The sequence below is a fragment of the Bartonella kosoyi genome (assembly GCF_003606325.2).
Lineage (GTDB): Bacteria > Pseudomonadota > Alphaproteobacteria > Rhizobiales > Rhizobiaceae > Bartonella > Bartonella kosoyi.
This window is the reverse complement of record NZ_CP031843.2, coordinates 2,052,844-2,105,000: the sequence shown is the minus strand read 5'-3', so window position 1 is coordinate 2,105,000 and position 52,157 is coordinate 2,052,844. Positions and strand designations below refer to the sequence as shown.

General features: G+C 39.3%; 41 protein-coding genes. 12 read left to right on the top strand and 29 right to left on the bottom strand.

Annotated elements, in window-relative coordinates:
• Positions 1-1,277 precede the first annotated feature (1,277 nt).
• On the bottom strand, positions 1,278-2,354 hold the full coding sequence (locus D1093_RS09025; protein WP_120102158.1) for a YrzE family protein: 1,077 nt from the start codon (positions 2,352-2,354) through the stop codon (positions 1,278-1,280).
• 489 nt (positions 2,355-2,843) lie between these two features.
• Here D1093_RS09025 and pyrF point away from each other — a divergent pair, with 489 nt between their 5' ends.
• The 4 genes from pyrF (at position 2,844) to D1093_RS10355 (ending at position 8,709) form a co-directional block, all read left to right on the top strand.
• A complete protein-coding gene (gene pyrF, locus D1093_RS09020) occupies positions 2,844-3,689 on the top strand; it encodes an orotidine-5'-phosphate decarboxylase (protein WP_120102156.1) in 846 nt (281 codons plus the stop codon).
• 1,085 nt (positions 3,690-4,774) lie between these two features.
• Complete coding sequence (locus tag D1093_RS09015) at positions 4,775-5,134, top strand: helix-turn-helix domain-containing protein (RefSeq protein ID WP_120102151.1); 360 nt, start codon at positions 4,775-4,777, stop codon at positions 5,132-5,134.
• Between the two features lie 1,296 nt (positions 5,135-6,430).
• Positions 6,431-7,918 carry a histidine--tRNA ligase gene (gene hisS, locus D1093_RS09010; protein ID WP_120102149.1) on the top strand — a complete coding sequence of 496 codons (1,488 nt, stop codon included), beginning with the start codon at positions 6,431-6,433 and terminating at the stop codon, positions 7,916-7,918.
• 521 nt (positions 7,919-8,439) lie between these two features.
• The gene (locus D1093_RS10355; RefSeq protein WP_244613996.1) at positions 8,440-8,709 is read left to right on the top strand and encodes a hypothetical protein; all 270 of its coding nucleotides are present in this window, start codon (positions 8,440-8,442) and stop codon (positions 8,707-8,709) included.
• Positions 8,710-9,549: 840 nt separating this feature from the next.
• Here the strand turns inward: D1093_RS10355 and D1093_RS09000 are convergent.
• On the bottom strand, positions 9,550-10,074 hold the full coding sequence (locus D1093_RS09000) for a peroxiredoxin (protein WP_120102147.1): 525 nt from the start codon (positions 10,072-10,074) through the stop codon (positions 9,550-9,552).
• Between the two features lie 216 nt (positions 10,075-10,290).
• On the opposite strand from D1093_RS09000, the gene D1093_RS08995 reads away from it, so the two are divergent.
• Complete coding sequence (locus D1093_RS08995) at positions 10,291-11,931, top strand: alpha-D-glucose phosphate-specific phosphoglucomutase (RefSeq protein WP_120102145.1); 1,641 nt, start codon at positions 10,291-10,293, stop codon at positions 11,929-11,931.
• A gap of 270 nt (positions 11,932-12,201) precedes the next feature.
• Positions 12,202-12,537 carry a zinc ribbon domain-containing protein YjdM gene (locus tag D1093_RS08990; protein WP_120102143.1) on the top strand — a complete coding sequence of 112 codons (336 nt, stop codon included), beginning with the start codon at positions 12,202-12,204 and terminating at the stop codon, positions 12,535-12,537.
• A gap of 1,276 nt (positions 12,538-13,813) precedes the next feature.
• Here the strand turns inward: D1093_RS08990 and D1093_RS08985 are convergent.
• The 12 genes from D1093_RS08985 to D1093_RS08940 all read right to left on the bottom strand — a co-directional run bounded on the left by D1093_RS08985 (position 13,814) and on the right by D1093_RS08940 (position 29,082).
• Positions 13,814-14,392 carry a NifU family protein gene (locus D1093_RS08985; RefSeq protein ID WP_120102139.1) on the bottom strand — a complete coding sequence of 193 codons (579 nt, stop codon included), beginning with the start codon at positions 14,390-14,392 and terminating at the stop codon, positions 13,814-13,816.
• A gap of 61 nt (positions 14,393-14,453) precedes the next feature.
• Positions 14,454-14,945, bottom strand: coding sequence for a universal stress protein (locus D1093_RS08980; protein WP_005774799.1), 492 nt, complete (start codon positions 14,943-14,945; stop codon positions 14,454-14,456).
• A gap of 65 nt (positions 14,946-15,010) precedes the next feature.
• The gene (gene trpS, locus D1093_RS08975) at positions 15,011-16,081 is read right to left on the bottom strand and encodes a tryptophan--tRNA ligase (RefSeq protein ID WP_120102138.1); all 1,071 of its coding nucleotides are present in this window, start codon (positions 16,079-16,081) and stop codon (positions 15,011-15,013) included.
• A 59-nt stretch (positions 16,082-16,140) separates the two neighbouring features.
• Positions 16,141-17,712 carry a murein biosynthesis integral membrane protein MurJ gene (gene murJ / locus D1093_RS08970; RefSeq protein WP_120102136.1) on the bottom strand — a complete coding sequence of 524 codons (1,572 nt, stop codon included), beginning with the start codon at positions 17,710-17,712 and terminating at the stop codon, positions 16,141-16,143.
• Between the two features lie 841 nt (positions 17,713-18,553).
• Complete coding sequence (locus D1093_RS09960) at positions 18,554-18,709, bottom strand: hypothetical protein (protein ID WP_167309095.1); 156 nt, start codon at positions 18,707-18,709, stop codon at positions 18,554-18,556.
• Between the two features lie 279 nt (positions 18,710-18,988).
• Complete coding sequence (locus D1093_RS10350; RefSeq protein ID WP_244613995.1) at positions 18,989-19,234, bottom strand: hypothetical protein; 246 nt, start codon at positions 19,232-19,234, stop codon at positions 18,989-18,991.
• Positions 19,200-20,708, bottom strand: coding sequence for a BID domain-containing T4SS effector (locus tag D1093_RS08965; RefSeq protein ID WP_244613994.1), 1,509 nt, complete (start codon positions 20,706-20,708; stop codon positions 19,200-19,202). Before D1093_RS08965 ends, D1093_RS10350 begins: the two co-directional genes overlap by 35 nt.
• Positions 20,709-20,999: 291 nt before the next feature.
• A complete protein-coding gene (locus D1093_RS08960) occupies positions 21,000-22,883 on the bottom strand; it encodes a BID domain-containing T4SS effector (RefSeq protein ID WP_150222315.1) in 1,884 nt (627 codons plus the stop codon).
• Between the two features lie 304 nt (positions 22,884-23,187).
• The gene (locus D1093_RS08955; RefSeq protein ID WP_120102133.1) at positions 23,188-24,498 is read right to left on the bottom strand and encodes a BID domain-containing T4SS effector; all 1,311 of its coding nucleotides are present in this window, start codon (positions 24,496-24,498) and stop codon (positions 23,188-23,190) included.
• A gap of 345 nt (positions 24,499-24,843) precedes the next feature.
• Positions 24,844-25,680, bottom strand: a complete 837-nt coding sequence (locus D1093_RS08950) for a BID domain-containing T4SS effector (RefSeq protein WP_120102132.1) — start codon at positions 25,678-25,680, stop codon at positions 24,844-24,846.
• Positions 25,681-26,022: 342 nt separating this feature from the next.
• The gene (locus D1093_RS08945) at positions 26,023-27,180 is read right to left on the bottom strand and encodes a BID domain-containing T4SS effector (RefSeq protein WP_120102130.1); all 1,158 of its coding nucleotides are present in this window, start codon (positions 27,178-27,180) and stop codon (positions 26,023-26,025) included.
• A 303-nt stretch (positions 27,181-27,483) separates the two neighbouring features.
• On the bottom strand, positions 27,484-29,082 hold the full coding sequence (locus D1093_RS08940; RefSeq protein WP_120102128.1) for a BID domain-containing T4SS effector: 1,599 nt from the start codon (positions 29,080-29,082) through the stop codon (positions 27,484-27,486).
• A 232-nt stretch (positions 29,083-29,314) separates the two neighbouring features.
• On the opposite strand from D1093_RS08940, the gene D1093_RS08935 reads away from it, so the two are divergent.
• Entirely contained in the window at positions 29,315-29,587 is a 273-nt protein-coding gene (locus D1093_RS08935; RefSeq protein ID WP_120102127.1) for a hypothetical protein, read from the top strand.
• Between the two features lie 633 nt (positions 29,588-30,220).
• Here D1093_RS08935 and traG read toward each other — a convergent pair.
• The 13 genes from traG to D1093_RS08870 all read right to left on the bottom strand — a co-directional run bounded on the left by traG (position 30,221) and on the right by D1093_RS08870 (position 43,011).
• Entirely contained in the window at positions 30,221-32,137 is a 1,917-nt protein-coding gene (gene traG, locus D1093_RS08930; RefSeq protein ID WP_120102123.1) for a Ti-type conjugative transfer system protein TraG, read from the bottom strand.
• 142 nt (positions 32,138-32,279) lie between these two features.
• Complete coding sequence (locus D1093_RS08925) at positions 32,280-33,914, bottom strand: BID domain-containing T4SS effector (protein WP_120102121.1); 1,635 nt, start codon at positions 33,912-33,914, stop codon at positions 32,280-32,282.
• Between the two features lie 10 nt (positions 33,915-33,924).
• Positions 33,925-34,140 (bottom strand): antitoxin VbhA family protein, encoded by a 216-nt coding sequence (locus D1093_RS08920; RefSeq protein ID WP_012232125.1) that lies wholly within the window; start codon positions 34,138-34,140, stop codon positions 33,925-33,927.
• Positions 34,141-34,202: 62 nt separating this feature from the next.
• The gene (virB11, locus tag D1093_RS08915) at positions 34,203-35,273 is read right to left on the bottom strand and encodes a P-type DNA transfer ATPase VirB11 (RefSeq protein WP_120102119.1); all 1,071 of its coding nucleotides are present in this window, start codon (positions 35,271-35,273) and stop codon (positions 34,203-34,205) included.
• Between the two features lies 1 nt (position 35,274).
• Positions 35,275-36,441, bottom strand: a complete 1,167-nt coding sequence (gene virB10 / locus D1093_RS08910; protein ID WP_120102117.1) for a type IV secretion system protein VirB10 — start codon at positions 36,439-36,441, stop codon at positions 35,275-35,277.
• Complete coding sequence (virB9, locus tag D1093_RS08905; protein ID WP_120102115.1) at positions 36,434-37,300, bottom strand: P-type conjugative transfer protein VirB9; 867 nt, start codon at positions 37,298-37,300, stop codon at positions 36,434-36,436. The genes virB10 and virB9 overlap by 8 nt, the downstream gene beginning before the upstream one ends.
• Positions 37,297-38,001 carry a VirB8 family type IV secretion system protein gene (locus D1093_RS08900; protein WP_425290146.1) on the bottom strand — a complete coding sequence of 235 codons (705 nt, stop codon included), beginning with the start codon at positions 37,999-38,001 and terminating at the stop codon, positions 37,297-37,299. The genes virB9 and D1093_RS08900 overlap by 4 nt, the downstream gene beginning before the upstream one ends.
• Complete coding sequence (locus D1093_RS08895; RefSeq protein WP_005775340.1) at positions 37,955-38,269, bottom strand: hypothetical protein; 315 nt, start codon at positions 38,267-38,269, stop codon at positions 37,955-37,957. Before D1093_RS08895 ends, D1093_RS08900 begins: the two co-directional genes overlap by 47 nt.
• 214 nt (positions 38,270-38,483) lie before the next feature.
• Positions 38,484-39,488, bottom strand: coding sequence for a TrbL/VirB6 family protein (locus D1093_RS08890; protein WP_120102113.1), 1,005 nt, complete (start codon positions 39,486-39,488; stop codon positions 38,484-38,486).
• Positions 39,475-40,008 (bottom strand): type IV secretion system protein VirB5, encoded by a 534-nt coding sequence (locus D1093_RS08885; RefSeq protein WP_120102111.1) that lies wholly within the window; start codon positions 40,006-40,008, stop codon positions 39,475-39,477. The genes D1093_RS08890 and D1093_RS08885 overlap by 14 nt, the downstream gene beginning before the upstream one ends.
• Positions 40,005-42,359: a VirB4 family type IV secretion/conjugal transfer ATPase gene (locus tag D1093_RS08880; protein ID WP_120102109.1), complete on the bottom strand. Its 2,355-nt coding sequence runs from the start codon at positions 42,357-42,359 to the stop codon at positions 40,005-40,007. Before D1093_RS08880 ends, D1093_RS08885 begins: the two co-directional genes overlap by 4 nt.
• A 22-nt stretch (positions 42,360-42,381) precedes the next feature.
• Positions 42,382-42,690, bottom strand: coding sequence for a VirB3 family type IV secretion system protein (locus tag D1093_RS08875; protein ID WP_120102107.1), 309 nt, complete (start codon positions 42,688-42,690; stop codon positions 42,382-42,384).
• Positions 42,691-43,011: a TrbC/VirB2 family protein gene (locus D1093_RS08870; protein WP_120102106.1), complete on the bottom strand. Its 321-nt coding sequence runs from the start codon at positions 43,009-43,011 to the stop codon at positions 42,691-42,693.
• A 396-nt stretch (positions 43,012-43,407) separates the two neighbouring features.
• Between D1093_RS08870 and D1093_RS08865 the strand changes: the two genes are divergently transcribed.
• Complete coding sequence (locus D1093_RS08865; RefSeq protein ID WP_120102105.1) at positions 43,408-44,154, top strand: thermonuclease family protein; 747 nt, start codon at positions 43,408-43,410, stop codon at positions 44,152-44,154.
• 637 nt (positions 44,155-44,791) lie between these two features.
• Here D1093_RS08865 and D1093_RS08860 read toward each other — a convergent pair.
• Positions 44,792-45,151, bottom strand: coding sequence for a helix-turn-helix domain-containing protein (locus tag D1093_RS08860; protein WP_244613993.1), 360 nt, complete (start codon positions 45,149-45,151; stop codon positions 44,792-44,794).
• A 1,268-nt stretch (positions 45,152-46,419) separates the two neighbouring features.
• On the opposite strand from D1093_RS08860, the gene D1093_RS08850 reads away from it, so the two are divergent.
• Complete coding sequence (locus D1093_RS08850) at positions 46,420-47,265, top strand: TIGR01459 family HAD-type hydrolase (protein ID WP_120102102.1); 846 nt, start codon at positions 46,420-46,422, stop codon at positions 47,263-47,265.
• A complete protein-coding gene (locus D1093_RS08845; RefSeq protein WP_120102100.1) occupies positions 47,265-48,281 on the top strand; it encodes a bifunctional riboflavin kinase/FAD synthetase in 1,017 nt (338 codons plus the stop codon). The genes D1093_RS08850 and D1093_RS08845 overlap by 1 nt, the downstream gene beginning before the upstream one ends.
• A gap of 602 nt (positions 48,282-48,883) precedes the next feature.
• Here the strand turns inward: D1093_RS08845 and D1093_RS08835 are convergent.
• Complete coding sequence (locus D1093_RS08835) at positions 48,884-49,219, bottom strand: protein tyrosine phosphatase family protein (protein ID WP_120102096.1); 336 nt, start codon at positions 49,217-49,219, stop codon at positions 48,884-48,886.
• A 1,201-nt stretch (positions 49,220-50,420) separates the two neighbouring features.
• On the opposite strand from D1093_RS08835, the gene parA reads away from it, so the two are divergent.
• Positions 50,421-51,050, top strand: a complete 630-nt coding sequence (parA, locus tag D1093_RS08830) for a ParA family partition ATPase (RefSeq protein WP_120102092.1) — start codon at positions 50,421-50,423, stop codon at positions 51,048-51,050.
• Positions 51,047-51,274, top strand: a complete 228-nt coding sequence (locus D1093_RS08825) for a hypothetical protein (protein WP_120102090.1) — start codon at positions 51,047-51,049, stop codon at positions 51,272-51,274. The genes parA and D1093_RS08825 overlap by 4 nt, the downstream gene beginning before the upstream one ends.
• Positions 51,275-52,157: the final 883 nt, after the last annotated feature.

The following is a 52,157-nucleotide window of genomic DNA, read 5'->3' as shown; positions in this document are numbered from 1 at the left end:
CCTTTGCAGATATGACACTAACCTTGTGAATTTTATCAAGAAACTTCTCCATGCTAAAAATTTGCTCTCTTAAGTTCAAGGTCTCTTTGTTGCTGTTTCACATTTTCTACAACCCTCTTATCCTTTAAAAAAGTGGAGAGAGAAACAATGGAATAATAAAGCAAAACAAACGCTGAAATATTGAATGGGAGAGAAAGGGAAAAACAAGGACAACTAGCGGTGAAAGAGCGAGAAATAAGGCGCATAAACTCTTCAAGGTTTCTCCTCTATAAAAATATGGGGGTGGGCGATGAAACTTTCCTTAACTATGAGAGAGTATGCATCAGAATGATACTGCTGGGCTTTTATATCACTTTAACATCACACATAAGCCAACCTCTTGCAAAATAGTGTTGATTTTTTGTCTCTTAAAATCAGATAGAAATGGCGTGAGAAGGACCATAAAAGGCTATGTTCCTAAATATTGGAATCGGTTCTTTACTTCTCAGAAAGAGAAGACAGAGCTTTGTAATCTCATAACTGTTAGGCTAGAGAGTAAAAGTGAAATAGGGAAAGGCGGAAGGACAAGAGAAAGATATTGATCCGCGCTTTAAGAAAATGGGGCATATGTGTTATGGGGTGTTATCATTTGAAGCAGATGCGTAACGCATTTACAAAATCACTGATGTGCGCGAAGAGAGCGCGTTTTATCTGCAGAGGATAATTTACATGCATCTTGTGAGTGCAAATACTCATGTTCTCTTTTCTTTTTACTTCGTCTCCAGTTCTTTCACTCTGTGGGGCAGGTTTGCTTGCGTCGATGGTTATTGCAAGGATTGGAGGTGGGGTTGTTTTGTTTATTGATTTTGTGCGAGCCCTGTGATGTTCCCCATTACGGTCGCGTGGTAGAGAAGGTTTCGTGTGCTATTATGGATGGAGAGGAGGTAGCTTTTAGCGTACTTATGGGCTTATTACGCATTAAAATGTATGCTTAATCCTATGCAAATCTTCAAGGAAAGAAAGGGATTCCATAGGGAAAGAAATTTGATCACCTAGGAGCACAAAAAACATAATAACCCAATATAGTGTGAAAAATTCTAAGAGCTTAAGGACATGGCAATTGAGCATTTTTATGGAGAATAGATATCTCTTTAACAGTCTTTTTAATGTTTACATGTCTTTTATTTAAGGAGTATGGGAGCAATGAAGCATAAAGAACGGCTGAAATATTAAAAAAAAATAAAAAGCTGTACATTTTTGTACAGCTTTTCTTTATGCTTGCTTGAAAGCTAAAAGTTTTAAAGTTTGAAAATATCCTTACGGCTTCTGTAACCATAATAGCCACAAATACTGGAAATGATAGCGCCTATTAAACTCCCTAAAAAGCCCCACCATCCCATGTGTGATGCTTTTGTCGTAACTTTATCAGCTATGTGAAGAGCATTTTTTGTTTGTGCATTAAGCTTTTGAGACAAGGTATCGGCTTGTTTTTCTAGCGCTTTGAGGGTTTGTTCTGTTTTTTCCTCTGCACTTTCATAGAGTTGAACGGCGTGGGTGGCTGCCGTTTGTGCATCTGTACGCGACATGCCCTTGTTCATCAAGGCTTTGATGATATCACTTTGATTAAATTTTGTCGTCAGCGTTTCTAGGCGATTAGAAAGGCTATTCCCTAGATTTTTCAGAGTGCTGCGATAATGCGAAGGATCATTTTTGAAAGCGGTGATTGCAGAACCAATATCGTTGAGCGCAGCCTGATAGGTTTGTTTCAAGCGTTCAGGATTGAGGGCCGGAATATCACTTTTTTGGAGAAGTGTACGCAACTCATTGCCCAGTTTATCAAAATTAATTCCATTGTCACGGGTTTCTGCAAAAAACTTTTCAAAATTTTCGCTGTTTAATTTTGCAAGTAGAGAGGGAAGGTTGTCGACGGTTTGTTCTATCATAGACGCGCTTTTTCCAACAGCTTTCGCGCTTAAGTTTGCTGTATGTGAAACCACGTGGATGGCTTGGAATGTCATCAGCAGTGTGATGAGCGCCCAGGTTAAGAAACCATGAAGAGCGCCAGAGATTTCAGCAAAACGCCCAGCAACAAAGCCTCCACTTGCAAGACTGATCACCATAACGATGAGCGAGCCAATTCCCATCGAGAGGAAAGAACCTGTAAAAGGGGAGGATGAGGTAAAGTCCATTTGGCTTAAGCCTAAAGCGGCTATGAGGAAAGAGAGGCAGATTGAGACGGCAAGAGCTGTTATCAATCCAGCAAAAATGGCAGACCATGAAATAGGTGTATGAAAAAATGAATATTTTGTTTCTAGAGATGTTTCTCCTAGAAAATTCGTATCGAAAGGTGTTTTTTCAGGAATGTGGGTTTCCATGTTTTATCTCCTTGAATATGCTGGAGATACAATGTCTTTTTGCCAATTATGTTCCAAAGTTTATAGCCCATTATGGATAATTAGGCTGCTAAAGGTGAATAAGAAAGATCCAAAGTTAAGATTGAAAACATCAGGGTGGAGCGTTTTTTGTCTTTTGTTTAAAGAAACATGATCAAGAATTTTGATTGAGTGTAAAAAAAGAAGCATGAAAAAGATAAAATGGGGGGCTTTACGAGGTCATTAAACAAAATAATATGGAGTGTTTTTTGTTCCTATTCTGTCATCAAGTTTGAATTTTTCATCTCATGACAACGTCTTGGTTGAAAATTATGCGATAAGTATTGTGAATAGGAATAACTTTCATAAGCAAGAGCAGATTTTGTTTACGAGAGTGCTTTCTGTGTGTTTTTAAGATTGTATTCTTTTGACAAATGCTTTTCTTTTTGATTGTATCAAAAAGTTTAAAGAGAGACCGTGTTAGGATATTAAATGTTTTGTTCAACTTTTTTTAAAAACAGTGAAAAATATGGACCCCTTTGTGTTGGGTTTGATCCGAGTCATAAAGTTTTACAATCATGGAATTTGAGCTGCGATGATAAAGGTCTAAAAGATTTTTGCGATATCCTTTTAACAGCGGTTGTGGGGAAGGTGGGGATCATAAAGCCGCAAGCTGCATTTTTTGAGTTATATGGGGTGGAAGGGCTTCAAGTTTTGAAAGAACTCATTGAAAATGCACAAAAACAAGGTTTGTTGGTTCTCGTTGATACAAAAAGAGGGGATATTGGCTCTACCGCTGAAGCTTATGGACAAGCTTGGCTTGGCGTCAATAGTCCCTTCAAAGCCGATGCGATAACAGTCAATCCTTTTTTAGGGTTTGATGCTCTTATTCCTTTGATAAAAATTGCAGAAGAAACAAAAACAGCGGTTTTTATGGTTGTTCAATCGTCTAACCCAGAGGGAAGACAAATTCGGAATGCTCGCATTGGGGATCAAACGGTTTCGCTCCATTTGGCGCAGCGTATTTATGACTATAATAGCCAATCTTCAAGTCAATATCGTCATGTTGGTCCTATCGGGGCGGTTATTGGTGCAACATTAGGCTGTGACGCAAAAGAAACAATTGAACAGCTAAAAAATAGCTTATTTCTTGTTCCAGGCATTGGGGCTCAAGGGGGAACAATAACACAATTAACTCAGCAGTTTCCTCAAAGGCTATGGCAGAATATTATTCCTTCAATTTCAAGGTCAATTACAGAGGTTGGTCGAAATCCTGTTGATTTAAAAAATGCCATTCATAACTTTGCTGAGCAATCTAAAAATACACTTCTCTCTTAAATTTGGGGCGCTTGCTCTAAGGGGAAAGGCTCTTCCTGATCTTCCTTATAAAAAAGGATGCTTCTATTCAGTTTTAAGAAAGATGCTGGGGAATTTGGGGATTTATCCAAAAGCAAATGTTCCTCTTGAGACTTTTTTAAAAAAGCATGTGTCTTGTATTTGGTGTTGGTATAGGGAGAGTTCTGTAAGCAAGTGTTTGAAAAAACAACTGTTTGAAAAAAGAGAGGCAGGAAAATACAGAGATCTTGGGAAAGATATTGAGGGAAGAGTTCTTTCAAAGGCGATGAAATAAGGGGAAATGTGCAAAAGAAAGGTAAAAATGGCTCAGAGATGAAGTAAGAGATGAAGCATAACAGTCTTTGGGGAGTTGGGAAGCCTTGGATTTGAGAGTGTGCACATTTTCAATCAAATAGAGGGATGAAGGCTGAGAGGTCCATACAATAGATGGATTTTTAATTTTTTCTCTGCCTTAAAAGTTGAAAATTCTAAATCCATTTTGGTTTGTCAATAATCTGATTTTTTCTTTAAAAAAGGTTCCACTTTTTGGTTTTGCATGGGGGCTCTATCCTCTCAATGTCGATGTCTTTACGGGAGAGCAGAATAATCACCCGTCTGGAGCTTACGTGAAGGACAAAACAAAAGCTGTTTTGTATTGGTTAAGGATGCTGCCAAGCTGGGGGCTGGGGAGCTGGTTAAAAAAACAAGGGTGAGATCTTTTCGTGAAATGGGGGTTTGATGGTATGATTGTGATGCGTGTGTGTTAAAGAATTTGAGAAGCAGATAACTTCTCATTAAAAATGAATTCTGCCAATTTAAGAAAAACTATTTTGATTGCAAAGATCCTGAAATTACTTTACACGTTAAAAGGTGTTTTGGTCGCATACGCAACGACCAATAGGGCCTTGAAAACCCTATAATCCGAACGCGAAGATAAACCTGCTTTGCGGGTATCCCGGAATTCCGGGAGTTTTTGCTATGTCCAGGTGCGTTTTCGTACTAAAAGCAAAAAGGCTGATTCGGATTCAGTATTTTCAAGCTCCCGGAATACTCATTGCGAGGGCGCTCGCACCCGGTGGGGGAAGAAAATGCAAAATCAAAATCTTAAACTTGATCTTTTTGTTGGCAAAAGAATTCGCTTTAGGCGAAAAATGCTGAAGATGTCTCAAAAGACATTAGGTCAACATTTAGGTGTGAGCTTCCAACAAATCCAGAAATATGAAAAAGGCTTAAACCGTATGAGTGCAGGGCGTTTAAAGGAAATTTCCGATATTTTGAATGTTCCACTTGCCTTTTTTTATACTAATATCATCACAAAAGAAAATGCTTCGTACCATTATGATGAACTCGCAGCGAGCAAAGAGGAATATTTGCTTTTAAAAAGTTTTAGAGTCCTCACATCTGTCAAACAAAAAGCAATTTTAAAGCTACTTTCTGATCAGAATTAAAACGTTTTAAATGATGGATGGCCCACCATTTTCTTTCCTTTCTCCTTATTTTCAAAGTCGAAGATTTTTAATCCACGCTGACTTGTAAAAAAATCGTCTGTAAACAATCTGGTGTCTTTTCTAACACATTCCATTGGGCTAATTTCATATGAATATATAAGCCACTTCTTTTTAAATATTCATGAAAGTATTTAGGGGTAGCATGGTGATAATGCTTCCATTTTTTCATAATGAAAACGATTAAACGTTATGAGATGAGCTTTAAGCGCTGCTTCTTTTGATTGTTTCAATTTCGCAAGGTTGCTTCCTTTCTATCGTTTTGCTTCTGTGTTTAGAAGCGTTCATCTTTCAATTAAATCGTTTGTAAACAGCTCGCTGTCTTGTCTCGCTTATGCCCTGCTGTCTTTATATGAATAGGTGAGCCATGTCTCTTCATAAAGATTTATGAAAATGTCTAGAAACATAATTATGGCGATAATGCTTTTGTTTCGCTTTGACCTTTTAACGGCTCTAAAGGATAAAGATTCTTGAAGTTCCACCAATCCGTAGATAATAGATTGTAAAAGCTTGTAAACAGTTTGGAGATTATAAACAGTTTGCTTTTCCTTAAAGTGGGTTTCAGCGGTTGATTTCATATTACGATTTTCAAATGATCATGTTTTATGGCACAACGGGATCATCACTCATTGTTTTACTGGTTGGGTGAGCCCTTCATGTTATGAGATTTTTCTCATTTTAAAGCTTTTTATGGTCAATTAAGGTCATTTCTCTGCATGTGATAAGTGGTCTTTAGAGGTGGCGTACAACACTTGAAAACAAGAAAAAATGCTTTTTATGCCTCCTTCAAGTACCAAGAGTTTTTGCAACATTGAAGGATAAAGCGTGTGACCGGCTTGCAGCTTTTATTGAGGTGGTAAGAGGGATGAAGGTATAATGGACTTTATCCTTTTCATGAAGATTTTATATTACGTTCAGAAGATTTTATGCGCATATCATTATATGATTCATAAGGTTGTTTGTGAAATGGATGCGAGAGTATAAAGAGATATTTTTTTACAGGTGAGTAAATTGGCAATAGAATGATGTTTTTTATTGCAAGTGTTTTGTTTTATGTGTGGGGGCGTGACTTTATGAAGGGGAAATTTTTTAGAGGATTGCTTTAAGGCGGATTGCTTTTGTAAAAATAAAAGCCTCTAACATGTTGTTAAAAGCTTTGAGGGCGATAAAGTCATTGCAGCGTTTGTTGCTATGGGATAATGGTTATCCGTAAACACCATATTGTTGCTAGAGAATAACATGTCATTGAAACAAGAAAAAACCAAAGCCCGTTTACCTCGTGGTTTTGTGGATCGTACAAGTGCACAATTGTATGCAATCGAAACTATGATTGCGCAAATTCGTGAAGTTTATGAACTTTACGGTTTTGAAGCGCTTGAAACACCCGTTTTTGAATATACGGATGTGTTGGGGAAATTCTTACCAGATTCCGATCGTCCCAATGCAGGGGTTTTTTCGCTCCAAGATGATGATGAACAATGGATGTCTTTACGCTATGATCTGACGGCTCCTCTTGCGCGTTATTTTGCTGAAAATTTTGAAACGTTAGCAAAACCCTATCGCAGTTATCGGTTGGGATTTGTTTTTCGCAATGAAAAGCCTGGTCCAGGGCGGTTTCGACAATTTATGCAATTTGATGCAGATATTGTTGGAACACCAACCGTTGCAGCAGATGCGGAAATTTGCATGATGGCAGCCGATAGTTTGGAAAAATTAGGTATTGCACGCCATGAATATGCTATTCGTTTGAATAATCGAAAAATTCTCGAAAGTGTTTTGCAGGTGATTGGTTTAGGAGAAAAGGAGCAGCTTGATCGGCGCTTAACTGTTCTTCGAGCAATGGATAAACTGGATAAATTTGGTCCTGAAGGCGTGCGTTTGCTTTTAGGCAAGGGACGTTTGGATGAAAGTGGTGATTTTACAAAAGGGGCTGAGCTTCAAGATAAAGAGGTTGAATGTATTCTTTCCTTACTCACGATAGAAGCAAAAACGGCAGAAGAAACCCTTGATGCTCTCAGAAAAATCGTTGGTCAGAGTGCGCAAGGTCTTGAAGGGGTTGGCGAACTTGAGGAAATGCAAACAATCTTTGCCGCCAATGGGTATCATAATCGCATTAAAATTGATCCTTCGGTGGTGCGTGGATTGGAATATTATACGGGACCTGTTTTTGAGGCGGCATTGCTTTTTGATGTTCTCAATGATGATGGGCAAAAAGTTGTCTTTGGCTCTGTTGGGGGGGGGGGGCGTTATGATGGGCTGGTTGCGCGTTTTCGTGGAGAAAATATTCCGGCAACAGGCTTTTCAATAGGGGTTTCACGTTTGATTGCTGCTTTGCAAAACCTTGAAAAATTGCCGGTGAAAAATAGTCTTGGACCCGTTGTGGTGTTGATGATGGATAAAGAGCCAGAAGCTGTTGCACGCTATCAGAAAATGGTGATGAAATTGCGAAATGCGGGAATCTGTGCAGAACTCTATTTGGGGGCATCGGGAATTAAAGCGCAGATGAAATATGCAGACCGGCGTCAAGCTCCTTGTGTGATCATCCAAGGTTCACAGGAACGTGAGAGCGGAAAAATACAGATCAAAGATTTAATCGAAGGTGCGCGTTTGTCTCATGAAATTAAGGATAATCAAACATGGCGTGAAAGCCGTCCTGCGCAAGTGATGGTTGATGAAGAGCAATTGGTGCAAACAGTACAAGATATTTTAGCCACCCAAAAACGGTAATAGTTTTATGAAAGCATTCGCTGCGAAGCGCTTGAATATTTCCTCTTCAATTTTCATAATGTGTCTTTTATCTGTTTTCGTGTGCTTAAAATCTTATTTTTTTAAAGTTTATGCGGCATAAAAAGAATTCTTTTAAAAGGTGAAAAAGGCTTTGTATTCATGATAAAATGAATTATTTTGAGGACGAAGAAAGAGTTCTTTTAAGGGGGGTAAACATCTTCCTGAGGTACAATATGGGATATTGAAGCGTTCAAGATCTTTGTCCCACCCCTGTGTTTAGAAAAATCAATGGTCAATAAGAGAAACCCAATAGCTTATAGAAATATTGACCATTCAGATGCGTCTAACTTTTGAATTTTCCTTTGCTGGTATCATATTTTCTGCTGTTTTCTTATCGACAGTCTAAAATTTTACATCCGTGAGAGATGAAAGAGCTCTCAAGAGTTTTATTTTAGAAGATTTTTTAGTTTCAAAAGCAACGAATAACTTAAATCAAACCATTTTTAAAGGGAGAAATGAAAATGGCTCAATATGATTTTACCGTGCTCTATGAAAGAAATCCCTTTATTTTGAAAAAAACTGAAGATATTGGAAAATCATTTAAACTTCCTCCTTCAAACTTCGGATTTAAAAACCTTCCGCAAATTACATTTTCAGGCGCCTCGTCGTGTCGGCGTATGATTTTGAGGGGGTTATTTAGTGGATTGAAGATTTATTTTGTGATGTTGTGGCAGATAGGGAAAGTGTTAAATGAAGGGGGAATGATGTGGATTTATGGTTTGATCAGATAACGTTGGATTATGATATTCTGAAGGACTTTTTTAATTTGTGTTCTTTCAAGTGAAGAACCAGAATATTTTAATTTTGAAAGTTTTAAAGAAGGTATCAAGGAATTAGAAAGGATTCAGATTATAGAGAAGGGAACAAGAGAAGGTTGTTATTTCATTAATCCTGATATTTTTGGTCTTCCTAAATGTGATGAAACTTTTGAGTTCGATGAAGAAGAAACAAAAGCATACTTTACGGAAGAACACCCCAATAAACGCCTGCTTTAACTGTTTCTCTTTTAGAGAAAAATAAAAGCGTAGAATAAATGGCTATGAGAATAGCAACATTGATGTTGTGTGAATTGGAATGTTTGCGGGAGCTGTTTTGATTTAATCCTTTTCATCAACAGTTATTGGTGCTTATTTGTGCAGGGCAGTTTTTATGCCATATTTTATTCTCTTTTCATGAGATAAATTTGATGCGTACGTCCTCTTCAAAAAGATCGTTGATCTGTATTTTTCTTCTTGATGTTTTGTGAACCTTGGATGATCAATTCCCTTGGAACTTAAGAGCGTTTAGATAAGGCATATCTCGTTTTTTTAGTGTTTTCCCCACATGGGCTCTGCGCTTATGATGTGCAAAAAAGTGATTTTGATTGATGCAATAGGAAACAGATTTGAAATGAAAAATATTGCGATATTTCAGTATCTTACTCAAGTTGAGGTACGCTTAAAGGATCATTATCAATCAAGATGTTGTCACGAATAGATGTTTAAAAAAAACACAAAAACCATAAATTCCTTCTTGCGAAGGAATTTATGGTAGAAAGTTTACATTTGACAAATATATAATTAGTCTTGAAATTAACTTTTCAAGGCTTTTAAAACATTTTGTGGTGAAGAAACTTCATAAGGATCGGTTGTACAATTATCTGAAAAACCTGCTTCTTCGAACCATTGCTCAATTACACCGTCATTAATAACAGCAGCATAGCGCCATGAGCGCATGCCAAAACCAAGATTGTCTTTTGCAACCAGCATACCCATTTTGCGGGTGAATTCACCAGAACCATCGGGAATTAATTTCACGTTTTTGATATTTTGTTCTTTTCCCCAAGCATTCATAACAAAAGTATCATTGACGGAAAGGCAATAAATTTCATCAATACCAGCCTGTTTAAATTCATCATAGAGTTTTTCAAAATCAGGCAGCTGAAGGTTTGAGCAAGTAGGCGTAAAAGCGCCAGGAAGAGAAAAAAGGATAACGCGCTTTCCTTTAAAGTAAGCATCACTTTTAACATCTTGCCATCGGTAAGGATTATCTCCTCCCATTGATTCATCGCGTACACGTGTATGAAATGTGACATTGGGAACTGTTTTTTTTACCATAAGGATGCTCCTGTATTTTTTAACGAAAATCTTGTTTTAAAACAACCTTTGTATTTAAAACATATGGGAAAGATCATTTTAAATAAAAGGGCTTCTTAAAAAAATATTACTTTTAACAAGTGTGCAAATATTTCACACTTGCGTCAAGTAGAATTAACGGTCGACTTTGAATACTCTTCATCTTAAAATTAAATGAAAGAATATGAAGGTATTACCATGACCATAAAGACAGTTTTGACCACGGCTTTTGAGGGGCAAAAACCGGGAACATCTGGTTTGCGCAAAAAAGTGTCTGTTTTTCAACAACCCCATTATGTGGAAAATTTTATACAGTCTCTTTTTGAGAATATTGGACCTCTTGAAGGGAAAATGTTAATTCTTGGGGGAGATGGACGCACCTTTAATCGGACTCTCCTTCAGATTGTGTTGAAGATGGCGGTAGCAAATGGGGTTTCTTGTGTAAAAATGGGAAGGGGCGGTATTCTTTCTACACCTGCTGTTTCGCATCTTATTCGTAAATACCATGCGCATGGTGGGCTTATTCTTTCTGCAAGCCATAATCCTGGTGGTCCAGAGGGAGATTGTGGAATCAAATACAATATTGCCAATGGGGGACCGGCGCCTAATTCTTTATGTGAGGCTATTTTTGCAACATCGCAACGCCTTTCCTTTTATAAAATTCTTGAAGCGCCAGATGTTGAGTTAGATCGCCAAGGGATGACCTTTATGGGAGCTATGCAGATCGAGATTATTGATCCTGTTGCCGATTATGTTGCTTTGATGCAGGAAATTTTTGATTTTGATTGTATTGCTAAGGCTGTTGCTCGAGGTTTGACTTTGCAGTTTGATGCCATGCATGCGGTCACAGGACCTTATGCGCATGAAATTTTTGAAAAATGTTTAGGATTTTCTGAAGGGACGGTGATCAATGGCACTCCTTTGCCAGATTTTGGAGGCGGTCATCCAGATCCCAATTTGGTTTATGCCAAGGCTCTTTATGATTTATTGATGTCAGAGCAAGGACCAGATCTTGGTGCCGCATCTGATGGCGATGGTGATCGTAACCTCATTATTGGACGTCAGCAATATGTCTCACCTTCTGATTCCTTGGCAATTATGGTAGAACATGCCCATCTTATTAAAGGGTATCGCCAAGATATTATGGGGGGCATTGTGGGGGTTGCGCGCTCTATGCCAACAACGCCTGCTGCAGATTTGGTTGCTGAAAAATGCGGATTAAACTTTTTTGAAACGCCAACAGGGTGGAAGTTTTTTGGAACGCTTTTGGATGCTGGGAAAGTAACCTTTTGTGGTGAAGAAAGCTTTGGAACCGGCTCTCATCATATCCGCGAAAAAGATGGTTTATGGGCTGTCTTATTTTGGTTAAATCTTTTAGCAGTAACAGGAAAAACAGTTGCACAAATTGTGCAACAGCTTTGGCGCACCTATGGGCGCTTTTACGCACTGCGTCATGATTATGAAGAAGTTGAAGAAGACAAGGCTTTGGCTTTACTCGAACACTTGCGAGCGCACTTACCACAAGCTGGAACAGAACTTTTTGGATTTTTGGTCAAAAAAGCAGATGATTTTACCTATCATGATCCTGTTGATCAGAGCGTGAGCACGCGGCAAGGGATCCGTATTTTTTTCGAGAATGGCGCACGATTGGTGGTGCGTTTATCGGGAACAGGGACGTGTGGTGCAACCTTACGGCTTTATTTTGAACAATATGAAGGGGATCGGCGCAGACACAATTTAAATCCCCAAGACGTTCTTCAACCTTTGCAACAGGTGGCCCTAAAACTGTTAAACATACAACAAGAATTGGGACGAGACCACCCTGATATTATCACATGAGATCATGGGAATGTTTTTTGCAAAGATATGATGATTGATCACATTCGAAAGGGTTTGATTGATTCAATATAAGAGGATCTTATGGTCTATGAGGGGTATTGTACAATGTTATAAACGCAGCGATTGTACGGGATGATCGCATTTATGAACATAGGTGGCAGATCAAGAGGTAATAAAAGAACTTGTTATTTCTAAAATAATGGACAATAAGCTCTTCTTGCTTTATGACCCATCATCGTGAATGGTTATTTCTTAAATAAAGGGGAATTTATGACCCAATATCCCAAGTGTCCTCGTTGTGATTGTCTTTATACTTATGAAGAAGGTGAAAGTTTTGTGTGTCCTGAATGTGCCCATGAATGGCCCCAAAAGGATGATGATACTGTTCTCTCCGAGATTGTTTATGATGCTAATGGTCAAATCTTGACCAACGGAGATACCGTTATGGTGATAAAAGACTTGAGAGTAAAAGGCGCTTCCTCTGTTTTAAAAGGAGGAACGAAGGTCAAGAATATTCGCTTGGTGGATGGGGATCATAATATCGATTGCAAAATTCCTGGGATTGGACAGATGGGGTTAAAGTCGGAATTTGTTAAAAAAGTTTAGGCGGTTACTCTCTTGCCATTGTTTTTGACTTTCATTGGTTTGCTGTTTTCATATTCTGCTTCAATAGAGTTCTTTTCCAATCGTTCTGTTCTTATTTCATCGATTATGCTCATCCGATAGATACAATATCTTGGGTATACAAAAGCTATGTCTTGCGAGAGAAATAGCTTTCTTTCAGACATGTCGGCTGGTGAGTGGGACTAGGATGTTCATTGATATTAAGAAAACAGTAAAAGAACGCGCTTTATGAGAAGAATAATGCCGTAAAGTAAGAAATTAACGACGGCTCAATTGAAGGAATTTTTCCCCCTTTTATCAAATCATTTCCAAAACAACCCTCAACGATCTGGCTTTGATTGATTTTTTATAGGTATTTGTCCATATCTTTTGCACCATATTTATGGAGATAAGAGTAAGGGGATAGAGGCATAATTCTTGATTTCAAGAATAGGAAAAGTTGGTATGATACTTAAAAAAATATTTCTCAATACGCTTAAGCCTGTTTTGCAATAATGCCCATGAAATGGTATAAGGCAAGCGCCGTTGAGCGCTATCATCTTTATGTTTCATAAAAGGATAAGCCAATACCATCACGTACTTTGCTGGTCTTCAATGCTGTAACAGCCTTTATATTTATCCCTATGGTTGCATTCTTATCGTTGAAAATGTTCATAAGAGGTATCGTTTTTGTTATCTTCTAATTTATGGTGTGTTCGTAAATGATTTTGGTTGATGCCATAAAGACAATTGAAATGAGAAGATTATTAGGATTCCCATTCAAGGTGTACAAAATATAAAAGCGTGGTCTTTGTTGATTGGTTGTTATAAGAAGCATTTTACGGAATTTTATCGTCGCAAATACTGAAAATGATCGGATACAAGGGGACAAGTCTGTGCTCTGTCTTATATTCTTTTCTTTTTGTTGGAACGGTTCCCTTGTTTTTGGGGGGTAAAGTTGCATGACAAGATCATGAGGCAAAATAAATTTAAAGCACGTTCCTGCGTTTATGGGAGTGTCCCAGCATGTATGTGATGGGTTCGTTGAAATGATGCCTTTAAAGGGGACAAAAATCATTTTAAGGTCTATGGGGAAGTGAAAAAGAAACCTTATCATTGTATACGATTGTTTTTAAGTAGTACTGTATTTTATAGCAGCACGGCTTACGTCTAAAATTATGAGGGACAAAATGGTCGAGGATTTTCACACCCCATGTTGTTTTAAGCCTTGTTGAAGAAAGATAATCTGTGTGGTCGTTTTACCTATTGAGGTCGATATTTATTGTGGCATGGCTTCAACGCCTAAAACTTCAGGGATAAAATGGCGTAAAAGATTTTCAATACCATGTTTGAGCGTTGCTGTTGAAGAAGGACAACCAGCACAGGCACCCCGCATATTGAGATAAACAATGCCATTTTCAAACCCGCGAAAAGTAATATCGCCACCATCATTGGCAACGGCTGGGCGAATGCGTGTTTCAAGCAGCTCTTTAATGGTTAGGACAATATCAGCGTCTTTTTCGTCATAAAATTCTTCATTAAGGGCATGGGCTTTTGCTTGTGTTGTGGCGTTGGTGGTAATGACAGGCTCATTGGAGAGAAAATGCTCCATAATTGTGCCTAAAATGATGGGTTTGAGATGTTGCCATTCCCCTTCTTTTTTGCTTACAGTGATGAAATCATAGCCTAAAAAGACACCATTGACATTGGGAATATTAAACAGTTTAGCTGCCAAAGGTGAACTTTTAGCCGCTTCTTCACGGTCACGAAATTCTAAGACGCCTTCAGAAAGGACCACCCGCCCTGGGAGAAATTTAAGTGTTGCAGGGTTTGGGGTGGTTTCAGTTTGAATAAACATAGACTCTCCTTTTATCATGAAGAATTAGAAAGATCATTCCATTTTTTAAATATTATATTTTTTAGGCAATAGACTTAATATCTTCATCAGCAAGATTGCTAGGAATGACAATGACAGGGATTGAAAAAGCTGTTCCTTTATTCCCGATTAATTGGATAAGGGGGCCTGGTCCTTCTGCATGTCCGCTGGCGGCTAAAACAATGAGTGCAATTCTTTTATCTTCGTCAATCAGTTTAGAAATTTCATCAATTTTTTTTCCTTCACGCACCACTATTTCTGTTTCAAGCGCATGGGAAGTGCGGACATCACTGGCAATATCTCCTAATATTTTATGAGCACTTTGCGTTGATTCTGTGCGCATAACGTTGTTTACACCCAAAAAATGTTGAAATTCTATACTATCAACAACACAAAGCAAAACCAACGTTCTATTGGTGTTTTGAGCATGTTGTGCAGCAAACGCAACGGCACGCCGACACTCTGGTGTCTCATCGATGATGACAAGGTTTTTTTTCTTGGGCTCTTTTTTCGGATTTTTGGGTTTAGAAATCATGCACTTTCTCTATTTTGTACAAACGATTTTTTTTTTGCTTTCTACAATTTTTAGGGGTATTGTTTTTATATATTGTGCAAAAATCCAACAATTTCACGAATTTTTTTCATATTTTCTTCTGCGAGCATACTAGCACGTTCTGCGCCATCATGCAAAACAGAGTCAATATAACCGCTTTCTTGATGAAGACGACGTAACTCTTCTGTTATAGGGGCAAGCTTATGGACGGCAAGGTCGGCTAGCGCTGTTTTAAAATGTGAAAATTGTTGACCAGAAAACTCTAAAAGAACTTTTTCTTTACTCACTTTGGAAAAGGCGGCGTAAATACCAAGCAGGTTATCCACTTCGGGTCGTTCTTTTAAAGCGTCAAGAGAATCTGGAAGAGGCGCAGAATCTGTTTTGGCTTTACGTATTTTTTGGGCAATAAGATCTGCATCATCGGTCAAATTAATGCGTGAGAAATCTGAAGGATCTGATTTTGACATTTTTTTTGTCCCATCACGCAAGGACATAACGCGTGGGGCGGTTATTCCAATCAGTGCTTCTGGGAGGGGAAAAAAGCCTTGTTTTTTTTCTTCATCCGTTGGCATAGAGATGCCAAAATTTAAGTCAGCAATACGGTGGGCATAATCATGGTTAAACTTTTGTGCAATATCGCGTGTGAGTTCAACATGCTGTTTTTGATCTTCCCCTACCGGAACATGCGTTGCACGATAGACTAAAATATCAGCCGCCATCAATGTGGGATAGGCAAAAAGCCCAAGGGATGCTTTTTCGCGATCTTTTCCTGCTTTATCTTTAAATTGTGTCATACGTTGAAGCCAGCCGATACGGGCAACACAATTTAAAATCCAGGCGAGTTCAGCATGTTGAAAAACACGTGATTGGTTGAAAATAATGTGTTTTTGGGGATCAATACCGGCGGCTAGAAAGGCGGCAGTCACTGTTCTGGTGGATTCCCGTAAAATAAGGGGATCTGGGTTGACGGTGAGCGCATGCATATCCACAACACAATAGAGGCAGTGATAAGCATTTTGTAGTTCAACCCAATTTTGAAGGGCTCCAAGATAATTGCCAAGATGTAAGTGACCACTCGGTTGTACGCCGGAAAAAACAAGGGGAGTGAAGGTATCCATAGGAGTGCGCTTTCTAATTTAAGGTTATTCGTTTTATTATTTTTGACAAAGTATAGAGATTATGGACGTTTTTTCAAATTTTTAAGCGTGTGAAAAAAGGAAAGGGGGTTGGATAAAAAATAGGCAATAAAATAGAGTGAGAATATACCCAGCATGATCCCTGCTAAGGTGCTGAAACGCAAGAAAAAGGAGGCTTTTGAAGATAAAGGAAAAGATAAAAATCCGCACACATGTAATCCGTAATAGAGGACGAGTGCACTCAAAAGAGAAGCGATTATGAGGCATAATATTCGCTTGATCAGTTGGGCGTCGTATTTCCAATACCCCCGTTTGATGAGGACACCCCAAAGCAGTAGGGTATTGACCCATCCAGAAGTAATTTCCGCAATAACAATGCCGCGTGCGGAAAAGAAAGGAAATAATGTTAAAGCGAGGCTGATATTGATGAAAACACAAATGCCCGTAAAAATCATTGGTGTTTTGGTATCTTCATGGGCAAAGAAATTAGGAATAAAGACCTTAATGAGTACAAAAGCTGGAAGTCCTAGTCCATAAAGTCCCAATAACTGTGCAACATGCTGTGTTGATTGATCGGTAAATTGTCCGCGCTCAAAGAGTAAACTAACAATAGGGGTGGACAGCAGCAAAAAAGCGATGGATGCTGGAAGCGTTAACAGGAGTGTTAATTCAATAGAGCGATTTTGCAAATGGTGAGTTTCTTCAAGCTTTTTGCTTCGCAACGCGCGGGTTAATTCTGGTAAAAGAACGGTTGCAACGGCAATGGCAATCACGCCTAGAGGCAATTGATAAAGCCGATCAGCATACATCAAAGAAGAGACAGCCCCTGATTGACTAGAAGCAATGTTGGTATTGATGAGCAAATTAATTTGCGTGATACCACCCGTGATGGCTGCAGGGAATGCTAAGGTTAAGAGCTTGCGTACATTAGGGGTTAAATCGGGACGGCGGAAGAAAATTTTCATGCCACTTTGACGTAAAGCAACCGCAATTAGGACAAGTTGAAGAAGTCCTGCCGCCAACACACCCCAAGAGAGATTTAAGCCGATGTGCCAAGCGTCAAGTTGATAGATCCAAGCATAGGCGAGCACACCAATCAGAATAATATTTAAAAAGAGCGGCGCAACGGCGGCAATAAAATAGCGGCGCAGAGCATTGAGCATGCCCCCCATCATCGCAGCGAGCGACATGCAGGTTAAATAAGGAAACATGATCGCAGTAAAATGAATGGTGGCATTAAATTTTGTGGCGTCTTCGCTAAAGCCTGGCGCAATAACCGTTCGCACCAAAAAAGGCATACTCAGTTCCATCGCAATGGTTAACAGTAAAAGCAGCGAAAAGAGAACACCAAAAACTTCTTCTGCGAATTTACAGGCAGATTCTTGACCATCTTCAGTGATTTTTTTAGCAAAAAGAGGAATGAAAGCAGCATTAAAGGCACCTTCAGCAAAAAAACGGCGGAATGTATTGGGAAAACGAAAAGCCGCATTGAAGGCATCAGAAACAGGACCCGTCCCTAGTGCTGCTGCCATAAGCATTTCACGGATGAAGCCAAAAATACGGCTCATCAGAGTTCCGGAAGCAACGGTTGCAATTTTTTTAATCAATGTCATAAAAATATATCAGGTTTGTGGTAAAAGAAAAGCGGTGAGTAGAGAAATAAGCCGTTTTAAATCATAAAAATCTGATCTGTATTCCCATACAAGAATATATTTGTGCAGCGTTTTACGACGGTGTTTATCTTTCTGTCAACAATGGTTGCGTGAAGACTTTTAACATGCTCCTTGTTTTAGTTGCCTTACAATTTTTATTGTTGTCATAAAATCATTAAAATTTCTTTTTCAAAATGAAATATGGAAGCGATATCATAACAGTTTAGGGATATAGAATAATCATTTCTCTCTAGGGGGGTGATGTTCGTGGAGCGTGTATTCAAATGGCGCCGTGTTTTACATGAGAGACTTGACCCATTTGTGTGCTTATGAAGTAACAAGCCGGCTCACCATTACACATCTTTCCAGCTCTAGAATGTTGCGACAGACTTTGCATTTAGGCGATTCATGAAAAGGCATTTTACTCTTTTCTTAAATCATTTTGATCCATACGTTAATCCTATCTGTAACGTGCAAACGAATGGTTTTGATTGATGCAACATAAAGAGATTTGAAATGAGAGAATCTTACGATCTTTGGAGCTTTCATTCAACATGCAAAGTAGTGAATACTCATCATAAATCAATTTATTATACCCTATTTAAAGATACGCAAATAAAATAAAAACGTGAAGCAATGCACCATTTTCATTTTTGAAAAAGATAGAGGGCTTTTAAGGCTTTTAAAAGCTTGTCAGGCTGAACGCAACGGTGATGGCAACGCCGTGTGATGGGGTTTTACTTTTACGGCTTTACAGCTTTATGTTCTCCCCAAATGAGGCAGCCTTCTTGTTTCAGAAAGTCTATAAATAGAGGATGGCAAAACGTAATTTTTCAACAACATCTTGCCTGTTTTTAGCACCACGGGCAAGGGCATTATAGGGAATGAAAGGGATGAATGATCTTTTCAAAAATGACCAATCCTTATCAATTGCTCTGCTGAGATTCCTGTTCATCATTGATGGGGCTTTTTCTTTGTTTATTGAAAGTTTTTCTCTTATGGTTTTCGCATTTCGTTGACGCACGATTGATTTGCCGATGAAGGTAGGGGATAAAGCTTATCTTTTTTTACCAGAGAGGGTAAAAAAAGATAAGCTTATATGAATTTTTAGAGAGTTATGGCCTTTGCGTGCTCTGTTTTGTGAGAGGGCATATTTTCTTGTCTCTTGATGTTTTGATAGATGTTTTCTGGCATTGGTGTTCGACCATGTTTTTTCAGTGTTTTTCTTGGATAATTGCTATGGGGTAGATTGATGCTGCTTTGGTGCTAAGCGGTTACTCAATTGGTGGTCATAAAACGCCAAGGGGTGTATATTTTGTTCTATCTCTTTTGTCTGCTTGACGATTTCCAGAATCTCTTTGGCTTTGACAGCTGATGTGCCAAGACTCTTAGCCAGTTTTTCGGGATTATTTTCTTTTATTGCTTCATGCTCGCTTGAGGATAAGCGTTTATTGATTTTTTTGATATAAACTCTTAATTTCACCTCTTAATTCAGGAGAGTTTGATAACGTTTCTTGCTGCTGTTCTTTTGGCAAGGAGAGGAGATTTTGCATCCAAACCTTAGGCATTGCGACCGACTGTTCACAGCGCCTTTGTTTGGTGTGATGGTCATGGAGAATGTCTCTTTCTGTTTGTTTAAAAATATTGATATAACAATCAATGGCTCTACAGAGGGGCAAAATATTGGCTTCAGCATTGGCACGCGCGTTATTTTTTATGCCCAATATATTGCTCCTAGACAACTGAGCAATCGATTGAGGAGATGTGGCAATTTGATAGGTAAGCTGTTCTCCTTCCCTGTGATTTTCATGAATCCTTTCAATTTTTTCCTGCAAAATATGCCGATTGCCATAAATGATTTGGCACAAAGTTTCGATTTCTGTTCTTCTTACTTGAAGTAATACGTTGTTTTTTATCCTCGTGGCAATTTCGTTGCTTGTAAGAGGCGCTATTTTTTCTGCGGGGATCAGCACCTCTTGCGGGTGTTGAGTGCTTGGTGCTGTAAAGGAGAGGGTATCACCCATTTTTAATGTTTGTATTTGCTCTGGTGTAAGATCTTTTTTATTTCCTATGATGAAAGTCCCGTTGGCATCAAGCATGAAGCCTTTGGGGCCACAGCCTCTATAGAAGCCTGTATAGGTATGACCTTCTTTTGCTGTCATAATCAGATGATGATGAGTAATCTTAAGCCCAATATGTTTCATATTGTCTACGAATTCTTTTAGAATAAGTATTTTTTCTGGATTGGAGATATCTTCAAGCAGATGTTTCATCATTTCCTTATCGTTATGTATTAGCGATGCAGTGCTGGCAAGGTTCATGCGTTTTTCTGTTACAAGAGAAAAGTCGAGTGTGTGTCCTGCTGCTTGAGCGAGTTTTTCAAAAAACATTCGTTGTGTGCGTCCATTACCTTCTCTGAAAGGGTGCGTATAGTTGAGCTGTATCAACATTTCAGCAGCATGTTCAACAAACGTTTCGCGGGTTAAGCCTTTTAAACTATTTGTTTCAGCAAGTGTTTTATCTAATTTTTTTAGTCTCTCCTGGATTTTTCTGCCCATCGCAAAAGGCTTTGTAAATTCTTTTCTTTTCAAAATGGGCATAGAAGCAACAGTGTTATCTTCAAAGGTAAAAGGTGCTTGGCGGGTTTGTCCAGTCCATTCAAATGTACGAGAAAAAAGGCGATGATGAAGATATTTGAGATAAGCAGCATCAAATTGCTCTGGTGGGAGCTCTTGGAGAAGTTTGATCATTTCTTTTTTTACATTGTCAGAACAGTGTTCTTTTAATATTTCTTTATCTTTAATACGGTATTTATTTTTAAGCACTTTGCTGTTGGGGTAGAAAAAATTTTGTGCGGCTTCATTGATTTGCTTTAAAACGACTGCATTCATTGCAGGGTGTTGCTCTTGTAATTCTTCCTGTGTGGAAGAAGCACACTGTTCTGTGTTTTCTTTCATGTTTTCCATTTTTTGTCTTATGTTATTTTCATAAGTTTTTTCTTCTTCAAAGAAGAATGCCGATTTGAATGATGGGAAAATTTTGATCCTCTTCGCATGAAACAAAGTTCATGATGGCGCAGCATCAATGTTGGCCATTTTTATGAAATGTTATCGTGCAATTTTATTAATGCACTTTGGCAGAGGAGAGTCTATTCAAATTTTTCTGTAGGTTATACGCTATCCTTGGTGCAATCTTGGCAAGATAATTGCACCAAAGTTTTTTATGACAAACCAATGGTAATGAGATTATCACGACAAAGCTATGGCTTTTGATGCTTCACCTCTGCGCGGTTGAATAGGGGGGCGTTCTTCTTTTCTCGATGTTTCAGAAAGCTCTTGACGTCGCTTTGTTGTTGAACGCTCAGGCAGCTGCGGGGGTTGTGATAGGCTTTGCTGTTTTTGCAATTGTTTATCGAGATCGGTAAGCGGTTGATGGCGTTGTTGTTGTTCTATTTGATGGTTGTGAACAATGGTTTCTCTTAATTGCTTTATCGTGTCAGCATAATCCTTAATGGCGGTACAAAGGGTAGGAAGATTTTCTTCAGCGGCTTTGCGTGCGCTATTTTTTATGCCAAGGGCCTTTCTACCAGCAAGGGGAGCAAAAGAGGTCGGATCCTTTTCAATTTGAAAGACAAGTTCTTCTCCCATTTCTGGAATTTTGTGCATATCTTCCATTCTATATTGCAAAATAAATGGATCTTTATAAACAATTTGACACCGATATTGGACTTCTCTTTGACCATATTGAACCGATGGATCTTGTTGAACTCTGCGGGCAATTTCCTGATTGGAGAGAGGCTCGATTTGCCTTTCTGAAGTGAGCCGACTTTGTGTGTGTTGAGTGATTGCTTCTTCCTGTTGGGTGTGTTCGTGTTGCCGTTGTTCCCCGTGAGCACTCTGTAAAATATTCTCTTTTGCATATTTTGAGGTATATAAAAAACCGTTAATGGCTTCACACAGATTAGGAAGTGTTTCTTCAGCTTGTTTGCGTGCATCACTTTTTATGCCGAGAATTTTTCGACCCGCAAGCTTAGAAATAGACTGAGGGTTTTCTTTCATATCCCATAAGAGTTGTTCTCCCATAGTCGGGTTTTCTTTGATTTCTTCTATTCTTTGTTCTAAAATAAGCCGGTCACCATAAACCTTTTCGCACAAAAAACGTATTTCTTCGTGATATGCTCCGAGCAAGAGCTCTCTTTCCATTGTATTAATAGAGGCTTTTTGTTCCTGAGATGGTTTTGGCTGTCTAATGGCTGTTTGTGGGGAGGCTGTTTTTTGCACAACAGCATCGCTTTGTTTTCTCTCTCCTGTTTGGTGCGTTTTTCTTGAACGAAGGACTGCATATATTTCGCTGTCTTGTGATGATGAACCGCTTTGCTGCCGGACTGTTCTATGCTGGGGTGTTTTGTCTCTTACGCGTGGGGGAGGGGGTGGTGCCACTCTTTTGGTATGGGAGGGGGAGGCTTGAACGTGTGTGCTGTGTTGTTCTCTATCTCTTGCACGCGGTGGTCTTTGTGGTGCTGCTTTTATGGGCGCGGAGGGGCTCTCGAGGGTTTCAGGATTTTGGATTTTTGCGTCGGTTGGTGTTTTGTCTCTTACGCGTGAGGGAGGGGGGGGTGCCACTCTTTTGGTATGGGAGGGGGAGGCTTGAACGTGTGTGCTGTGTTGTTCTCTATCTTTTGCACGCGGTGGTCTTTGTGGTGCTGCTTTTATGGGCGCGGAGGGGCTCTCGAGGGTTTCAGGATTTTGGATTTTTGCGTCGGTTGGTGTTTTGTCTCTTACGTGTGAGGGAGAGGGGGGCGCCACTCTTTTGGTATGGGAGGGGGAGGCTTGAACGTGTGTGCTGTGTTGTTCTCTATCTCTTGCACGTGGGGGTTTTGGCGGCGCTACTTTTGTTTGTAGAGGAGGCGTCTCTTGGTTTTTGACGCTGGTTTGCGCTGAGGCTCTCACGCGTGGGGGCGGCGGGGGCGCAACCTTTGGAGAGGGAGGTAAGTTCTCTGGGCGTTTTTGACCAGATGATTGCACGCTTTGAGAAACTTGCGGAGGGGGGGTTCTGGTGGGGGATTGTTCAGCCTGTTGTTGAAATTTTTCCATCATTTCAGTGATAAAAGGGGAGGGGTGTTTTTTTTTCATGCATGCTCCTTTCAAGCTCTTCCAATATTGTTTTTAAGGACTATTTTACAAAATGTGTTGGTGTTTATTCTGTTTTATGCTTTTTTATTTTCTCTCACGAGGCAAAATGTGAAACTGAGCGGTCTCACAAAATTTGGGGTTCTTGGTTCAGATTATCATCACTCTCTAAAGACTTGTTTATCAATAGCTTAGATTAAGTGAGGGGGGGAGAATGAGTTTTGCTCCAACCTTTTTGCTTGGCGCAAATCATCTCTCTTATGCGTTGCACCAAGATGTTGGATTTAACGTGGAAACTCATATCTGTTTAGCTGGCAAAAGCCATCGCTTTTGGGGCGGCAGTTTTGCGAGGACGCAAATCCGTTTCTCTTTGCTGGGGAGAGGGCGTTGTTCCTTCATGCGTTATTGTTGAAGATTCAAGGCGTTGAGCAGACTGTGAAACGTTTTGCTGCTGCTGCTGCAAGCTTTGTGTTTGCTCAGATGCTTCACGATGTTCTTGTTGTGTCTGCTGAGTTTGTAAAAGACTCTCTCTGACCTGCGCGACAGCCGTTGCATAATTGTCAGCAGCATCAATGAGGTGAGATAGACCCGCTTCAGCATGGATGCGTGCTCGATTTTTTAAACCCCCAAAGCTGCGACCAGCGTATTTGTGAATAGACTTAGGATTTCCAGCAAGTTGCTGGGCGAGCTGTTCTATTGTTTCAGGGTTCTGGAAAAGCTCTTCCACTTGTGATTGCAAAACGTTTGCGTCGCCAAAAACAACTCCACACCAATATTTGATTTGTGCATGGTGTCTTTTGACTTTGGAATGTTGGTGAATTTGGGCAGACATGTCTGCTTCTGAAAGACTTTCTTTTTCCCTTTCAGAATGACCCGGTTTTTGCAGAAGTGCAGAGACGGCGTCTTTCCCCATTAGACGTTCATAGGTTTTGAGTTCTTGCTCTGGAGATTGTAATAGGTTCTCTCTTGCCTGTCTTACGGCTTCTGTATAACACTCAATGGTGAGACTGAGGGCGGAATAACTCTCTTCTGCGTCTCTGCGTTCTCTATTTTTGAAGCCCAACATGCTTCTGCCGGAAGGTTTAGCAATGCTTTTAGGATGGGCTGCCATGCGCCATGAGAGCTCTTCTCCCGCTTGAGGGTTTCTTTGAATTTCCTGCATTTTTTCTTGTAAAATATGGGGGTTGCCATAGGCACTTGCGGATAACCGCTCGATTTCTTCTTGATAGGTTCGAACCAATGAATGGTGAGGAAGCAATCGAGAGATTTCTTCTTCTGAGAGAATTTTTGCTGCTCCTTGGACGGCTTGTGGAGCAGCTGTTGCACGTGTCATTTCAGCTTCTTGCGGTCTTTGGGGCGCGCGCGTGCTTGAAAGAGGCGTTGTTGGATTCATTATCCTAGCGGATGCCTGTGCACTTGTCTGCATAATCGTTTCTTCTTCTAAAACAGAGAGTCTTCCCTCATCTTGTTCCGGTATCGTTGATAGTCTTTTGCTTGTTAAAGGCGTTTCTTTAGGAAGGGGGGCTTCGCCTGAGACCTCTGCCGCTGCTTGTTCATAGAGCCTTATCAGTTCTTGTATTGAAGGGGACGGAAAAGGGTGAGGGTGATCTTTTTTCATGCATGTTTCCTTTCAAAAATTTTTTAGAAAACCTCTTTGGTGCATACTCGTTCTTTATGCTTGGATTATTTTGAGACAAAGGAAGATATCGAACTGATATGCGCTCCAAAGACCTGCGCTATTCGCCATCAGCGTAATCGATCTTTGTGTCTTTTATACAGTTTTTTTGTGAAATCTTATCAATAACTTATAATAATTTACAGGATCCATTTTTAGGACTATTTTTTGTACTATTCTAAAACAAATCTTGGCGCAATCGTAAGAAGACGATTTGCGCCAAGAAGCTCACTGCAAAAGAGATTAAATAAAAAACAAAAATTGATCTTTTTTTATGTTGATGCCCCTTTACATGGCATAAGCCATTCCATGTTTTTGTTGTCGTGGGCTGTGCTCTGGACTATTTTGTTCTTGTCCTCTTGTGTGATGATGACGATGATGGTGATGATGGCTTTCACCTTTCTGAGTATGTTCTTGCTGGCGTCTTTGTTCCGCTTGAGGGGTTTGCAAAAGCCTCTCTTTTGTCTCTCCTACAGCCTTTGTATATCCATCAATGGCCCCAACGAGGTGTCTAAAACCATCTTCAGCTTGCTTGCGTGCTTGACTTTTCATACCAAGTGCGTGGCGGCCAGCGAGTTTATGAATAGACTCAGGATTTTCAGCAAGTTGATCTGAAAGCGCTTTTCCTTTACTAGGATCTGTAAGGATGTCTTGCAAGTGTTGCTGGAAAAGGTTGTCTTTTCCATAAACAATGTTACTCCAATACACGACCTCTTCCACATGGGCTTGGACCTGTGGGTTTTTTAAAAGCTGTACAGTTATTTGCTCAGTTGTGAGAGAGCTTCTTCCTCTTTGTTGTGGAGAAACCTCTGTATAGTCTGTTTCAGGACCTTCTTTCTTTTGATGTTGACGTCCGCCTCTTGAAAGAGGATTAATGCTGCTCACGGATGCGTATGTCACTTCCTCTTCGCGTCTTGAGGGAGCAACCTCTGTGTAATCAGTTTCCGGTCCTTGTTGCTTTTGATTATGGCGTCCGCCTCTTGAAAGAGGATCAACGGTGTTAACAGTTGCATATAGAACTTCCTCTTCTGGGCTTGGTCTGCGCTGGTTTCCTCTGTTTGGTTTGTTCACTTGTGCATAGACGGCTTCTGGATTTGCAGAAGGGTGTGGTTGATGTTTTTTCATGCCTGTTTCCTTTCAATATTTTTAGAAAACCTCTTTGGGGCATTCCCCACTTTTAGTTTTGATAACCTTTATACGAAGGAAGATATCCAACTGAATGACCTCCAAAGATTTCGCGCTATTCAGAGTCAGTGTAACGGACCTTTGTGTCTTTTATACAGTTTTTTTATGAAATCTTATCAACGAGTTACAATAAATAACAGGGGCCATTTTTAGGACTATTTTTTGCACCATTTTAAAACAATTCTCGGCGCAACCGCTATAAAACGACTTACGCCAAAAATTTCACGGAAAAAGAGATAATATGAAAAACAAAAATTGATCTGTTTTTATGTTGATGGCCTCTTACATGGCATGAGCCATTCCTCTACTCTCTCCCTGTCTTTGTTGTCGAGGGCTGTGTTCTGGACTATTTCGTTCTTGTCCTCTTGCGTGACGACGATGGTGATGTCTGTGTTCTGGGCTCTCTTGTTTTTGATCTTTTTCCAGATCACGTGTAAACTCTTTATGGAGCCTTTGTGCTTTATGGATATGTCTTTCAAGAGATGAGCAAAGGTGACGAAAACCATCTTCAGCTTCTTTACGATCGGGGCTCTTTACGCCAAGAACTTGCAGACCAGCAAGCTTTCCAGGGCTTTCAGGTTTTTCTGCAAGATTCCATAAGATCTTTTCTGCACCTTGAGGATTGTCAAGAATCTCCGCAAGTTGTTTATTCAAGGCATGTGGATTACCATAAACAATTGTACACCACTCTTGGGTTTCTCTTACACCATATTGAAAGCCTGTGTCTTGTAAGAGCTTTGTTGTGATCACATCTTTTTGGGTTCTGGGAGGGGGCGTTGTTGCTCTGCCAATGCCTTCGTAGAGAGGATTTTCCTGTTGTTGGCGTTCTCCACCTTCAGCACCCGCGCCCAATGTTGTATAGATTGTTTCTAATGGTTTATGGGGAGGGCGCCTCCCTTGTGTTCTCGGATCAATTTCTGCATAGAGATGTTCTTCTGGTCTTGGGGAATGGCGCAGATCCTCACTGCTTCCGTTCGGGGAGTCATAAAGGGGATTTATTTGTTCTTGAAATTCTATTTCACCCGTTCCCAGATTAGTGACTTGATAGGGATTTGTAGGATTCTCCGGAGAAGGCTCACGCGAACCCCTTCCAGCGGCTGCTGCACGGGTAGCTCCTAATGGGTATTGGGGTGCATAGACCGTTCTTCCTAGGGGATTTTGAGGGGCATAGGGAGTTTCTAGTGGTCGTTGAGAGGGGATATCATACCCACCTGCTCCCATTCTCCGTGTGTTGTAGGGCGAATTCGTTTGCTCTCTCCCCCTCGGTCTGTCGTAGGGATCTTCTTGGAGAGGATGTCTTTTGTTTGCTGCTTGTATCTCTTCTGGGCTTAGGATGCGCGGACCGCCTCTTCTGCGTGATTTATCTACTTGGGCGTAGAGGGGCTCTGGCTTTTGGGTTTGTGGATTTTGAGGTTCTTGTTGTGGGTGGCTTTTTTTCATGGCTGTTTCCTTTCAATATTTTAGAAAACCTCTTTGGGGCATTCCCCACTTTTTTGATATCTTGACAAAAGAAGATATCGAATTGAATGGCCTGCCAAAGATTTCGCGCTATTCATATTGATCTGTAGTGGAGATTTATGTCTTTTATACAGTTTTTTTGTGAAATCTTATCAATAACTTATAATAAATTATAGGACCCATTGTGAGGACTATTTTTTTGTAACATTTTAAAACAATTGGTGGGGTAAGCGCGATGAAATGATTGGGATCAAGCGTTTTGTTGGAAGGCAAAAAGGCTCCTTTTTAGCCGGTAAGAGCCAGCGATGAGGAACGGCTAACTTTCAAGTTGCGGATTTGACATTGTGCGTCTCTGGTGTTCTTGACAGTCTGTGCAATTTCTTTTGCTTTGCTTTCCGATGTCCCAAGGAGGCAAGCCAATCTTGTATGATCTTTTTCTTGTATGGCTTTACGATCTTCTGCGGAGAGACGATTGTGTAGTTGACGGGAAAGGGTATGGAGTTCTTGGCGGAGTGCGGGAGAATGTAATAAAGCTTCCCTTTGTCGTTCTTCTGGTAAGGCAAAAAGGTTTTGTAAATTTTTTCCAGGTTTCTCAACCCCGTGGCTTAAGCGTTCTTGTTCTCTTTGGTGCTGCCCTAGAGTTTCATCTTTTGTTTGTTTTGTTATTGTACCATAATCTCTAAGGGCTTGGCTGAGTTGTGGAACAATCTGTTCGGCATGTCTGCGACGAGGACTTTTCATATCAAGGATTTTTCTCCCTGCAAGTTTACAAATTGACTGAGGGTTTTCTAAAATTTCATCAGCAAATTGATTTCCTAAGTTTGGAGATGCTGTTATGATATCCAATTGTGTCTTTAAGGCGTGGGCTTTACCATATACAGTCTTTGATAAATGTTCGATTTCTTTTCGGCTTGCTTCAACATAAGGGTCATTTGAAACTTTCATGAATAACTCTTCGGGGTTGAGAGGGGCTAAGGTTTCTTGTGGGATCAAGGTTTCTTTTACATTTTGAACGTTGCTTTTTTGAAAGCGGATTTGGTCGCTATTGCGTAATGTTTTGACTTGTTCTGGGGGAAGATCATCTTTGTGTCCGACGACGAATCCTTCCTCCACTTCCATGACAAACCCTTCTGCTGAAGAGCCTCTAAAGATGCCTTCATAGGGGATCCCTTCCTTTGCGGCAACAACAATACGGTTGTTTATTTCATCCAGTCCAGCTTGTCTCATTTGGGAAATGAATTCTTTTAAAACAAGAGATTTTTGTGGATGGGTGATATCTTCAAAAAGATCTTTCATTGGTTGGCGATTGCCATATTGCATGGCTTCAATACAAGCTGCTGTCATGCGTCCTTTTGTGGTGAACGAAAAGTCAATGCTATGGCCTGCTGCTTGTCCAAGTTTTTCCATAAACATTCGATTGACGCGTCCATTGCCTGTTCGGAAAGGATGGGCGTGTTCCAGCGCCATAAAAACTTCAGCGGCACTTTCAGCAAATTCTTGGCGCGATAAACCTTGTAAATTGTTCTTTTCGCTTAGTGTTCTTTCAAGTTGTTTGAGCTCTTTTTTAATTTGTGGTCCAATGGCAAAAGGAACCTCATACCCTTTAGGGCGCATCGCCGGCATACGGGCAGTGCTGCCATCTTCAAAGGTAAAGGTTGTATCGCGGGTTTGACCTGCCCATTCAAAAGTTTTGTGGAAGAGGCTCCAGTGGATTAAGCTTAGATAAGCAGCATCAAATTTTAGGGGTGGTGGTTCATGACGAAAATTAACAGCCTCTCTGGCTGCTTCACGGGCGCTGCGTTCATATAGTTTTTTGGGGTTTTTGATGCCATATTTATTTTTGAGTGTTGGGGTTCCTTTATAGAGATAATTTTGCTCTAACATATCGTCTCTCCTGAGAAAGTAGGGTGGTGGTTGATGCGCGCTTTAAACGCGGGTCATGTTGAAAATTCCCCTTCGCGTATTCTTTTGAGATTTTGAGTGTTATAAGAGAGAAAGTGTCTTTTCCTCTTTGAGATGAGGGGAAAAGGTCAAAAAGAAAAATGTTGTTTAAGATTTTTGCTGTTTTTCTTTTCGTAAAGTTGTTTGCAAGAGCGCTTTGTTGAGGGACGCGGATATGGCGGAGAGGATTGCTCTTGGTTATCGGATAGCTTCGGGGCTTTTCATACACAGTGTTCAGGTTGGGAAGTCTATGGATAAAAGCAGTTATCACGAATTTTTCTCCATTATGTTCTTCTTCTTGGCCTATGGGGACCTCTTGTTTTTTGCAACAAAACGTTTTTTACTTTGTGTTGTTGCTTTATGGTATAGTGCTACTTTAAAGCCTAAGCCTCGTAAGGGTGAGAGACTTTTCTTTGGCTGGCGAGAAAGGACATTTTTTAGCGCTTAGTCGTTAAAATAGAACACGTTATGATATATTAAAGGGGGGGGAGAAGCTTGTATAAGAATGATTTATTCATTTTTGTCTATCTCTTGAATGTTTTTTGGGAAAAATCAATGTTTGTCGTGTGGGTGTGGTGAAGGTTTCTTGTCTCAAAGGGGAATCTTTTGTTTTTCTTGAGTCATTGAGATGGGTTATGAGCGTTCTTAAATATCTTTGCTTGTCTGTAAGGGGATAGGCGTTGCCGCACGTTTTCATCGATTGCGTTCTTAAGCATGGAACAGATTTGAAATAAGAGAATCTTGAGGCTATTGGCTCTCTCATTTAACATAAAAGATGAATTATTATTATAAATCAATTTATTGTCATAAATTATATATGAAAAACTTTGTAAGTGTGTGTCCCTTTTCTCTGTAGAGATATTGATATTTCTCTTGGTTGGGGGATGGGCGTTTTTTATAAAAATTTAAAGATCATGGAAGCTGGTAAAATGGTACGTAAAATAGAAAGGGGAAAATATAAAAGAAAAAATCACGGATTTTTTGCCCCTGTTTTTTTGTATGTAGATGTTTTTTTATAGGCTTTTAAAAAACAGGGATGTATGACTTTTTGTTGTTTTATTCAATATCTATAATGGGGAAGCTAGTTTTTCTTTTGTGGGGCAAAACGATTTTTTGCAGAAGCAGCGAACATTTCTTTTCTTCTGAAATAGATGGCACGGCCACATCGCAAGGGAGGTTGCCCTTGCATAAGAATAATTTGTTCATCTTGACGCATTTCTTGAATAACCTCGTGGGGTAAAATGAGAGCTCTTTGTTGGTAATTGATATTGTAAGAACTCTTTCCTAAAGATAAACCTCTTGATTTGCTTACTCCGGTGACTTCAACGGTCATTTGACCACAGCGTTCTGAAATCTCTTTCGCTGTTTGGAGGTCTTTAATGGCAGCATAACTGACAAAGGAGCAGCTTTCAAACCATGAACGTGCCCCTGATTCACCAAAGTGATTGACCAACTGACCCGTGGATTGATAAAAGAGCATTAAGGATGTACCGTATTTACGTCCACGATCACGCGCTTCTTCTAAAATATTCATATAGCCTAGAAGATCAACTTCATCTAAGACAAATAAAACACGCTTTTTATAGTTACCGTCTGCTGTAACCATAGCATTGAGAAAGGCACCAATAATTACACGTCCTATTGCTGGATAGCTGTTTAAAATGCTGGCGGGGAGATTGAGAAAAACATCTATATTACCATTGGCAATATCTGAGGAGGAAAAATCATCACCGCAGACAAGATCTGCGTAATTAGACAAAGAAAGCCATTGGGTGTCTTTTGAGGCAGTTGTATAGACTCCTGAAAAAGTTTGTTCTGCCATTTCTGTAAAAATACCCACCATTTCACGAATAAAAGGAGAAGGGGTTGTTTCTTGAATCATGCGTAATTGATTGATAATAGCTGTTTCTGATTGAGAGAGAATTCCACGCAATGTTTTTAAGTTGCGCTCATGGTCTTCATATTCATCAGAAAATATCACATGAGCAAGAAGAGCCGTTAAAAGATTATGGGCTTGTGTCGAGAAATATTCCGCTGAAGAATTGTCTGATTTTTTATCCGTGAGAAGCAATTTGGAAAAGCTAACAATATTTGCTTCACGTTGTGTGCGGGGTACACTGTCGTCTAAAAGCCAATCGATGACATTAAAACTTTTTGTTAAAAGTGAATTAGGATCAAGAATAATAACATTTCTATTGCCCATCTTTTGACGAGCAAATTTGACGATTGGGGCAACTTCTGTTGAAGGATCAAGACAAATAATAGACCCTGAATAGGTTAAACACGTAGGAATTACTGTACTTGTGGTTTTATAACCACCAGAACCAGCAAAAAAGATCATATGGGTTGAACCAAAATCAAGATTAAAGGTTAGCAAAGGTACTGTTCCACCTTTCCCCCATGTTGTTTTATTGCCAGGTGCAAATGGAATTTTGCATACATTATCTTGATCAACACGGTATCTTTCCCCCACAACAATTTGCCCATCGGCAGGAAAGATTTTTGCTGCTTCTCTTAAATCCATCCATGCCGCTCCCCCAAAAACCTCTTTTTTGGCGCGCTTGACCTTATTTTTAGGTGGAGAGGTTGTAATGAATTGAATGAGGGAAAAAAAAGTACCAATGATGATGCCAAAGACAACCATAGGATCCATAAATTGAAGCGCATAACTCCACGTTATTCCTTGTTGACCAACATAGGGACTTAAGCGTTTTATTTCACTCCCAACATAGTAAAGAGCAATGGTTCCAAAAAAAAACAGGGAAACAAAAGTAATCTTTTTACGTAGGTGTAGTTTTTGTGAGAGATTATACAACAATGAAACAGCAGCCGTTAGAGCTAAGACTAATAAAGGCTCTGAACGAAGAGTCCAATAAATTTGATCGCTCTTTAGTCCATTGGTTATCAGCAACAAAAAATGAGGGACAAGAAATATCGTTAAAGCCCCTAAGGCAATGGGAGTTAAAATAAGGATCATTTGTGTCTTGGTATATTTCATTGTATTTTATCTTTCAATTCTCTTTAGAATATACTGCAAAACGCTCTTTTCAGGGGTTGTCATACTTTCTTTTTGCAAAGATGCGAGAGAATGCTTATCCGTTTTCGTTTATGCGCCCTTCTCATGAAAGAGGAAGGTATTCTTAGCTGGCCAGAGCGAGTACATTTGAACGGTTGACTGTACGGGCGCTGGCTTGTTGGTGTACTTCTTTGGCTTGCTGAATGGTTTGTGTAATTTGCTTGGCTTTATTTTCTGATACACCCATGCTTTGAGCTAATGTTTCATAATCATTATTTTTGACAGCTTTATGTTCAGTTGCGGAAAGGCGGCTATTGATGTTTTTGACAAAGCTGGTCAGCTCTTTTTGAAGTCCAGGATTTTTTGCTAAAACTTCTTGCTGTAATTCTTTTGGCAAGGCAAACAGATCTTGCAAGCTTTGACTTGGCATTTCTACTGTTTTGGCGCGACGTTCTTGTTCTGCTCTATGTTCTTGATTAATTTCCTTCTCAGCATGTTTGACAGCATGAGAGAAATTGACAACGGCAGTACAAAGCATCTCAACATGATTTTTAGCGTTTGCACGGGCATGATTTTGTAGTCCACATAAACTCAAACCTGCAAGATGAGCGACAGAGTCTGGATTTTTTTCAATCTGATTGGCGAGCTGTTGGCCTAAGGCTGGATCGTTAATCATTGCGACCAGCTGTTTGTCTAATGTTGTTGCGTTGCCATAAACAATTTTTGCTAATTGCTGGACCTGTTTTAGGCTTGTGTTGACACAAGCATCTTCTGCAACCCTTTCAGCCTTTTCATTTTTTGTCAAAGGGACTAATTTCTTTTCAGGAATGAGAATACCTTTTAACTCTTTTGTTTGTCGAACGGTAAAGGTAAATCTATCACCGGGTTTTAATGTTTTGAGTTGTTCTGGTGTGAGATGTTCTTTATTTCCGATGATGTAAGCGCCATTCACATTGAAAGCAAGGCTATCATGACCAGCCCCCCTATAGGTGCCCGTGTAAGTTTCACCTTCCTTTGTGACCATAACAGAACGATCATTAATATCGCGTCCAAGTTCTTTCATATTGCTCATGAATTCTTTTAAAAGATGAATTTTTTGGGGATTGGAGATATCTTCAAACAGATGTTGCATCGGTTCTAGATTGTCATTTTGTATTGCTGCAACACTAGCAACCAGCATGCGTTCTTTTGTAACAAGTGAAAAATCAAGCTGATGCTCTGCTGCTTGAGCAAGCTTTTCAAAAAAGAGGTGTATTGTATGTTCATTCCCATTTATGAATGGACGTATATTTTTGAGAGAGACAAAGAGTGGTACGGCTTCTAAAATAAAATCTTCGCGCGTTAAGCTTCTCAAAGCGTTTTTTTCTGCAAGTGTTTTATTTAATGTTTGTAAACCTTCTTCAATCTCATCATCATTCGCAAAAACATTGTTCCATTCCGCCCTTTTCATCTCTGGCATGGCGGTAACGCTTTCGTCTAAAAATGTAAAGGGAACATTGCGGGTCTGTCCTGCCCATTCAAAGGTATTTTTAAACAATTGATGGTGAATAGAGCATAGATAGGAGCTATCAAATTTTTCTGGTAGGGGGGCTTCACGCAGGTTAACTATGGCTTTTGCTGTATCATGCGTATATTTTGCAGTAAAAGCGTCAAAGTTTGTTATTCCATATTTATTTTTGAGTGTTGTGGTGTTCGGATAGACATAATGATGAGGAGAAGATGTCTCTATATTTTTGGTTTTTTCTTTGGCTTTTGGCATTGTCACCTCCTTATAATCTAGCGTTGTCCATAAGAGTGTTAAATTCCTCGAGTGAAATATTCCCTTTTGCATATTTTTCTAAAATTTTGAGCGTTGTGGAATGAAGCTTTATTCCCTCTATCGCATGGGTGTTGATGGCGGCATCAACGGTTTGGCGGCGTTGTTTTAATTCTTCTGCTGACATTGATAAAAGGTTTTCTCTGTTTTCTGTTGTTTTGGTTTTCATGTATTTTTCCTTTTATGGACAATCATTGCTTTAAAAGAGCCTTCAACCGATATGATCTTGTCTTAGTCACCGCCAAAAATGTTACGTTGCTTGAAGGGATCATAATAAATTTCTGTGACCTTAAATTTTCCTTCAACCCGTTTGCATTGGATGATAATATCAATCATTGAAATCAATAAACCTCGAATATCATCACGCTCTAAATCGCCCCCTCCTTCACTTTCTTTGACCAAAAGGGTCATTTGTTCAAAGGCTGCAAGGGCTGTTGAGGCATGAACGGTTGTGATAGAGCCTGGATGGCCCGAATTGACATTGCGGATATAATAAAAGGCTGTACCATCTCGAAGTTCTTGCAAAAGAATACGATCAGGACGCATCCGTAAAGATGATTCAAGCAATTCTTTGGGACCAACAGAAGCTAAACCTTGGCCATCTTTTGAATAGATCATTGAGACATGGTTAGGGTGCGGTATCACCAATTCTTGTGTGTCTTCAATGGTGATAATACGCTCGTCTTGAGGAATTTTGGCAATTAATGCTTTTGATAATGTTGTTTTACCCGAACCAGTCTTTCCTGCAATCAAAATATTTTTTTGGCATTTTACAGCCTGATTTAAAAAGGAAACAAAGTCTTTATTGCAGTAGGCATTGGCTAGATTATGCTCGATGATTTTGAGTTCGTTAAAACGCGTATAATAATCATTCAATGGTGTGAAAGAAACCTGCTCACATAACGAGAAAAGACCTTTATGGGCGAGCTCTTCGAGAGAAAAACTCTGCGATGAGGGTTTGCGAATTGTCATACTAATTGTGTCTTTTTCGACAGCTGGAGGAATGACAATTTGAATGCGCTCATTGCCTGGGAGAGTAGCCGATAATATTGGATTCCTGTCTGATATATTTTGCTTGGAATAGGACGCGACAACTTTCGCAATTCCCATCAGTTCATTAAAAGAGAGAGCTGGTGCTTCTATCGTTTCCCATCCATTAACCCCTTCCGTCATCACTTGATAGGGACGATTGATAACAATTTCAAAAAGACTCTCATCTTTCAAAAAAGTACTGATAGGTTCAAGTTTTGTGAGAACAATTGCGACGGCTTCATCGCTTAGGGTGTGTGGGTTTGGATTCATTTTAAGGTATCGCAGAATTTTTGTAAAAGTTTCTTGAAACAGCTCGATTGACAATCTGCTTTTTGTTTTCGATAACTTTCAGTTTATAAACGCTGGAAAAATCTAAATCGCGGGCAACAAAAACATTTACCATTTCCCCTTGGTTTTTAGATAAAGTTGGAGGAATATTAGCGTAATTTTCGACAAGAATATTTGCAATGTTTTGTCCTGAAGAGATTGTTTCATTCTCTTCTTTTTCTTGTTTTTTTGATAAACGTTTATTGGCATAGTTTGTTACATCTTTTATGAGAGATACAAGAAGTGCCGATCCAATCCTCTCTAACCAATGATTATCAATATCACCGTCAATACCAGAACGTCCTAAACTGTCTGTTGCCGGTGAAGCTAAGGATATAATGATACCATTGGGGGTTTTTGCTCTATTCCATAGCACAAAGAGACGTTTTTGGCCTTTTTTCAAACCAGCGCGATATTCACCAACAATTTGGGTGCCTTTATCAAGAAGAACAACACGACCATTGTCTGATAAAATATCTCTGGAAACGATACAACTAGCAAATCCTTGTTGATCACTGTTGATGGCAGTTTCTAAGATACAGGGGATAGAAGTTCCCATCGTAATGATATAATTTCGATTGCCAAGGGTTGAAGCACGAATACCTTCAAGCACTGTAGGTTTGAGAAGATGATTGAAGCGCTGTGTTGTCTCATCAGGTTTGCTGTCAAGTTGATGTGGCAAAGTGCCATTGTTTGCTTGTGCATTTGTTTTGCCTTGTTGTGTATTTGCATAAGCTAATACAGGAGCACGTTGGGCGGCTTCCAACAGAGGATCATCAGAATTTAATTGATTGATGTTGGGTGTTGGTAGCTCGACTTTGGGTAACAGAGCGTTCTTTCGGTGAGCCGGTTCAACGGAGGGAGGGGCAGGTTGTGCAGGACGAAAAAGTTCTGTTTGTTTAATAACTTTTCCTTCTTTTGGTCCTTCTTTTGAAGATTCAATCGATTGTTTTTTTTCTGTGATAAGCGTTGAATAGGCTAAATAAAGACAGACACTGAAAAGAATAACAAGAGCGATTGCTTTGCCTACATTGCTTTGTTGACTTTTTCCTTGAGCATTTTTTATTGTATCGCGATCGTTAATATTTTTTTCATCCACGTTGTTATTCATGGCTGCTTCCTATGTTCACTTTACGTTTTACAGATGGTGATGTTGTCCCTGTTTCAGGGTTAATTCCTTCTGGGACGAACCTTTTATTAAAGATGCACAATACTTCATTTCCACGTCGTAGTGTGAATTGTGCAGCTGTCGCATGAACAATAACCTTGTTGCCTTTAATTGATTTAGGAATGAGGGATTCTTGTCCATCAGGCGTTACAAGATAAATGGCTGGGATTTCAACATTGCCTAAAAAGGTAAAAGTTGTTGTTTTCCCATTATCATAGACAGAAGTAGGTTCAATGAGGGATGAGCCTTGGGCTTCATAAGCCCAATTGCGTGGTCCAAAATCTTCATGGATATTTAAAATATCATTGACAAAATTTTCTTCACGTTGTTCGGCTTTTGCCGCTTCGGCTAATTTCTTACGCAAGGCTTCATCTTCTGGGTAGCGAAACTTTACCAAGAAATAAGTCTCATTGCCGGCTGAAACATCGCCTTCACGGATTTGCAACTCAAATTGATAAGAGCGTTTTGTTCCATCTTGGCGGCTTGTGACGATTTGTAAATTGGTCACAGGTTGTATTTCACGCGGTTTGAGAAAAACAAAGTGACCAGCTGGCGCAACTTGCCAAGCAACGGAATTTCCAATTCCTACATAGGTTACTTCTTCATCATCGGCAAATTCTAGCTGAACGGAGGAGCGAATGGAGCCAATGATTTTTACGACATTGTAGGGGTCATAATTGACAAATCTGATGCGGTTATCTTTACGGGCACTGACAGGCGCTGTTTCCGCAAATGAGAAAACTGTGTGAAAGCCTTGAGTGATCGTAAAAATTAAAAAGATTATTTGTAAAAGTCTGATCATTTTATCACCTCTGGATCAGATCTGTATTCCGATACTTGAAAACCAAGTGGGTTGATGAGACGATCAGACGTTGAAATATGTGCGTTTACGTAAGAAAAATTTAAGATTGAAACCCAATGGGAAATATTTTCTTTTTCATTAAAGTCTCTGACCGTTTTATAATAACGAACTTGGATAAGATCTTTGCTTATAAAAGAGATTGATTTGATTGTGACCGTTGCAATCATGTTATGATAAATATTTTGCGGACTTTCTGGATTGTTGCCCGAGTACCATGTTGCAAAACGATTTTGTTCTTTTGGAGAAGATAAAAGAGAGACTAAGCGAAAATTGTTTTCTGCTTCTGAGGCTTGAAAACCTTCACGCGCACGAACATATTGGCTGGCAAAATAACGCGTTATCGCTTCATCATAGTCATTAGGAGAGTCTTTTAGGGCGCTTACAGTATCGATGATGCCTGTTGAGTTATCAACGCGGATAACAAAAGGCTCTACCGTTTTCAAAGGCGTTAAAGCTGCGACAGCCAAAGCCAGTGCAATTGTCATCAATCCAAAAAGCACTGTTAAAGCCATGGAAATTTTCATCCGTACGCGCATGCCGTGCATGCGATCAATATCAAATGAGCGGGCTTCTTTTATATATTCTTCAAGGGCATCACTTTTCATGCGGAACCTCCACAGTTTTGTCAGATCGCGCTTCATGAATAGCCGGCTTTAATAAAGCTGGGTGAACTGCTAAGTTGGCTGTTGCTTTTTCACTTTCCAAAGTATTGAGAATGATAGGAGTGGTAACAGGATGTACGGCCTTTTCTGAGGAGGCAACGTTTTTGTTGTCCCAATTCCACTTGTCCTTATTTAAAGCACGTGTCTGTTTGCCATTACAGCGTGGTGGTTTTTTGGGACCACTCAAAGAGGCACAGCCGGAAAGCGCGATTGTTAAGATCATAACAAAAGTTATTTTTCGTTTCATTTTTTGAACTCACAGATATCTTGGAATACAACGCATGAGAGCCTTTTATTTTGGACACTTTTACAAGTTTATGGGAGGCAAGATTGTGATTGGTTTTATTGTAAAGCCTAAGATGATATTAAGTCTTTCATGGAACAAGATCATGGTGCGTGCGCCAAAAGGCGCACGCAAAGCAAAAATCAAAATGCTTCTTCTTTTAAAGAGATGCTTTATCTTAAAACCGACCACGACCACCTCCAAAACTTCCTGCTTTTGCCGCTGCGCCTGCTGCACCTTTCGCAGCATTACTGGCAGCTCCTGAAACTTGTAAAGCGGCACTTTTGACGGCATTCCCACTCGCTCTTGCACTATTGGTAAGCATCGTGAAGATCTGTCCTCCTGAAGAGACACCAGCGCTAAAGTATGGTCCGCCAGAAGCTAGCGCTGTGGCAATACCAGGAAGTGCACGGAAGATAATAACCCCTATGATCGAAATGACGATGACAGGTGGGAAAAGAACATAGATTGATTCATAGGAAACTCTGAGAACCTGGATGATCACTTGACATATAATTGTTCCAAGCATGATTACGAGAACTTGTAAAATGGTAAAATTAACCAAAGTTGTAATCCACGCATCGGTGTATTTTCGCGTTGCATTGAACAAATATAAACTAATGAACAGAGGTCCAAGACCTATAATCATCACGAGTGCAACTTGGGCAAACATTTGCACAATAAAGCCACCTATACAAAAGAGAATAACAGCTAGAAGCATGATAGAACCAAGAAGCCCCACAACGATCTTTTCAAAAAACCAAGCATTGTATAAAACTTCTTGATAGCGGTCACTTGCCTGTAACAAAATATAATCAAAAACATTGGAGTTTGCAGGATTGCTGTTTAACGCATTCCCAATAGCGTTGGACAAGTCATTGAAGAAAATATCTTTGACATATGTATTAAACGTTTCTGCATTCGTTGCCATTGTTGTCACAATAACAATTTTAACAACATTATTGAGAAGACTGTGCATGGAAAGCGCAATACGACCTGTCATAACATTATAGCCATAAAGAAAGATAAAAATGATTGCGGCGAGATTTAAGGGCGCTGAAATAGCAGAAGATAACCCACTCACCGTTGTGTTCATCACATTGTCGAGGGGCTTTAAAATATACCCAGAAATGCTTTCAAAGGGAGAAAACTTATCAAATTTAGGGAAATTATAGTCTGACATCTGCACCAGTACTTTCAAGTTTTTCTTTTAGCTTTTCTTCTTTTTCTTTTAATTGTGCTTGAAGTGTTTTATGTTTTTGTTGCTCCTTTTCTTCACGCAGCTCTTCTTTTGTCTTTGTATCTCTGGCTTGAATCATATTAAGGGCCTGAAGTTTTAAAGAATTTGCTTGAAGATCGGCTTGAAGAAGAGAGACTTCTACTTGAAGCTCTTGACGAAGAGCTTGTCGTTTCTGCAATTCTTTAAGATTAGATTGCTTTTCAGCCTCTGATGTCGTTTCAGTTGCTGTTGTCTCTGTTTGTGACTTCAGTTGCTCAAGTTTACCATTTATCTCTTTGATTTTTTTTGCTTTTTCAGTGGCTGTCTTATAAATGCTCTCAGCGGTTTCTGATCTTGCAGTATCTAATTTTTGTGTATTTTCGAGTGCTTGTTTATAATATTCGTCTGCATCGGGGGACATTTGTGCGAGTGCATGAGAAATAAAAGAAAAAGATAACAGTGTCACTAAGCCATATTTTTTCATTGTTTTTTTCTCCTTTTATAAAAGATGGGCAGCCATTTTTCAGGGTCTGCGCCATGTTCGTTTATAATTTCATTCATGAGTTCAATATTTTTTGTTGTGCCGCTTAAAACGGCGATCTCATCGTTCATTCCCCGTAAGTTAAGCTCTGCAACGACAGAACTTTGTCCTTGTTTGACGAGAAAACGGCGGGATTCCCTGCTTAATTCTGACTGTATCAGTTCAAATTCACGCTCAGTGAGTTTAAAAGCTTCAACATAATCATTGTAATTTGCTTTTTGATTGGGAAAAAATATTTGGGTGGGGCATTGCTCAATAATGGTGTGCGCGATTGTGGAGTTTAAAGCGTCTTTGGGGCTTTGTGTGGCAAAGAGCATCATGCCATTTTGTTTACGGATTGTTTTGAGCCGATCTTGCGCAAAGGCCTTGAAGGAATCATCTTCCAAAGCTTTCCAGAACTCATCAACCACAATGATGACACGCCGTCCATCAATCAGATCAAGAATGCGGTGAAAGAGATACATCATCAAAGGGCGCCGAATTTCTTCATTGTCTAAGAAATCGGTCATGTCATAACCAATGAATTGTGCGTTTAAATTAAGATCATCTTGATCATTGTCAAAAACCCATCCTAAATCATTGCCTCTGATCCACCGTTGTAGCCGCATGGCAATTCCTTCTTTGGATGTATTGTCAAAAAACAGCTGAAGGGCTCCAAGAGAGCGGTGTGCTGGGGGTAGGTTTTCTAAAGAGTCAATGGCTTTGGCGATATCTTGTCGTTCTTCTTCTGTTACAATTTGCCCTTCAGCTGTGACGAGCTTTAAAATCCAATGACGAAGAAAGATTTTATTTTTTTCATTGTATTCCATACCCTTTAAGGGGGCAATCCCCGTGGGCTGTCCATTTTTGAGAGGTTTATATTTTCCTCCTCCAGCTCGGACAAAAATCTCTGCTCCTTGATCTTTATCGAAAAAAACCATGGTTGGATTGTGTTTTTGTAATTGCGCAAGAAGAAAATTAACAATCACTGTTTTACCAGATCCCGATGGACCACAAACAAAAGTGTTACCAAGATCACCATAATGAAAATTAAAATAATAGGGTGAACCAGCCTGTGTTTTGAGCAATGCGACAGCAGCTCCCCAAACATTATCGTTCAATTTGCCAACGGGAAAAGAATGGAAGGGCGATAACGCTGCAAAGTTTCTGCTGGTAATAGCACCTGAACGCGCACGATAGCTAAAGTTTCCAGGTAATTGCGCCCACCATGAAGCTTCCAATCCTAAATCTTCTCTGGCAATAACGGCACCACCATTGGTTAAATGAGAACGTGCTTTTGATAAGTTCTCCGTCAATATTTTGGGGTGATCCGCAAAAACGGCTAAAGAAATATGATGTTCGCCCAAAACAAAACGGTTTGACTCTAAATCATCCAAAGCTTCATCCAGTGCATCAATTTGTGAGCTAGCCCGGTCGGCTGCATTAATCATTTGATTTTGCTTACGGCTCATAATGGCACTGGCGGCCGCCTTACTTTTAAAAACAAAAGATTGTGTTAAGATGAATTCAAAGGGGACCGTAAGTAAACCATCAGTCATCCCGGGGCGTGTTTTTGAAGGGTATTCTTTCCAGCCAAACATGCCGACAAAGCGCTCATTGCTTTCATGGCGAATTTCAATAATCTCTTTCCCAAAAATAACACGATCTGAGTAAATCGTTGAAGCAATCGTCCCAAATGTAAGGGGAATACGTTCACGTCTTCCTCCCACCAATTGATGGAGAAATTCACTTTGTTCGGAAAATAAAAGTCCTTCATGTTCATAGATTGATAGGAGACGGGCTCCATATTCTTCTAAACCTTGCATGAGATCTTGGCTTAACTCTTCCAGTTTCTGAATTGCTTCTGCGTCAGGTTCAGATTGTGTTTTTTTTGCTTTGTTTAAGCGCTGAAAAAATGAAGCTAATTGCTGTGTTTTGTCCGCTGCGGGATTCCAAAGCAGTGAAATAAACAGATCATTGCGATACAGCTCTTGCGAAACCATTTTCTTTTTGTATTTTTCATCTAATGTTGTGGCAAAAGATGAAAGAAAATGACCCTCCGGGTAAATTGTTTCACGACGGCGAATGATGTGAGAATATAAAGCAACCCGTTCATCTGCGATATTTTTTAAAAGAGTGTTTAATTGGTTATGTAAAGAATTGAGTTGATCAATATCTGCCGTGTCGAAATTGACACCTTCAACAGCCATCACAACCATTAAACAGCGTGAACTTAAAGCAATGACATGCTGGTTGATATAGCGTATATAGGGAATATATTCTTCAGGCAAAGTTTCCCGTTTCATCATTGACATCTGTTTCACCGGTTTTATTCCTTCAGCTTAATTCCTTATAAGTGCGGACAAGGCGTAAGGGAGAGGTAGACCCCCCTCCCCATCGGCTGAGATTTTTTTGTTTTCCTCTTGTATTGAGCCACGCAAATAATACGCGAAATTGGTTGTGATCATATTTTGTCACTTCTCGCAAAATAAAGTGCATCCCGATGCCTAAACCAAACATGGTAAAATCACTGGTCACAATAAAGAGAATGGACGTTGCCATGACATTGAGCGCCATGGCTTCCATTGTAACACCAGCAAACATGGCCGGCCGTGTACAGGCCAAGAAAAGGGTATCTTCGTTCATTTATGCTGTACCTGCTAATTTGCCGACGAGACTAGGGGCGCCAAAAACAAGAGCAATCCCCAAAACACAATAAGCTGCTTTGCGTAAATCAATAAAGCCGTACATCCAGCCAATACCCACAGCAGCAACACATATAATGGCAATGAGCTTTGCCGTTGTACCTGTCATCACCCCGACAATGTTGCCTAGAACACCATCAAGATTCCCGAAACCACCCGCAGCTGGAGCAGAAGCAGCATAAGAAAAATCGCACACAAGTACTGCTGTAAAAAGCAGCATGGTCACGATAAAAATGATGTTCTGAAGTCTATTATCTGTCATTTTACCTCTCTTTTTAACAAACAATATTTATTCATCTGTCGACATTCCATTGCCTCTAACAACTGGAGAATTCTGTTATTCTATGACAGTCTAAACTCCTCGTTTTTTCATTTTAAAAGTCTTGATCGTGGATTTTCTCACTCTCAAACGCTTCTTTTAAAGAGACAGAAGTCTTTATCAAATTTAGATTGTGTTACATGAAAATGGCAATTTTAAGTTGTGTTTCTGGTTAAGACAACAATATTAAAATAAGGTGAGAGAGAATATTATTTTTTACAAAATGTAGTTAATGTGTAACACAAATATTTATATTTTTTCTTTAAAAACAAGGGGATTGCTGATAAATAATATAAAATGATAGAAAAATATGAACTTTTTGAGCGAGCGTGTTAAGAAATGCTATTTAAATGGATTGTTATTATTTACATTATGGGGTCCATAGTGTGGGGATTAAGCCAATATAAAGATAAAATAGATTTCAGCTTTCTTAAAATATTAAAAACGCAAGATATCCAAGATATTGTTGATCTCTATCGGGAAGAAAAAGATTTAAGTCAATCGATTACTCAACAGTCTTTAGAAAAAAATGAAGCTGCGCTTGAAAAAAATAAACCAGTGTTTGAGCAGCAGAAGACAGTTTTATCAAGCGATGGTGTCAATAATACAGTTGTTTTTCATGGCAGGGCATCGGTTACCAGTGGGGTTACGTTTAAATTGCTGACGCCTTCTGCACAATCTTGGCGATCTCATATGACCCGTGATATTCATCTTTATGGTGTGGACACATGCGCGCCCCGCCAAAAAGCAAAATTAAAGGATCAAGAATGGCCTTGTGGTGCGGTTACAATGGCTTGGCTTGTTACCAAAACACTTGGTCAGGATTTATCCTGTAAACGGGCTTTTATACACAATGGTGTTTATTATGCGCAGTGTTTTGTTCAAGGGGTTGATTTAGCTGAGGCAGGTCTTACAGAAGGGATGTTGATGCTCTCAAAGGAGGATAAAAATCCTCTTCCAACACAGTATCATCATGCGGAAGAAAAAGCACGTAACAACAAGATTGGTCTTTGGTCAAGCGACTTTACCGAACCTTCAAAATGGCGGCAAGATAATGGATCTTACAACCCCTTTGCAAGCCAATGATTGGTTTTGTTATATTTACGTGATGTTTATTGCAAAAATGTGTGAGATTAGGACAAACCTTACAGTCTCATGAGAGGCTGTTCTTTGAGGTGGGTGATTAAAATAAACCCAGTTGATGTGCTTCCTTAAAAAGCTGGATTGTTTTGTTTACAGATTGAACTGGATTGAAGTATTTTTGTGCTTAAAGGTGTGCAGGAGGCTCGCTTGTTAGAGGGTTTTTGTTCGTAGCGCCTCATGGAACGTTGTCCTTTGAGAGGTTGAAGTCAGCTCAGTGAAACTGTTAGACAAGACACCAGATTGTAAGCTGCTCCTTTTAAGCACAGGGGAGGTGGAGAGGATAGAACTTTTTCAAATTTGGAACAGTCAAAAGAAGTATTGCTCAATATTTTAAGGCTTATATCATGAATTGTTTTCATGATGGCTTAATGAGCGTGCTCTTGTCATGATGTTTTTCGAGATATTTTCAGAGAAATATTGATGAAGCGGCATGAAGGCTTATGAAGAGAAAATATCGTGTTGCCTATCATAGGAAATCAGCCCAATAGCCTGTTCAATAAAAAACGCGTTGTTTATAAATTGCAGGGCTTTGTTCTTAGAATAGAAAGCAGGTTAGAGGATAAAGGTCATTTAAAACGTTTTAATTTTGATCAGAAATTAATTTTAAAATGGCTTTTTGTTTGACAGAGGTCAGGACTCTAAAACTTTTTAAAAGCAAAAATTTCTCTTTGCTTGATGCAATTTCTTCATGAGGGTACGAGGTGTTTTCTTTTGTGATAATATCCGCATAAAAAAAGGAAACCGGAACTTTTAGGATATCGGAAATTTCCTTTAAACGTCCTGCGCTTACACGATTTAAGCCTTTTTCATACTTTTGAATTTGTTGAAAACTTACCCCTAAAGCGTCTCCTAATGTTTTTTGAGACATTCCCAACATTTTTCGCTTCAAGCGAATTTTTTTGCCGACAAAAAGATCAATATTAAGATTTTGAGTTTGCATTTGTCCCCGCCTAGTGCGAGCGTCTCTTATGCGTATTCCGGGAGTCTAAAACTGAAGCTAAATCAGCATTTTGCTTTTAGTGCTGGGAAGCACTTGGACAGTGCAAAATCTCCCGGAATTCCAAAAAAAACGCAAAGCGGGATAATTTTATGGTTTGAGGTTTTGAATTTGTCTTTCCTTTTGATCGCCACGTATGCGATCAAAACATCTTTCAGTGGGTAAAGTAATTTTAAGAGCTTGGCAATAAAAATCATTTTTCTGATAACGGGTAGATTTATTGAAGGAGAGACTGTTTGCCTTTCAAATTTTTAAGACGTGCTCATCAAAATGATGGCCTCAGCTCTGCATTTGCTGAAGGGAGCAACAATTTCCCCGTGGAGTTTAAAATTCAGCTCTCTGTGGGTGCCTCACGAGGACTTTGATCAATAACCAAAATGGCTTTTCTTATGTGGTTGAGATATCATTGAGATATCATAATAAGAGGGAAAAGCTTTCATGAGTGAACATCCCTCATGCAACACACAAAAACAAAATAGCTTGGATTTTATCACTTCACCTGCTTGTTTTAAAAAATCTTTCTCAAGGCTCGTCCTCATTTCATGAATGGTGCTGCGTGAAAGTATAGCAAGGGAAAGCTTCTATGGATAGGATAAACGCTATGTTTCTATCTTTCCTGAAAAAAGGTGTACAATGGCGCATAGTTCTAATCCTCTGTCAGTTCAAAATACTCCGACAATTTTTGCGTTTGAGAGGAAGAAATATTTTATTCTTTATTTTTAAGTGTTTTTATTGCTCATTCTACTTAATGAATGGGCAAACAAAGTGTTGTGATTAATTTAATATAAACAGATTTGAAATGAGAAAAGATATTTGGGCTTCTCATGAGGCTTGAAGAATAAACGATCATTATAAATCAATGATTTTATCCCTAAGGAAGTAATTTTTAGGCGTTTTTTAATCTGTTTATTTTCCAAATTAAGAACTTGAGTATTTTCGCTAAAAAACTGCATCAACGCAGTTGTTGTTGGAATTGAAGTTTTTATGAAGAAAATGAGTATTGTAGAATGATAAGCTTTTGTTATAAAGCACTTTAGAATTTTGCACGACTTAACGATAGCTTATTTATTTTATCATTTCTTATGATCTTTAATAAGTGATGTAAAGTTGGGATATGGTTTGAGAAAGAAGATGACAGAAATATTATCTTTCGCTAAGTAGTTTTGAAGTAAAAAACAGCTTGATCAATGACAAATAGAGATAGGTGCACCATGAATGAACTTACCCATATTGAGACTGTTATAGAACGTTATGATGCTGTTTTTTGTGATGTGTGGGGTGTTGTGCATAACGGTATCCATGCATTTGAACCTGCGTTGAAAGCGTTGGATAAAATTCGACAAATGGGAAAAACTGTCATTTTATTAACCAATTCTCCTCGACTCCGGGAAGATGTTGCGGCTCAATTACAAAGTATGAATATTCATAGTGACTATTATGATGCCATTATCACTTCAGGAGATGTCACGCGGGATCTCATTTGTGCTGCACCACGTAAAGTTTTTTTCATTGGTCCACAACGTGACTTGGTGCTGTTTGAAGGATTGACGTGTGAATTTGTTGAAGAGAGAGAGGCTTCTGTTGTCGTTTGTAGTGGTTTTCTTGAGGATTTGGATGAAGAACCCTCTGCTTATGAGGTGATGTTTCGTCGCATAAGGGCGCGGAATTTACCGTTTATTTGTGCTAATCCGGATGTGATTGTCCATTATGGAAATAAGGAATTTTGGTGTGCCGGCGCATTGGCACGTCTTTATCAACAATTAGGAGGGGAAGTCCGCATTGCTGGAAAACCTCATGCGCCTATTTATGAATGTGCCTTTGAAAAACTTCAAAAAATACGTGGGACAGTAGAAAAAAGTCAAATTTTAGCGATTGGTGATGGTCTTTTGACGGACATTAAAGGGGCGGCGCATTTTGGTCTTGATGCCCTTTATATTATGGGGGGGATTCATCGTTATGATTATATGCAAAATGGTGTGGTCGATAAGCAAGCTTTGCATTCTTCTCTCGAACGTCATGATTATAGGCCACAAGCAATCATGTGGGCACTTCAGTAATGGCTAATTTTTTACGTCTTCAGGGAATTCATACCTTTCCTTCTGCTTGGCGGGGAGCTGTGTTGGCACTTGGAAATTTTGATGGTGTTCATTGTGGGCATCAGGGGGTGTTGCAAAAAGCACTTGATTTCGCGCGGATAAAAAAGAAACCCGCTGTTGTTTTAACCTTTGAACCGCATCCAAGAAGTTTTTTTCAACGTTCAGCACCTGTCTATCGTTTGACTGAAGCGGCTGAAAAAGCTGAAATTTTTAAAATCTTGGGCTTTGATGGCGTGATTGAACAGCCCTTTGATGCTCAATTTGCCACTCTTTCAGCCGATGAATTTATCAAATCAATTCTAAAGGAAATTTTTGATGTTTCTGTGGTGGTGACAGGTGAAAATTTTCAATTTGGTTATCAGAAAAGTGGAAACGTTCCTCTTCTTTGCCAAAGAGGAGAAGAAATTGGATTTCAGGTCGTGCAAGTCCCTTGCGTTTCTCATCCGGGTGTTTCTCGTCCTCAAGGTTCAAGACCGTTGATCATTTCCTCTAGTTTTATTCGGCAACTTCTTTCACAAGGGGAAGTGGACAAAGCCGCTCATTTGTTAGGCTATCACTATCGGGTATGCTCCAATATTATTCAAGGCGACAAGCTTGGACGTCTTTTGGGATTTCCTACCGCTAATCAGATGTTGCCTTCTCAAGTTCGTTTGGCTCATGGTGTTTATGCGGTGCGTTTGCGTCGTGCCAACGGTATTTTATATGATGGGGTTGCAAGTTTTGGCTGTCGTCCAACAGTTGTTAAAGATGGGGCCCCCCTTTTGGAAACCTATTTATTTGACTTTAATGACGACCTTTATGGGGAAAGCTGTAGCGTTTCTTTTTTCCAGTTTTTGCGCGGACAAGAAAAATTTGATGGGCTTGAACCTTTGATTGCACAAATGCACCGTGATGAAAAAAAAGCAAAAGAAATTTTAAAGACAGTCCAACCCTTATCCCCGTTGGATAGGCTGCTTACTTTTAAAAATACACTCTAAGTTTATCTGAAAAAGAGAGAAAACTCGCAAAAATAGCACTTAAAGTGATGATCATCACAAACATATATTCCAAAACATCACGGAGTATATGTTTCTTGCGTTGTTGAGAGGGAGAATCGAATATCTGAAGATCTGATTGAGGCATTGTCTTGTTTAAAGTGAATTGTATGGCTTTTGTTGTCAATTAAAACTTTACTGCTTGTTTCTTTCTGATTCGTTAAAATTTATGATGAATCGTGAATGAATAAGGACACAGCATGTTTGGCAAGAAGAGATGAGAAGAAAAAGGAGAACTGTTTTTTTTAATTTCTTGCGCTTTTAACCTTACACTTTCACAAAATTTAAAATCGATGATTTTTTTTATGTTAAAAGCTAATCGCTTTATCAATTTGCAGGAATTTTTATAGCTTCTTTATGGCTTCAAAGGGGAAGGTTTGTTGTATCTTTAAAGAGCAGAGCTTGTTTATCGTGTCCTAATGAAAAGGGCTCCTAAAAGGAAGAAGTTCAAGGAGAAGGCATGAGACAAAGATGATTGACAGATGATTTTTTTTTACAGATTAGTGCGAATTTAAGAATTTTTGTTTTTTGAGAGCGCGTAAAACCTATGATTCAAGACATGCTAACCCATAAAGATGCAGCGAACGCGTTCCGCGATGGCAATAGGCGAGAAGAGGCAGAGATGCTGTTTTTAAAATTTTTTGCATGGTCTCAACATCTGATTTTTCTATGGTCGGAGGAGAAATGGGAAGGTAATAGGCTTTTATGCCATAGTCATTTGCGACCGTTTTAATGCTTGAAAAGTCAGGTTGATGAGGTTCCTCGTGATCGGGGCGGTTACAGATAATTGTTTTAAAACCAGCTTCTGCCAATGTTTTGATATTTTCTATACTCACTTGGGTGCCGATAAAAATATCAGGGGCAATTTGCTGTAAATTCATTTTCGTTTATTCCCAATTGCACGATTTTGACGATACTCTCAAGTTTATAAAAGGACATGAAGAAGGTAAAGTTTTTCAAGGACATCTTAACAAAAATATTCTTTTTGTCGAGAAAACTTGCTTGGAAAAATGCATTGTAAGATGCAGAATATTTCACAGCGCAACATGTTTTTATTCAATCTTACGCAACTCTTTGATCTATAATGATAATATAGTGCTGTTTAACTTGCGTTAGAACTCTGAATACCGCAAGTTTCCCTTATTTTAAGTCTTTTCTATGTTCCATCAGTCAAGATCTCTTGCTGATAAGCGGGGGACGTGTGGGGTAAAATTATATAAGAAAGGACGAAAAATGCCTTTTACCATTTCAAGGGCCAAGAGCCTTATCGTACGCCCATGAGCTGGCACAAGTTGTGTAATGAGGGCGGTTTTGCTCCTTCTCAAGCGTAAAGAAGATGTGTTCAATGGATTGACCATTATAAAAGATAACGCTCTTTATGGCTGACTCATTGTTCTTGCGAAGCAGAGAATATTCCATTGTGTTACTTGTTTGTCCTTATTTTTCTCAAACTCATTTCACTCTGTCGCACGGGACTGTATCAATTTAAAGGTACACACCTCTTCTTTCATTCAAGAAAAGGAACAAACTGCCACGATTATATACACGCCACCGATGCGGATAGCTGTTTTTGACATTTCAGATACTTCATAAGACGTCTTGTTTCCTTATTTCAGTGTTTTTTTCATCTGTCAGCTCTTCTGGTGATGAGAGACAAGTGATTTTAATTGATTGAAGAAGAGAGTGGGGAAATGAGCGAATTTTATAGATTTTTCTTTTCTCATTCAATATGTTTCCCTAAATTCTCCTAGGGGATTTGTTATCTCTTTAAGGAAAAGGATTGTTTGTCTGGGTGGGTCAAGGATCCCATGAAGGGTTAACCCCAAGAAAGATTATGCTGAGACCATTCTTGATCGATTGGCATGGATTTAAGAAACCTTCATTTTAAGGCGAGGGAAGAAAAGCCTATCACTTGTTTAAACTTATCTTTTTCTTTTTAAGAATATTCTCAAGATAAAATTGCGGGCTGTTGTTTTTATCGTAAAAGTTAAGAGAACTGTTTGTTTTGCACGTGTTGGATGCTTGCTTCTTTTGTTGTTTTCAGTATAATCGTAAAAACGATAATACTGAAAGATGTAACGAATGATCATTGGACTTTTGAATCAAAAAGGGGGCGTTGGAAAAACCACGTTGAGCGTGAATCTGGCGGCCAGTTTTTCCCGTACCGGTGCGCGGGTGTTGCTTATTGATGTTGATCCACAGGGGAGTGCATTGGATTGGGCTGCTGCGCGTGAAGAGGCTCCTTTATTTTCCGTTGTTGGTTTACCGCGTGCAACGGTTCACAAAGAGATTACACAGATTGGTCATAGTTATGATTATATTATTATTGATGGTCCCCCGCGTGTGACGGATCTTGCGCGTAGTGCTCTTATGGCTTCGGATTTTGTGCTTATCCCTGTTTTGCCTAGTCCTTATGATATTTGGGCTGCTGATGGAATTGTAAAGTTGATTGACGAAGCACGCGTTTATAAAGAAAATCTCAAATCTGCTTTTGTTATTAATCGTAAAATTGTCAATACAGCGATAGGGCGTGATGTGAACGAAGCGCTTGGCATATATCCCGTTCATGTTCTTTCTTCTAGCGTTGCACAACGTGTGATTTTTGCAGAAGCTGCGGCACAGGGAAAGGCTGTTTACGAAGTTGATCAGCAAGGACCAGCAGCCGTAGAGATTGAAGCTGTTGCAGCGGAAATCAAGGAGTTAACGTCATGAATAAAAAAATTAAAATTGGTATGAAACCAACCAATAAATCTGTTCCTTTAACGGCTGATGCATGGGTAGGAAGCCACAAAGGAAACGCGAATGGAGGGATGAAGCGCCTCACAATTGATATTCCAGAAACTTTGCATCGATTAATGAAGGTCAGTTGTGCAAGTCGTGGAACTAAAATGGCTGATGAGGTGCGCGAATTGCTTGCAAAAAAATACGGAAAATAAAAAATAATATACGATAACAGATCTATGATAATAAATGTGCGTTGGTTCGTTTTTTTTAAAGATGATATCGGTCGTTTTTACATGAAGGTAATCGTAATCAAAGCGTTCATTTTTTTTACGTATTTTTTTCATACGATTCATTTTATGAAAGAGTCATGAACCTATAAAAATTCTTCATTTCAACTTGTCTCCGATGGATGTGTTTATCCTCCCCCTTGTTATTTGTATTATCGCTGGATAGTTCAGTTTATTCTTCTATAACAATTGTCTTGATTCATGATTTTAAAGGTGAAGTTATTTTTTGTTTATTTTACTGAAATACATGGGTAAATCGTATAAATTAGTAGTAGCGTTGTTTGTTTTTTTCTGCTAGATAATATTTCCTTTTTAAAGTTATATTCATGTTTATCAGGGGGGAAATCAATAAAATTGACTGATATGGGTGTGCTATAGGCTTTCCTCATAACCAAAAGAAATCATTGAGTATGATATGAAAATTATTTCTTTCATTTGTGTGATTTTATAGACTATATGATTTTAGAGTCTGAGTATTGAAGGCTACTTGATGATGGTCAAGGAATAATCCTTTCTATGGCTATCAGGAATGTATAAGATCGCTTTTTTAGAATTTCTATTGGTAGTTTAAAAGTGTAGGGGGCGTTTAAGTTTTTTCTTTCTCGGCGGATTAAGAAATAAGAAAGAGCGCAATCAAATCATTAAAAGAGTTGTTGTTTCATTTGCAGAAAACTTGCAATGGATCTGGGTATGGTGAATTTTTGATACGATATTTGTGCTGCTTTTCATGATAAAGTGGTTCTTTTAAAAAAAAGAAAAATTCTTGAAAAAAGTGATTAAAATGCTTTTTGAAAATATCAAGATATCA

Coding starts and splice junctions, on each gene's coding strand:
- D1093_RS09015 (WP_120102151.1), top strand. CDS start 4,775: ATGCAAAATCAAAATCTTAAACTTGATCTTTTTGTTGGCAAAAGAATT.
- D1093_RS08940 (WP_120102128.1), bottom strand. CDS start 29,082: ATGTTAGAGCAAAATTATCTCTATAAAGGAACCCCAACACTCAAAAAT.
- virB9 (WP_120102115.1), bottom strand. CDS start 37,300: ATGATCAGACTTTTACAAATAATCTTTTTAATTTTTACGATCACTCAA.
- D1093_RS08995 (WP_120102145.1), top strand. CDS start 10,291: ATGACCATAAAGACAGTTTTGACCACGGCTTTTGAGGGGCAAAAACCG.
- D1093_RS08895 (WP_005775340.1), bottom strand. CDS start 38,269: ATGAAACGAAAAATAACTTTTGTTATGATCTTAACAATCGCGCTTTCC.
- D1093_RS08950 (WP_120102132.1), bottom strand. CDS start 25,680: ATGAAAAAACATCAACCACACCCTTCTGCAAATCCAGAAGCCGTCTAT.
- D1093_RS08835 (WP_120102096.1), bottom strand. CDS start 49,219: ATGAATTTACAGCAAATTGCCCCTGATATTTTTATCGGCACCCAAGTG.
- D1093_RS08990 (WP_120102143.1), top strand. CDS start 12,202: ATGACCCAATATCCCAAGTGTCCTCGTTGTGATTGTCTTTATACTTAT.
- D1093_RS10355 (WP_244613996.1), top strand. CDS start 8,440: ATGGCTCAATATGATTTTACCGTGCTCTATGAAAGAAATCCCTTTATT.
- D1093_RS08885 (WP_120102111.1), bottom strand. CDS start 40,008: ATGAAAAAATATGGCTTAGTGACACTGTTATCTTTTTCTTTTATTTCT.
- D1093_RS08945 (WP_120102130.1), bottom strand. CDS start 27,180: ATGAAAAAAAGCCACCCACAACAAGAACCTCAAAATCCACAAACCCAA.
- D1093_RS08865 (WP_120102105.1), top strand. CDS start 43,408: ATGCTATTTAAATGGATTGTTATTATTTACATTATGGGGTCCATAGTG.
- D1093_RS08870 (WP_120102106.1), bottom strand. CDS start 43,011: ATGACAGATAATAGACTTCAGAACATCATTTTTATCGTGACCATGCTG.
- D1093_RS08890 (WP_120102113.1), bottom strand. CDS start 39,488: ATGTCAGACTATAATTTCCCTAAATTTGATAAGTTTTCTCCCTTTGAA.
- D1093_RS08900 (WP_425290146.1), bottom strand. CDS start 38,001: ATGAAGCGCGATCTGACAAAACTGTGGAGGTTCCGCATGAAAAGTGAT.
- trpS (WP_120102138.1), bottom strand. CDS start 16,081: ATGGATACCTTCACTCCCCTTGTTTTTTCCGGCGTACAACCGAGTGGT.
- parA (WP_120102092.1), top strand. CDS start 50,421: ATGATCATTGGACTTTTGAATCAAAAAGGGGGCGTTGGAAAAACCACG.
- traG (WP_120102123.1), bottom strand. CDS start 32,137: ATGAAATATACCAAGACACAAATGATCCTTATTTTAACTCCCATTGCC.
- D1093_RS08980 (WP_005774799.1), bottom strand. CDS start 14,945: ATGATTTCTAAACCCAAAAATCCGAAAAAAGAGCCCAAGAAAAAAAAC.
- D1093_RS08965 (WP_244613994.1), bottom strand. CDS start 20,708: ATGAAAGAAAACACAGAACAGTGTGCTTCTTCCACACAGGAAGAATTA.
- virB10 (WP_120102117.1), bottom strand. CDS start 36,441: ATGAATAACAACGTGGATGAAAAAAATATTAACGATCGCGATACAATA.
- D1093_RS08920 (WP_012232125.1), bottom strand. CDS start 34,140: ATGAAAACCAAAACAACAGAAAACAGAGAAAACCTTTTATCAATGTCA.
- D1093_RS08860 (WP_244613993.1), bottom strand. CDS start 45,151: ATGCAAACTCAAAATCTTAATATTGATCTTTTTGTCGGCAAAAAAATT.
- D1093_RS08985 (WP_120102139.1), bottom strand. CDS start 14,392: ATGTTTATTCAAACTGAAACCACCCCAAACCCTGCAACACTTAAATTT.
- murJ (WP_120102136.1), bottom strand. CDS start 17,712: ATGACATTGATTAAAAAAATTGCAACCGTTGCTTCCGGAACTCTGATG.
- D1093_RS08960 (WP_150222315.1), bottom strand. CDS start 22,883: ATGAAAAAAAAACACCCCTCCCCTTTTATCACTGAAATGATGGAAAAA.
- pyrF (WP_120102156.1), top strand. CDS start 2,844: ATGTTTTGTTCAACTTTTTTTAAAAACAGTGAAAAATATGGACCCCTT.
- hisS (WP_120102149.1), top strand. CDS start 6,431: ATGTCATTGAAACAAGAAAAAACCAAAGCCCGTTTACCTCGTGGTTTT.
- D1093_RS09025 (WP_120102158.1), bottom strand. CDS start 2,354: ATGGAAACCCACATTCCTGAAAAAACACCTTTCGATACGAATTTTCTA.
- D1093_RS08850 (WP_120102102.1), top strand. CDS start 46,420: ATGAATGAACTTACCCATATTGAGACTGTTATAGAACGTTATGATGCT.
- D1093_RS08880 (WP_120102109.1), bottom strand. CDS start 42,359: ATGTCAATGATGAAACGGGAAACTTTGCCTGAAGAATATATTCCCTAT.
- D1093_RS08925 (WP_120102121.1), bottom strand. CDS start 33,914: ATGCCAAAAGCCAAAGAAAAAACCAAAAATATAGAGACATCTTCTCCT.
- D1093_RS08825 (WP_120102090.1), top strand. CDS start 51,047: ATGAATAAAAAAATTAAAATTGGTATGAAACCAACCAATAAATCTGTT.
- virB11 (WP_120102119.1), bottom strand. CDS start 35,273: ATGAATCCAAACCCACACACCCTAAGCGATGAAGCCGTCGCAATTGTT.
- D1093_RS08955 (WP_120102133.1), bottom strand. CDS start 24,498: ATGAAAAAAGATCACCCTCACCCTTTTCCGTCCCCTTCAATACAAGAA.
- D1093_RS09960 (WP_167309095.1), bottom strand. CDS start 18,709: ATGATGAACAGGAATCTCAGCAGAGCAATTGATAAGGATTGGTCATTT.
- D1093_RS09000 (WP_120102147.1), bottom strand. CDS start 10,074: ATGGTAAAAAAAACAGTTCCCAATGTCACATTTCATACACGTGTACGC.
- D1093_RS08935 (WP_120102127.1), top strand. CDS start 29,315: ATGGCGGAGAGGATTGCTCTTGGTTATCGGATAGCTTCGGGGCTTTTC.
- D1093_RS08845 (WP_120102100.1), top strand. CDS start 47,265: ATGGCTAATTTTTTACGTCTTCAGGGAATTCATACCTTTCCTTCTGCT.
- D1093_RS08875 (WP_120102107.1), bottom strand. CDS start 42,690: ATGAACGAAGATACCCTTTTCTTGGCCTGTACACGGCCGGCCATGTTT.